General features: G+C 42.1%; 58 protein-coding genes (2 of these 58 cut by a window edge). 44 read left to right on the forward strand and 14 right to left on the reverse strand.

What is annotated here, in order from left to right; genetic code table 11:
* The 3 genes from AC1DM9_RS10300 to AC1DM9_RS10310 all read left to right on the forward strand — a co-directional run.
* Positions 1–934: the final stretch of a GMC family oxidoreductase gene (locus AC1DM9_RS10300; protein WP_477579868.1), read on the forward strand. 1,196 nt of this gene lie to the left of the window's left edge; 934 of the gene's 2,130 nt are visible here — the last part of the coding sequence; its start codon lies off the left edge, out of view; the stop codon is at positions 932–934.
* A gap of 130 nt (positions 935–1,064) precedes the next feature.
* On the forward strand, positions 1,065–1,526 hold the full coding sequence (locus AC1DM9_RS10305; protein ID WP_477579870.1) for a GNAT family N-acetyltransferase: 462 nt from the start codon (positions 1,065–1,067) through the stop codon (positions 1,524–1,526).
* A gap of 168 nt (positions 1,527–1,694) precedes the next feature.
* Positions 1,695–2,840, forward strand: coding sequence for a low temperature requirement protein A (locus tag AC1DM9_RS10310; protein WP_477551652.1), 1,146 nt, complete (start codon positions 1,695–1,697; stop codon positions 2,838–2,840).
* 52 nt (positions 2,841–2,892) lie between these two features.
* Here AC1DM9_RS10310 and AC1DM9_RS10315 read toward each other — a convergent pair whose 3' ends face one another.
* Positions 2,893–4,239 carry a VWA domain-containing protein gene (locus tag AC1DM9_RS10315; RefSeq protein WP_477551651.1) on the reverse strand — a complete coding sequence of 449 codons (1,347 nt, stop codon included), beginning with the start codon at positions 4,237–4,239 and terminating at the stop codon, positions 2,893–2,895.
* A 208-nt stretch (positions 4,240–4,447) separates the two neighbouring features.
* Positions 4,448–5,953: a MocR-like pyridoxine biosynthesis transcription factor PdxR gene (pdxR, locus tag AC1DM9_RS10320; protein WP_441881889.1), complete on the reverse strand. Its 1,506-nt coding sequence runs from the start codon at positions 5,951–5,953 to the stop codon at positions 4,448–4,450.
* Between the two features lie 175 nt (positions 5,954–6,128).
* Between pdxR and AC1DM9_RS10325 the strand changes: the two genes are divergently transcribed.
* The 7 genes from AC1DM9_RS10325 (at position 6,129) to def (ending at position 9,988) form a co-directional block, all read left to right on the forward strand.
* Positions 6,129–6,713, forward strand: coding sequence for a GNAT family N-acetyltransferase (locus AC1DM9_RS10325; protein WP_441881892.1), 585 nt, complete (start codon positions 6,129–6,131; stop codon positions 6,711–6,713).
* 104 nt (positions 6,714–6,817) lie between these two features.
* Positions 6,818–7,162 carry a hypothetical protein gene (locus AC1DM9_RS10330; protein ID WP_477579872.1) on the forward strand — a complete coding sequence of 115 codons (345 nt, stop codon included), beginning with the start codon at positions 6,818–6,820 and terminating at the stop codon, positions 7,160–7,162.
* Positions 7,149–7,634 (forward strand): nitroreductase family protein, encoded by a 486-nt coding sequence (locus AC1DM9_RS10335; RefSeq protein ID WP_441882197.1) that lies wholly within the window; start codon positions 7,149–7,151, stop codon positions 7,632–7,634. The genes AC1DM9_RS10330 and AC1DM9_RS10335 overlap by 14 nt, the downstream gene beginning before the upstream one ends.
* Positions 7,635–7,807: 173 nt before the next feature.
* The gene (locus tag AC1DM9_RS10340; protein WP_441881898.1) at positions 7,808–8,464 is read left to right on the forward strand and encodes a GNAT family N-acetyltransferase; all 657 of its coding nucleotides are present in this window, start codon (positions 7,808–7,810) and stop codon (positions 8,462–8,464) included.
* 140 nt (positions 8,465–8,604) lie between these two features.
* The gene (locus AC1DM9_RS10345; RefSeq protein WP_441881901.1) at positions 8,605–9,006 is read left to right on the forward strand and encodes a hypothetical protein; all 402 of its coding nucleotides are present in this window, start codon (positions 8,605–8,607) and stop codon (positions 9,004–9,006) included.
* A gap of 217 nt (positions 9,007–9,223) precedes the next feature.
* On the forward strand, positions 9,224–9,466 hold the full coding sequence (locus AC1DM9_RS10350; protein WP_076270562.1) for a helix-turn-helix domain-containing protein: 243 nt from the start codon (positions 9,224–9,226) through the stop codon (positions 9,464–9,466).
* A 3-nt stretch (positions 9,467–9,469) separates the two neighbouring features.
* Positions 9,470–9,988 (forward strand): peptide deformylase, encoded by a 519-nt coding sequence (gene def / locus AC1DM9_RS10355; RefSeq protein WP_477579874.1) that lies wholly within the window; start codon positions 9,470–9,472, stop codon positions 9,986–9,988.
* Between the two features lie 127 nt (positions 9,989–10,115).
* On the opposite strand, the gene AC1DM9_RS10360 is transcribed toward def, so the two are convergent.
* Positions 10,116–10,595 (reverse strand): GAF domain-containing protein, encoded by a 480-nt coding sequence (locus AC1DM9_RS10360; RefSeq protein WP_339208422.1) that lies wholly within the window; start codon positions 10,593–10,595, stop codon positions 10,116–10,118.
* Between the two features lie 177 nt (positions 10,596–10,772).
* Between AC1DM9_RS10360 and AC1DM9_RS10365 the strand changes: the two genes are divergently transcribed.
* Positions 10,773–10,925 carry a hypothetical protein gene (locus AC1DM9_RS10365; protein ID WP_339208423.1) on the forward strand — a complete coding sequence of 51 codons (153 nt, stop codon included), beginning with the start codon at positions 10,773–10,775 and terminating at the stop codon, positions 10,923–10,925.
* A gap of 108 nt (positions 10,926–11,033) precedes the next feature.
* On the opposite strand, the gene AC1DM9_RS10370 is transcribed toward AC1DM9_RS10365, so the two are convergent.
* Positions 11,034–11,603 carry an SGNH/GDSL hydrolase family protein gene (locus AC1DM9_RS10370; RefSeq protein ID WP_441881909.1) on the reverse strand — a complete coding sequence of 190 codons (570 nt, stop codon included), beginning with the start codon at positions 11,601–11,603 and terminating at the stop codon, positions 11,034–11,036.
* A gap of 272 nt (positions 11,604–11,875) precedes the next feature.
* Between AC1DM9_RS10370 and AC1DM9_RS10375 the strand changes: the two genes are divergently transcribed.
* From AC1DM9_RS10375 to AC1DM9_RS10400, 6 genes are all read left to right on the forward strand, one after another.
* A complete protein-coding gene (locus AC1DM9_RS10375; RefSeq protein WP_477579877.1) occupies positions 11,876–13,672 on the forward strand; it encodes a sensor histidine kinase in 1,797 nt (598 codons plus the stop codon).
* Positions 13,665–15,287, forward strand: a complete 1,623-nt coding sequence (locus AC1DM9_RS10380; protein WP_441881915.1) for a response regulator transcription factor — start codon at positions 13,665–13,667, stop codon at positions 15,285–15,287. The genes AC1DM9_RS10375 and AC1DM9_RS10380 overlap by 8 nt, the downstream gene beginning before the upstream one ends.
* Positions 15,288–15,433: 146 nt before the next feature.
* The gene (locus AC1DM9_RS10385) at positions 15,434–17,158 is read left to right on the forward strand and encodes an extracellular solute-binding protein (RefSeq protein ID WP_441881918.1); all 1,725 of its coding nucleotides are present in this window, start codon (positions 15,434–15,436) and stop codon (positions 17,156–17,158) included.
* Positions 17,159–17,225: 67 nt separating this feature from the next.
* Positions 17,226–18,152, forward strand: a complete 927-nt coding sequence (locus AC1DM9_RS10390) for an ABC transporter permease (RefSeq protein WP_477579879.1) — start codon at positions 17,226–17,228, stop codon at positions 18,150–18,152.
* Between the two features lie 17 nt (positions 18,153–18,169).
* A complete protein-coding gene (locus AC1DM9_RS10395; RefSeq protein ID WP_441881924.1) occupies positions 18,170–19,066 on the forward strand; it encodes a carbohydrate ABC transporter permease in 897 nt (298 codons plus the stop codon).
* A gap of 44 nt (positions 19,067–19,110) precedes the next feature.
* Positions 19,111–21,084, forward strand: coding sequence for a glycosyl hydrolase family 28 protein (locus AC1DM9_RS10400; protein ID WP_477580146.1), 1,974 nt, complete (start codon positions 19,111–19,113; stop codon positions 21,082–21,084).
* 62 nt (positions 21,085–21,146) lie between these two features.
* Here AC1DM9_RS10400 and AC1DM9_RS10405 read toward each other — a convergent pair whose 3' ends face one another.
* Positions 21,147–22,037, reverse strand: coding sequence for an AraC family transcriptional regulator (locus tag AC1DM9_RS10405; RefSeq protein ID WP_339208432.1), 891 nt, complete (start codon positions 22,035–22,037; stop codon positions 21,147–21,149).
* Between the two features lie 222 nt (positions 22,038–22,259).
* Between AC1DM9_RS10405 and AC1DM9_RS10410 the strand changes: the two genes are divergently transcribed.
* The 6 genes from AC1DM9_RS10410 (at position 22,260) to AC1DM9_RS10435 (ending at position 29,309) form a co-directional block, all read left to right on the forward strand.
* Complete coding sequence (locus AC1DM9_RS10410; protein WP_477579882.1) at positions 22,260–23,867, forward strand: ADP-ribosylglycohydrolase family protein; 1,608 nt, start codon at positions 22,260–22,262, stop codon at positions 23,865–23,867.
* Between the two features lie 71 nt (positions 23,868–23,938).
* On the forward strand, positions 23,939–25,072 hold the full coding sequence (locus tag AC1DM9_RS10415) for an SGNH/GDSL hydrolase family protein (protein ID WP_477579884.1): 1,134 nt from the start codon (positions 23,939–23,941) through the stop codon (positions 25,070–25,072).
* Between the two features lie 42 nt (positions 25,073–25,114).
* A complete protein-coding gene (locus AC1DM9_RS10420) occupies positions 25,115–25,930 on the forward strand; it encodes an alpha/beta hydrolase (RefSeq protein ID WP_477579886.1) in 816 nt (271 codons plus the stop codon).
* 233 nt (positions 25,931–26,163) lie between these two features.
* A complete protein-coding gene (locus tag AC1DM9_RS10425) occupies positions 26,164–26,883 on the forward strand; it encodes an SDR family NAD(P)-dependent oxidoreductase (RefSeq protein ID WP_477579888.1) in 720 nt (239 codons plus the stop codon).
* Positions 26,884–26,931: 48 nt separating this feature from the next.
* On the forward strand, positions 26,932–27,741 hold the full coding sequence (gene coaW, locus AC1DM9_RS10430) for a type II pantothenate kinase (RefSeq protein ID WP_477579890.1): 810 nt from the start codon (positions 26,932–26,934) through the stop codon (positions 27,739–27,741).
* Between the two features lie 125 nt (positions 27,742–27,866).
* Positions 27,867–29,309 (forward strand): serine hydrolase domain-containing protein, encoded by a 1,443-nt coding sequence (locus AC1DM9_RS10435; RefSeq protein WP_477579892.1) that lies wholly within the window; start codon positions 27,867–27,869, stop codon positions 29,307–29,309.
* 86 nt (positions 29,310–29,395) lie between these two features.
* Here AC1DM9_RS10435 and AC1DM9_RS10440 read toward each other — a convergent pair whose 3' ends face one another.
* Complete coding sequence (locus tag AC1DM9_RS10440) at positions 29,396–30,178, reverse strand: phytanoyl-CoA dioxygenase family protein (protein WP_477579894.1); 783 nt, start codon at positions 30,176–30,178, stop codon at positions 29,396–29,398.
* A 116-nt stretch (positions 30,179–30,294) separates the two neighbouring features.
* Here AC1DM9_RS10440 and AC1DM9_RS10445 point away from each other — a divergent pair, with 116 nt between their 5' ends.
* The gene (locus AC1DM9_RS10445) at positions 30,295–31,173 is read left to right on the forward strand and encodes a helix-turn-helix domain-containing protein (RefSeq protein WP_477579896.1); all 879 of its coding nucleotides are present in this window, start codon (positions 30,295–30,297) and stop codon (positions 31,171–31,173) included.
* Between the two features lie 105 nt (positions 31,174–31,278).
* A complete protein-coding gene (locus AC1DM9_RS10450) occupies positions 31,279–31,587 on the forward strand; it encodes a hypothetical protein (RefSeq protein WP_076270544.1) in 309 nt (102 codons plus the stop codon).
* A 102-nt stretch (positions 31,588–31,689) separates the two neighbouring features.
* On the opposite strand, the gene AC1DM9_RS10455 is transcribed toward AC1DM9_RS10450, so the two are convergent.
* Positions 31,690–34,728: a family 43 glycosylhydrolase gene (locus AC1DM9_RS10455; RefSeq protein ID WP_477551640.1), complete on the reverse strand. Its 3,039-nt coding sequence runs from the start codon at positions 34,726–34,728 to the stop codon at positions 31,690–31,692.
* Between the two features lie 231 nt (positions 34,729–34,959).
* Between AC1DM9_RS10455 and AC1DM9_RS10460 the strand changes: the two genes are divergently transcribed.
* Complete coding sequence (locus AC1DM9_RS10460) at positions 34,960–35,328, forward strand: DUF4180 domain-containing protein (protein WP_475448452.1); 369 nt, start codon at positions 34,960–34,962, stop codon at positions 35,326–35,328.
* Between the two features lie 45 nt (positions 35,329–35,373).
* Here the strand turns inward: AC1DM9_RS10460 and AC1DM9_RS10465 are convergent, their stop codons facing one another.
* Positions 35,374–36,252 carry a DMT family transporter gene (locus tag AC1DM9_RS10465; protein ID WP_441911789.1) on the reverse strand — a complete coding sequence of 293 codons (879 nt, stop codon included), beginning with the start codon at positions 36,250–36,252 and terminating at the stop codon, positions 35,374–35,376.
* 148 nt (positions 36,253–36,400) lie between these two features.
* Between AC1DM9_RS10465 and AC1DM9_RS10470 the strand changes: the two genes are divergently transcribed.
* From AC1DM9_RS10470 to AC1DM9_RS10490, 5 genes are all read left to right on the forward strand, one after another.
* Positions 36,401–37,279, forward strand: coding sequence for a LysR family transcriptional regulator (locus AC1DM9_RS10470; protein WP_339208447.1), 879 nt, complete (start codon positions 36,401–36,403; stop codon positions 37,277–37,279).
* A gap of 101 nt (positions 37,280–37,380) precedes the next feature.
* Positions 37,381–37,908: a GNAT family N-acetyltransferase gene (locus AC1DM9_RS10475; protein ID WP_477551639.1), complete on the forward strand. Its 528-nt coding sequence runs from the start codon at positions 37,381–37,383 to the stop codon at positions 37,906–37,908.
* Positions 37,901–38,662, forward strand: a complete 762-nt coding sequence (locus tag AC1DM9_RS10480) for a hypothetical protein (protein ID WP_477551638.1) — start codon at positions 37,901–37,903, stop codon at positions 38,660–38,662. The genes AC1DM9_RS10475 and AC1DM9_RS10480 overlap by 8 nt, the downstream gene beginning before the upstream one ends.
* Before the next feature lie 39 nt (positions 38,663–38,701).
* Entirely contained in the window at positions 38,702–39,085 is a 384-nt protein-coding gene (locus AC1DM9_RS10485) for a nuclear transport factor 2 family protein (RefSeq protein ID WP_477579898.1), read from the forward strand.
* A gap of 43 nt (positions 39,086–39,128) precedes the next feature.
* Positions 39,129–39,836 carry an aspartate/glutamate racemase family protein gene (locus AC1DM9_RS10490; RefSeq protein ID WP_477579900.1) on the forward strand — a complete coding sequence of 236 codons (708 nt, stop codon included), beginning with the start codon at positions 39,129–39,131 and terminating at the stop codon, positions 39,834–39,836.
* Positions 39,837–39,992: 156 nt separating this feature from the next.
* Here the strand turns inward: AC1DM9_RS10490 and AC1DM9_RS10495 are convergent, their stop codons facing one another.
* Complete coding sequence (locus AC1DM9_RS10495) at positions 39,993–41,918, reverse strand: glutaminase domain-containing protein (protein WP_477579902.1); 1,926 nt, start codon at positions 41,916–41,918, stop codon at positions 39,993–39,995.
* A gap of 141 nt (positions 41,919–42,059) precedes the next feature.
* Between AC1DM9_RS10495 and AC1DM9_RS10500 the strand changes: the two genes are divergently transcribed.
* From AC1DM9_RS10500 to AC1DM9_RS10510, 3 genes are read left to right on the forward strand one after another with little or no spacing between them, the layout of a single operon-like run.
* Positions 42,060–42,896: an AraC family transcriptional regulator gene (locus AC1DM9_RS10500; protein WP_477551634.1), complete on the forward strand. Its 837-nt coding sequence runs from the start codon at positions 42,060–42,062 to the stop codon at positions 42,894–42,896.
* Positions 42,893–43,432 (forward strand): histidine phosphatase family protein, encoded by a 540-nt coding sequence (locus tag AC1DM9_RS10505; protein ID WP_477551633.1) that lies wholly within the window; start codon positions 42,893–42,895, stop codon positions 43,430–43,432. Before AC1DM9_RS10500 ends, AC1DM9_RS10505 begins: the two co-directional genes overlap by 4 nt.
* 34 nt (positions 43,433–43,466) lie before the next feature.
* Positions 43,467–43,667: a DUF4177 domain-containing protein gene (locus AC1DM9_RS10510; protein WP_477551632.1), complete on the forward strand. Its 201-nt coding sequence runs from the start codon at positions 43,467–43,469 to the stop codon at positions 43,665–43,667.
* A 50-nt stretch (positions 43,668–43,717) separates the two neighbouring features.
* Here AC1DM9_RS10510 and msrA read toward each other — a convergent pair whose 3' ends face one another.
* Entirely contained in the window at positions 43,718–44,233 is a 516-nt protein-coding gene (gene msrA, locus AC1DM9_RS10515; protein WP_339209569.1) for a peptide-methionine (S)-S-oxide reductase MsrA, read from the reverse strand.
* 213 nt (positions 44,234–44,446) lie between these two features.
* On the opposite strand from msrA, the gene AC1DM9_RS10520 reads away from it, so the two are divergent.
* Positions 44,447–45,220 carry an HAD-IIB family hydrolase gene (locus AC1DM9_RS10520; protein WP_477579904.1) on the forward strand — a complete coding sequence of 258 codons (774 nt, stop codon included), beginning with the start codon at positions 44,447–44,449 and terminating at the stop codon, positions 45,218–45,220.
* Positions 45,221–45,273: 53 nt separating this feature from the next.
* Positions 45,274–45,819 (forward strand): GrpB family protein, encoded by a 546-nt coding sequence (locus tag AC1DM9_RS10525; RefSeq protein ID WP_477551630.1) that lies wholly within the window; start codon positions 45,274–45,276, stop codon positions 45,817–45,819.
* An 81-nt stretch (positions 45,820–45,900) separates the two neighbouring features.
* Here AC1DM9_RS10525 and AC1DM9_RS10530 read toward each other — a convergent pair whose 3' ends face one another.
* Positions 45,901–47,103: a serine hydrolase domain-containing protein gene (locus AC1DM9_RS10530; protein ID WP_477579906.1), complete on the reverse strand. Its 1,203-nt coding sequence runs from the start codon at positions 47,101–47,103 to the stop codon at positions 45,901–45,903.
* Between the two features lie 386 nt (positions 47,104–47,489).
* Between AC1DM9_RS10530 and AC1DM9_RS10535 the strand changes: the two genes are divergently transcribed.
* The 5 genes from AC1DM9_RS10535 to AC1DM9_RS10555 all read left to right on the forward strand — a co-directional run bounded on the left by AC1DM9_RS10535 (position 47,490) and on the right by AC1DM9_RS10555 (position 52,377).
* The gene (locus AC1DM9_RS10535) at positions 47,490–48,062 is read left to right on the forward strand and encodes a histidine phosphatase family protein (protein ID WP_477551628.1); all 573 of its coding nucleotides are present in this window, start codon (positions 47,490–47,492) and stop codon (positions 48,060–48,062) included.
* A 226-nt stretch (positions 48,063–48,288) separates the two neighbouring features.
* Entirely contained in the window at positions 48,289–49,386 is a 1,098-nt protein-coding gene (locus AC1DM9_RS10540; RefSeq protein WP_477551627.1) for a GerAB/ArcD/ProY family transporter, read from the forward strand.
* A complete protein-coding gene (locus AC1DM9_RS10545; RefSeq protein WP_477551626.1) occupies positions 49,383–50,855 on the forward strand; it encodes a spore germination protein in 1,473 nt (490 codons plus the stop codon). The genes AC1DM9_RS10540 and AC1DM9_RS10545 overlap by 4 nt, the downstream gene beginning before the upstream one ends.
* Positions 50,856–50,857: 2 nt before the next feature.
* Positions 50,858–52,003, forward strand: coding sequence for a Ger(x)C family spore germination protein (locus AC1DM9_RS10550; RefSeq protein WP_477512952.1), 1,146 nt, complete (start codon positions 50,858–50,860; stop codon positions 52,001–52,003).
* Between the two features lie 119 nt (positions 52,004–52,122).
* Positions 52,123–52,377, forward strand: a complete 255-nt coding sequence (locus tag AC1DM9_RS10555) for a hypothetical protein (RefSeq protein WP_441881998.1) — start codon at positions 52,123–52,125, stop codon at positions 52,375–52,377.
* A gap of 82 nt (positions 52,378–52,459) precedes the next feature.
* Here the strand turns inward: AC1DM9_RS10555 and AC1DM9_RS10560 are convergent, their stop codons facing one another.
* A complete protein-coding gene (locus AC1DM9_RS10560) occupies positions 52,460–53,377 on the reverse strand; it encodes an aldo/keto reductase (protein ID WP_430061836.1) in 918 nt (305 codons plus the stop codon).
* Positions 53,378–53,697: 320 nt separating this feature from the next.
* On the opposite strand from AC1DM9_RS10560, the gene csaA reads away from it, so the two are divergent.
* Positions 53,698–54,027 carry a chaperone CsaA gene (csaA, locus tag AC1DM9_RS10565; protein ID WP_477579908.1) on the forward strand — a complete coding sequence of 110 codons (330 nt, stop codon included), beginning with the start codon at positions 53,698–53,700 and terminating at the stop codon, positions 54,025–54,027.
* A gap of 49 nt (positions 54,028–54,076) precedes the next feature.
* Here the strand turns inward: csaA and AC1DM9_RS10570 are convergent, their stop codons facing one another.
* The gene (locus AC1DM9_RS10570; protein ID WP_477551625.1) at positions 54,077–54,874 is read right to left on the reverse strand and encodes a polysaccharide deacetylase family protein; all 798 of its coding nucleotides are present in this window, start codon (positions 54,872–54,874) and stop codon (positions 54,077–54,079) included.
* 369 nt (positions 54,875–55,243) lie between these two features.
* Positions 55,244–55,480, reverse strand: a complete 237-nt coding sequence (locus AC1DM9_RS10575; RefSeq protein ID WP_477579910.1) for a hypothetical protein — start codon at positions 55,478–55,480, stop codon at positions 55,244–55,246.
* A 378-nt stretch (positions 55,481–55,858) separates the two neighbouring features.
* Between AC1DM9_RS10575 and AC1DM9_RS10580 the strand changes: the two genes are divergently transcribed.
* A complete protein-coding gene (locus AC1DM9_RS10580; RefSeq protein ID WP_477551667.1) occupies positions 55,859–56,764 on the forward strand; it encodes a cation diffusion facilitator family transporter in 906 nt (301 codons plus the stop codon).
* A 548-nt stretch (positions 56,765–57,312) separates the two neighbouring features.
* Positions 57,313–57,671 carry the 5' portion of a GNAT family N-acetyltransferase gene (locus AC1DM9_RS10585; protein WP_339208471.1) on the forward strand. It continues 97 nt past the right edge of the window, so 359 of the gene's 456 nt are visible here — the first part of the coding sequence; its start codon is at positions 57,313–57,315; its stop codon lies off the right edge, out of view.

The raw sequence follows: 57,671 nt of genomic DNA on the forward strand, positions 1-57,671 counted from the left end.
GAGGGCAATCGCAACTGGTAACTGCGACCTGATCTGTGATACCACTGTGGAGCGCATTGAAACCGAGGGTGGAAAACATGCTACCGGGGTTCGTCTCGTGCAGCAATTGGAGGGCTCAATCCAGCGACGGATAATACGTGCGGGGCATGTTGTAGTTGCCGCCGGAGCTATCGAAAGCGCACGCCTCCTTCTCAACTCGGCAACGGAATCAGAACCGGATGGAATAGGCAATCGGAGCGGACAAGTAGGAAGAAACCTTCAAGGCCATGTCTACTCTGGTGCTTACGGCCTCTTTGATGAACCGATTCAAGACGGTCTTGGTCCGGGAGTGAGCATTGCTACTTTCCGCTTTGACCATAGTAACGAGGGCATTATCGGGGGAGGGTTGCTTGCTAACGAGTTCACTCGGTTGCCGCTTATTCACTGGTATCGAGCGCTTGCCCCGAATGCGGCGCGATGGGGGAGCGCAGGCAAGGAAACCATGCGGCAGAGCTTCTTGCGCACCAGCCAAATTCAGGGGCCGATCCAAGAGATCCCGAGCGCGGAATCCCGAGTGCGGCTATCGAATGCGGTAAAGGATCGCTTTGGCATACCTGTTGCTCAGCTCTCGGGTAGCGTCCATCCTGAGTCGCTGCGAGCTTCAGCCATGCTGGGAGAGCAAGCAGAGAAGTGGCTCTGGGCTGCTGGGGCAAGTGAAGTTTGGCAAACTCGGGCAGGTGGCGGGCTTAGCGCCGGACAGCATCAGGCAGGTACACTTCGCATGGGCAATGACCCTTCTACTTCCGTCACTGATCCCTCTGGTCGTGTACATGGATACGACAATCTCTGGGTGAGCGACGGATCTGTTCACGTAACCAATGGCGGTGTTAACCCGGTGTTGACGATCATGGCTTTAGCTTTCCGTACTGCAGAGAACCTCGTGAAACAAGGGTAGCGAAAAATTAGAGAAGCATAGTAAAAAAACGAATCATAAAAGACTCGCTAAACCCTCGGATGGTCATCTTGCTATCAGAGAAGCGTAGTGGAAGAACTGCATCTGTGAAGTTCAAAAAAGGGAGGTAATCATGTCCATTATACGCCTTGCTACCCTGGAAGATATCGATGAACTTGTTCGAATGCGCTGGGAGTTCTCGGAAGAGGAGAACTGCGATATTACACTAAACTACGAGGAGTTCCATCAGACTTGTTATGAATTCTTAGTTAAAGCAATGAAAAGCGGAGACTGGTATATTTGGGTAGCAGAAGATTCAGGAAGCATAGTGTCACATATGTATCTTCAACTCATTCATAAGGTACCGAGACCCGGTAAATCCCCGGACCCTTATTATGGATACGTGACCAACGTATATACGCGACCTGCATTTAGAAATAAAGGAATTGGCAGCGACATTCAATTGGCCATGGAGCATTGGTCAAAAGAAAATAAAGTCGAGTTCCTTTTGGTTTGGCCGAGCAGCAATAGTGTGCAATTTTACTCCAAAAATGGTTTCTTTCGCTGCGATGAAGCGATGGAAAAGCATTTTTAATTTTATAATAAGAGCAGGAGCTGCGATAGCCTGCTCTTCTTTTTTTTGCTCGATCAGAAAATAATCAGATTTCTCTATTCGTATTCGTCCACATCCGCTAAGATGGGTTAGTACTTAAAAAGATTGATAGCGGGGGTTCAGCACCCCAATCGAAAAGGAGCACTAACCATGATTAAGCAAGTATTAGGATTACAACAGAAAGAAGGATCTGCTGAAAAGAAGGTTACCTGGCTGGAATTGTTTTATGATTTGCTTTTTGTAGCGGCAGTTTCAAAAGCAGCTCATGTGCTGCTGCATGTCGAGAATGGCACCATTCCAGTAGAATACTTAGGGAAATTTGTTCTAATCTTTGTTCCAATCTGGTGGGCTTGGGTGGGGCAGTCGCTTTTTGTAAATCGCTTCGGACAAGATGTCTTGTCTCACAGAATATTTCTGATTTTACAATTATTTTTTGTATTAATAATGACGGCTAGCTTATCGGTTGATTTTGATCAATATTATGTTTCATTTTTAATAGGCTATATTGGTTTAAGAGCTATGACGGCCATTCAATATTTAGCGGTACATAAGACAGAAGAAGCACATAAAAAAATCACTGCTCAGTATTTAGGGAGTCGCTTTTGGATTGGTTTGGTCATATCTGCATCATCATTATTTTTTGACTCGTGGATACGTTATGCCGTTTTGTATGCTGGAATAGCTGTAGACATATTGCTGCCTTTAATCGGTCGAAAATATTTAGTGAAAAGCCCGGTAAATACTCATCATTTATTAGAACGCTTCTCACTGTTTACCCTTATTCTGCTTGGCGAATCCGTAATCAGCATACTAGCTGTATTGCAGTCCAGCAACTGGACGTGGCAATCTATCTTATTTGCGTTAATTACTTTTGTGTTAATCATCGCTATGTGGTGGCAATATTTTGATAACGTCGAGAAGAAAGTAAACAAATCAATAGAGACTGCAGGACAAACGATTATTTATGGACATTTATTCATTTATTTATCGATGTGTATGATCGCAGCTTCGATTCAGTTGTTATTTTTGAAACAATTAGATTATTTATTTATGTTAGGTTATATGTTTGGATCTGTATTGCTCTACTTTTTTTCAACCTCATTAGTTTTCCATAAGTATAGACATGAACATCAAAGATTGGGCATATCACATTTAATGCTTTTCTTAGGGTTGCTAGTCGCTTTTTTTACAGTGGATTTGTTTCTTGTACTTCCCAATTACATAATCATTGGAGAAGTGATGGTGTTTTTTGTTGTATATGCAAAATTAACAACGCAAAACGTGAAAAAGCCATGAGCACGGATCATTGCTGAACGGTGCTCATGACTATCGACTTGTCTGCTGCTTGCTATGGGCTGATGATACCTTTGGCCCGAGCGTCTTTCAGCCACTGCGGGTATTCATTGAATAGTCGATCATACAGATCCTCGTCACTAACTTGGTCCAAATCATCCAGCGCAAAAAAATCGGCGTTATCGAGTACTCGTCCCCTCAAATCATCGAGCTTGCGCAGCACGCCGAAGTCGGCATTACCGAGGCCGACAAATTGCCAAAATATATTTTGACCGGAGCTATCAATAAGCAGCTTCGAAATTTTCTTCGTTTCATAGATGCCGCCATCACTGAAGAAGACTATATAGGTTGGCATTTTTGAAGGCTCTTCTTGTGTATACTTCTTGATTATATCGGCCATAACGAGAGGTTCATTATTACCAGCGCCGAGTCCACCAAATAGGCGAGGGGCCGGATATGTATTTTTAACGTAATTTTCGTATTCATTTTCGTTTACGCTCTTCATTCGTTGACTCTTCGAGGCAAAGAACCAGACATCCATCATGCCATCGTCATCCATGCTTGCAGCAACTGCAAGTACCCGCTCAAAGGCTCGCTGCACGACGCCTTTTTCGTAGAGAGCATACATGGATCCAGAGGCGTCGAATATAACAGCTACGCGTGCTTTTTGCTGATCGATATTTTTTTTGCGAAGCGATATAGCCACCTTTTGCTTCAACAAATCAATTTTGTTCAAATTAATTTTAGATGGCGCAGCACTTGCCGAGGAACTCGCTGCGCCTGAGCGTGCAGCTTTGATTTCGGATACAGCTTTTGAGCGTGCTTGATCGGCTTGAATCGTCGGAACTGCAGGGGATGGGGGACTGCTTGTATCTTCTTCCTCAGCAACGTTTACGCCATGAGCTTCTGCGAGCGGTTTCAAACCACCGTGGAAACCTTTGCCAACCGCACGAAGCTTAAAGCCGCTTGAATGCAGGTACAGCTCGGCGAGCACTAGTGAGGTTTCAGCATTTCCTTCTGTTATTTCATATACAACTTTATTCACCGAGGTTTCGGCAGTGATTTGGCATCCCTTTACATCTGCGAACGTTCCTGGTCCATCAAGGGTGATCGCAAATACGCATTTTTGAACCTTCGATGACTGGAGGGCTGTAAGATTAATGATAAATTCACTATTCCATTTGTCTTGTGGAGTGAATTGCACGATGCGCCCGGGATCCGCAGGCTGGTTATAAAATACGAAATAATCATCGGATGAAACTTTACCGTCAGAGCCTACCATAAAGCAGCTGACATCGAGCTCTGCTGGCGAATTCTTGCAGGAAATGGAAACCTTCACTGTGGCCGCCTCGCCAAGTGGAGCATTAGCGCCTGTTATTAATTTAATCGTAGAAGTACTCATACGTTCACTCTCCTTGTCTCGTACTGAGAATGTGAGGGATAACCTGCATATTATGGAAACCTTACGCTGTAATGGTTGAATTATATCATAGGTTTGAATAGAGAACTATTTTAATAGATAGGTGTAATTTAATAGATTATCCATGCTTAACAATCAATCTGATTAGCTTGGTTTGGTGTCCGGTGAGAATGGGTTTGGTTGTTGGAATTTAAAATGTTGATTCTATGTGCTTCCAAGCTTTGCTCATTCTTTCTATCCCGACTGTCAAATCATCGTCAGTGAGGTGGGAAAAGCCGAGGCTTATGCCAATCCGATTACGGTTCGTTCGATCTTTCACCCACTCGACGCCTGCTTCCCTGCAAGCCTTCTCAAAAGCATCATAATCCTCTTGTGCTCCTGTCCACCAACCGAATATATGCAAACCTGCATCTCCCTCAACCCAGCGAATCGGAATGGTCAATCGTTTCAACGCGTCGCGCAAAAGAGTGAATTTGTGGCTGTATATTCGCTTCATTCGTCTCAAATGCCGTTCATACAGCCCGCTATTCATGAACGAGGCGAGTGCCCGCTGCTCAAGAATTGCGCTTGGATGCGGCTCATATAACGCCTTTGCTCTAGCAAAGGGCACGACTAAAACTCTCGGCAGAACAACAAAACCAAGCCTTATATCCGTCATCATCGTTTTGGAAAATGTTCCTGTGTATATGACGAGATCAGCTGAAGTTTCCAAACTTTTGAGCGTCTCAATCGGTTTGCCTCGGTGGCGGAATTCACTGTCATATTCATCCTCGACGATAAATGCACTCTGATCAGCGGCCCATTGGAGCAGCTGCTGCCTTCGCTCCATGTTCAACACAGCCCCCGTTGGGTATTGGCGATTCGGTGTAACAAAAAGCAGCTTGGCATTCCACGGTTGCGGAACTAGTCCTTGATCGTCAACTTCACCTTCAATCAACATTGCTCCTGAAGCAAGCACAGCTTTCCGAATCCCATAATAACCGGGGCTTTCGGCTACGACGGCATCCCCAGAGCCTGCTAAAAGCTGTGTCAACAAGGCAATTGCTTGCATCGATCCGTTTACGATCGCAATTTGCTCCGAATTAGCAACAATACCCCGATAGCGCTGAAGATGCTTAGCGATGGCTTCGCGCAAAGTTTCCACACCAAGCGGCTTGTGTGCATCGATATTAGCTTTTTCTGTCATTTTCCTTGTTTCATCATACAGGCACCGATTCCAGTCTTCCTTCGAAAACGAGCTCATGTCGGTTATTCCCAGTTGAAAGGATATTTTCTCGGAACATTTTGAATGCTCTGAACCATCATTTACTAATGTCTGATGGCTATCCGTCCCATCAATGTGGGTATCTGTTTCCCTGACATGAACTGCCATGCCTGCAATCCGCTCCCCCCATTCAGACAATTGTATTTCTCTCTTGGCAAAAGGGAGCAAAGAAAGGTTCGTAGTCTGATAACTAACGTATGTTCCGCTGCCGGTCATGGGAGCCACATAGCCTTCAGCTGCGAGTGCTTCAAGTACATTCGAAACTGTACCGCGTGAAAATCCATACATCCTCGCTAGTTCCCGGCTAGAAGGAAGCTTATCCCCATGGACAAGCTTGCCTTCCATCAAAGCATCCCGCAGCGCATGGTACAACATCTCATATTTGGTGGTGTAACGTTCCTTATACGGCTCTAAAGCTAAATAAATAGTCATGTTTGCTTACCTGCCGTTTCTAAAGTGGTCTAATGAAATGGATCGAAAATGGATCTATTACTAATCCGATATGCATCATATAATGACAACAATCTCACATTTCAAGTAAACAAGCAATACGGAATCCACACCATAACAGAGATACTATTCTTATATAAAATCGGAGGTCACGGTAATGAATACAGAAAAAAACACATTGCAAGGAACGCGCGCAAAGCTGACCTTGTTGGAGGAGCATCATGCTGACATGCTGCTGGAAGCGGCAAAGGACACACCGATTTGGGGTGTGTCTTTGAAAGGGATTTCTTCGTTAGCTGATGCCGAGCAGTATATTGGGCAAGCCAAAAAAGAAGAGGCAGCGGGAACCTGCATTCCTTTTGTTATATGGGATCAGGTACAGAATAAAATTGTTGGGAGTACCCGATTTTTCGATATTTCAGCAGAGCATCGCGGTTTGGAAATCGGCTACACCTGGATGAACCCCAGCGTTTGGCGGACAAGGGTGAATACCGAATGCAAATATTTGCTGCTGCGCGAAGCATTCGACAATCACAACATGATCAGAGTACAGCTTAAAGCGGATCTTCGTAATACGAGGTCACAGGCAGCTATTGAGCGCATCGGTGGCATTCGAGAAGGGGTGCTGCGCAACCATCGCGTGTTAAGTGACGGCTATATTCGCGATACAGTAATGTACAGCATTACGAATCAGGAATGGCCGTCGGTTAAGGCAAGGCTGGAGTCTTATCTCTCTAAATAAAAATGGTAAACAAATAATTTCTTGACAGCTCACTTCGAGTCGGTATACATTTGTATACATAAACCGTTTGTATACAAATGTATACAACTTGAGGAGGAGTAACGATGCGCGAGGGAAGACACGGACACATAGGGCATCACGAACACAGAGGACACAGAGATCGGGGACTTGAACACGACGGTAGAAGACATGAGCGTACTATAAGCGCTCAAACCTTTCGCCGAGGCAGAGCGATTGCATTCCTGGAGAGACTTCAAACGAAGCGCTCAACTTTACTGCATCAACTGAATCAGCCAGAATACGACGCCATCAAACTAGTTATAAGCGGTGAATTAAAAGCTACGGATGCGATTATTCAGGAGTTTATCCAGTCGTTTGAGCTTCGCGAAGCAGCTCCTGAAAGCGACAATAACAGGATTGGAGAAGATGAAAAAAATGACAGTAACTGAAGCAATCAGAGCCCGTAGAAGTATCAAATCATTCAGTTCTCAGCCCATTTCCGAAAGTGATTTGATTTCTTGGCTAGAGACTGCCAGCTATGCGCCAAACCATCGCTTTAACGAGCCTTGGGAGCTCCTGTTTATTGGACCAGAAACAAGAACTAAATTAAATCATAAAACGGACTTTGGCAAAGCGCCTGTCGTTATTGGAGTATTGTCTAAACCAGGTTCGACTTCATTTGAACGCGACGAGAATGTTATGGCTGTCTCATGTTTTGTACAGAACTTCTTATTAGCCGCTCATGAAGCTGGTGTTGGTATGTATTGGGCTTCTCTGGGGGCTTTGGCTCATAACCGCACCATTTTAGATGTGCCGGAAGATTACGATGTTATTGGTGTATTTGGAATTGGTTATCCAGCAGAAGTTCCAAATACTAAGCCAAGAACATCAATTGCTTCCAAGATTACGTATCTCTCTTAAAAATAAACCTCTCTACAGTATTGCTTGTCTGTGGGGAGTTTTTTTGTCATTAGTGAATGATCTAAAGCAAGAAATATTCACTTTGACTAACCAATTCGTAACGTTATATTTAAAGCAATTCCACAAATTGAATTTCAAACAACAAATAATTAATATATAAAGGTTGTGATTCCATGCTAACGCCAGTCACCCTTCGAGGGAATCTAGTCCATCTCGAACCAATGACAATGGACCACGTCGATGATCTCTGCTCCGCAGCCTCGGAAGATCGGTCACTTTATACGTATACGAATGTGCCAAATGGGCGGGTGGATACCGAACGATACATAGAGTGTGCATTAATGTCCTACGAGAAAGGCCGTGCAGTGCCATTTGTGGTCCGTCATATTGAAACAGGGCGTATTGTAGGAACTACAAGATTTCTGGATTTAGAAGTTTTCTCATGGCCGCCTCCATGGCCTCCAGGCGTTGCGAGTGGACCATCGCCTTCGGATGAGAAACCGCCAACCGTGGCCGAAATCGGCAGCACTTGGTATGCAGCATCAGTTATTCGTTCAGGAGTTAATACACAATCTAAGCTTCTTCTGCTTACCCATGCGTTTGAAACGTGGAAGGCGACTAGAATTTCGCTCAAAACAGATGCTCGCAATTTGCGTTCTCGTTCAGCGATATTACGGCTTGGTGCTGCTTTTGAAGGTATTCGAAGGGCACATGTCCCTGCAAGTGATGGGGGTATTAGAGATACAGCTTATTATTCGATACTTGCCGAGGAATGGCCAGGGGTGCGAGCCAATCTTCAAGAACGGCTTCAAAGAGGATTAAATCGTTGATATTTTAGCAAATGTCGCATGTGAAAATAAACTGAACAAATAATATGCTGAAAAACGAGTTCCCAAACGATCAATTCAGCATATCTGAACTTGAAAAACAGTACATTCAGATGAAGGCAAGCAAGATAGGAGGGAAACGAATGTGGAAACCGTATCAAGAAATACTGAATCATGAGGCGGATTTTAGGGTTAAATATAGGTTCTATTCTCATGAAGAAGGGGGCAGGAAGAAGCCTGTATTTCAAGGTTTACGCACTGATTTCTTTTATGATCTTAAGGATAGCAAGGAAGGTGTTTTTTCTGCTATATTTCCAGAGTTTGAAGACGAACATGGAAATATTATATTAAATGATGCTAGACCTGTACCAATAGAAGGTACTGCCAAAATGTGGATTATTTTCTCTCAAATGAGAAGAGAAGTTCATGTGAATAATATTAAAATCGGATTGATAGGTTATTTCATGGATGGTCCGAAGAAAGTAGCGATTGCGGAAATTATTGAGATTTTAGGGCTGCATTCTAATGCGGAATTCATAAAATAACAAATGATCTTCAATTGAAAAGTGATTTTTTAAAATATAACCTCTCTAGCGTGAAGGTACACGGTGTAGAGGTTTTTTGTGTTTTTTGTAGTCAAGAGTGTTGAACAAAAAGAGTGAGCTAATTTGTTGAGAAAATTTGACTTTAATGATACTCTAAATTTAGGCAGTGCCTAATTATTTTAGTTGCTGCCTAATGTGGTGTCGAGGGGTGTTTAACTTGCTTGAATGGATGCTCAGAAAAATGATGGCTGATCGAGGAATATGGACGGGTGCAGCACTGGCTCGCCTGCTAGAGGATAAGGCTAACTATAACCTTTCTGCTCCTTCAATCAGTGCTCTAATATCAGGGAAACCGAAGCAAATGAAGGCTGAAACGTTAGATGCACTTTGTACTGCTTTAGAATGTAAACCTAATGATCTATGGGTACATACCCCAACTTTGCAAGTAAAGGAGGCTTAGTTTGTGACTATAAAAGCAATTCTGCCTTTTGGTGATCCTGTTCTTCGAAAGAAAGCTAAGCCAATTGAAAGTATTACTCCGAAAATTTTAAAGCTTTTGGATGATTTGGCTGAAACACTCTACGATTCGAATGATGGGGCTGGTCTAGCTGCTCCTCAAATAGGCATTCTAAGAAGAGTGATTGTTATGGATTGTGGCGATGGGCTAATTGAACTGATTAACCCGGAGATCGTCTGTCAAAGCGGTGAACAAGTTGGCTCTGAAGGGTGTTTATCTCTTCCTGGATATTATGGCATAGTTAAAAGGTCACAACATGTGAAAGTGAAAACGTTAACTAGATCAGGTGAAGAGCTCGTTATTGAAGCAGAGGGTTTTCTGGCGAGATGCATACAACATGAGGTGGACCACTTAAATGGTACGCTTTATATAGATCTTATCCAAGAGAATTCTTTTTTTGTAGAGGGGACGAATGAACGGGCAGATCTTATCGAGGCATGCAAGTTATCCTATACGAATTTGTAATAGAGGATTGTTAAAATTCAAAGTTATTTCAACCTAAAACGAGCCACTAGAAGCGATTCTAGGGCTCGTTATTTTTTTGGATATGACCTTCAAGTTGCGGGTTATCGTTAAGACAGGCTATTTGGTATTACAAGTGCTGAATCAGTTGCTTAACGAGCTTCTCCAAGTAAAGCTGGTCAACCTCGTCAAAACGATTAAGCTCAGGGCTATCTATGTCGAGAACGCCGAACAACTCGTCGTTTATAATAATTGGAATAACGATTTCGGATTGGGATGCGGCATCACATGCGATATGTCCCGGAAACTCATGCACATTTCCAACTCTGACAGTCACTCTTTGGCTGGCAGCTTTCCCGCAAACGCCCCGATGTAGAGGAATGCGGACGCAAGCGGGTAATCCTTGAAAAGGTCCTAGGACTAGTTCTTCGCCCCGATACACGTAAAATCCAACCCAATTAATACGATCTAAAAATTGATTAAGCAATGCCGATGCATTGGAAAGGTTGGCAATTACATCAGATTCACCCTCCAGCAAAGCTTGAAGCTGCCGGATGGCCAAATCGTATTTTTGCTCCTTTGATCCTTCGTATTGTTCTGGATGAAACATCGTTCGACTCCTTTATTGTAAATGGGATTAGTTTATCATTTTTTGTTGTACATCACATTTTAGCATACTCCCTAATAAGATTTAAACATTTCGAAATAACAGGCAAATGAAGCAGTGGAAATCAAATGGATTAATTTTCAATGGGAGAACGCATACTAACAAAAAGGAGTGATTTTTATGGAAAATAATAAAGACAATCCAAAAAAAGACTACAAGCCAGACATTACGAATTACGATTATGTTTGGGGCAGTGACCAAGATGAATATGTGAAAAACGACCAACCAGCTGACGAAGCAACAAAGCAAGAAATTGAACTTTCGGAAAAATGATTTAATGGCACGTATATTTAAATCAGGAAGAAAAAAAGTCCCTATCTTTAGGGACTTTTTTTGCTATTCACACCGATGGTCATCGGTCATAAAAATCATTCAAATTGATCAACGATTAAAGATGATTTCGCCAATTTTTCGGTATCCTATGGAGTTGGGGTGAATCAAATCCTTAGACCAAAAGGTATTGTCTTCAGCCATTGGATGATTCCAGAAATCGATAGGCATTAATTTGTACTCGCTGCTAAGTGAACGAACGACTTCATTTGCTTGTAGCAGCTGTTCTTTTATTACTCGTTTTTTTTCATCAGGCAAAGGCAATCTAGCTGTAAAGTCGGGAAGATTTCCGATTATAACAGCAGCACCTGACTTGCTTAACCCATCTATCATGAGCTCCATTTCCGACTTATACTCATTGAAGTTCCAGCGGCCTTTTAAAATATCATTTGCGCCTGCGATTAGGCTGACTAAATCAGGCTCTAGTGCTAGAGCCTCTTCCAGCTGCTTTAAGCGAATCTCTTTGGTTATCAATCCACGTTTAGCCAAATTGGTGTATTTTAATGCGGGCTCATGCAGCTCGGCGAAGTGATGGACCCAGCTCTTTAATGGGGTCTCCTCAACTTCATCACCAATACCTTCCGTAAAGCTATCACCCATAGCTACAAAGTGTTTCCACATATCGGGCACCTCTTTCTATTTTATGTATACCTATAGTATAAGACATCGATGTAATGGAGTCGAAGACTAGATGAATCAAGCTATTGATTTATCTAGTCTTTTTTCTGTCCAAATGTTAAAAACGTCAATGTTGAAAGCACATGAAATCGCTTAACATTAAACTAGTGTTTGTATTGCATTTTAGCACAATCTTCTAAATAATGAAAAAGTGTATACGGTGAAGCTGCATCATCTGCAAGTGGAAACAAAAAACGAGTCTAAGCTGCTGCTTCATGGCAATCTTAGCAAAAATGGAGGCGGTACTTATCCGTACAGGGTTTAGCAGAATAAAGAGCTCACTGTTGCTTCGTTTCGCGTTATTGCTGGCATTGTTGCTGATTCCGATTATCTTGATTGGGAACAACTTTTATTCTGGAGGCAGGGAGCTGCTGCGAAGGGAAATATCCAACTCGATGGAGTCGAGGGTTGATGCGAATATACGTGCGATGGAGAAGGAAGTCGAACGGATTCAACTGCTGCAGTTTGAATTAATTAACGACGAATCGCTGAACAAGCTGGCGGTTATTCCAGACTACATGAATCAATATGACAAAAGCCAAGCTATATTAATGGTACAGGACAGGCTGTTTGCACTAAAAAACAGCAGCGTATATATATCGGATGTGTCCGTACATATTCCCTCCCTTAACCGTACGATTTCCGCTATGCAGGGAACGGGCGCGATGATGCATGAGCAATTTAATGCTACTAGTGAGCTGGCTAGAAAAAGTCCGGGAAAAGCGATCTATTTCCTCAATCATATTCCGTATATTGTACTTGTTCACGAGGTGCGTGGTTTGTACGAAGCGGAAAATGCGATGTATTCCATTATTGTGGAGCTCTCACCGAATGAGCTAAGCAAATCACTTTCCTCTTTAGAGAGCAGCGAGAATAGCGGCTCCGTTCTAAGCGATCCGAACGGAGATTTTATTATTCGCACTCATCATTATGAGAATCCCTATTTGGATCAGTACATCGATCAATATAAATCGGGTGCACCTAATGAATACGAGAATATTAGGAGTGTCGGCGAGGGAGATGATAGAGTGCTCGTATCCTCTCGGTTCTCTGAGCTTCTCGGGTTCTCGCTCATTCATTTTGTTCCTGAGAAACATATGTTCAATAATTTACATCGTTACCAGCAGCTGTTCTGGGTGTTAATTGCCGTATTCCTCTTCTTTATTATTGTTTTGTGTCTTTCCTTGTACCGTATGATCCATCGGCCGTTGCTTGCGCTTCTGCGCGCATTTAGGAAGATGGAGAAAGGCGAATTGGACGTAACGATTACCGAGAACAGCCGCAGCGAGTTCGGATATTTGCTCCAGGGCTTTAATAAAATGTCCCGTTATATGAGGGATTTGATTGAACAAGTATATACGCACAAAATATTAGTTCAACGAGCTGAGCTGAAGCATCTACAATCACAAATTAACCCGCATTTTCTATATAACAGCTATTTCACGCTGTATAACATGATTGCGGTAGAAGATCATGACAGTGCTAAGCAGTTCGCTTCACAGATGGGCAGCTATTTACAGTACATTACCCGCAATTCCTCAGATGAAGTACCGCTTTTCGAGGAGGCCAAGCATGCCACAATTTATGCTGAAATTCAGGGTAGGCGCTTTCGTCTGCGGATGAAGGCCAAGTGCGGCGAAGTTCCAACCGCTTATCGGGAGGTTAAGGTACCGCGCCTTATTCTTCAGCCCTTAATCGAAAACGCTTTCGAGCATGTATTTGATCATATAGAGGAAGGCGGACTTCTGTCTATCACTTTCGAAGAAGCAGAGGATTGTTTGTTCATTCGTGTGGAAGACAATGGCCTATTATTGGATCAGGAACGGCTGGAGACGCTAGAGAAGCTGCTGAGAACGGATGAAAGTACGATTGAAACGACCGGCCTTCTAAACATACACCGAAGATTGCGGATGAAATACGGGGAGCGAGGCGGACTTGTTGTGGAGCGCAGCCGCCTTGGAGGATTGGAAGTTCGTTTGACCATATGGAAGGAGGACAAGGAGTATGCTTAGATTGTTAATTGTTGATGACGAGCCCGATATTGCAGACGGCCTCTATACGCTGCTGCAGGAACGTTTTCCGATCGAGTTCGAATTATATAAGGCTTATTCTGGAAAGAGCGCTCTCGAATGGTTAAGGAGGGGAAGATTTGACATCGTAATGACCGATATTCGGATGCCTGTTCTAAGCGGTCTGGAGCTTCACAAGCATATTCGCAGGTTATGGCCTAGATGCAAAGTTGTTTTTTTGACAGGGCATAGCGAATTTGATTATGTATACGAGGCTATCCATTATGACAATACCAGCTATCTTCTTAAGACGGAGGGCCATGAGAAAATTTTGGATACGATTGGCAAGCTGGCAGAGGATATCGCTGGAGAACAGCAGATTGAAGGTCTTATGGGCAAAGCGATGCAGCAGATGGAGCAAACGCTGCCGCTGCTTCAAAACGAGCTGTTAAGCGAACTGCTCTATGATGAATCATTTGATAGGCGCAGCAGATCCAATCAATTCGAGGAGCTCGGTATTCCGCTCGATCCGAAGCGTCCAGTTCTCCTTATGATGGCTAAACTGATCGGATTGGATTCTGGATCGCGGCAGTCTGGAAAAGCGCGGCTGCACGCAGGGATGAAGGTAATCGAGGAGCAGTATGGTTATTCCCACCTGCATATGAAGTATATATTTGTGGACAAGGAAACAATGGTCTGGTTCATACAACCGGCAGCCAGTCATCTAAGCGAACCGATTGAACTTGAACAATCTGCTTTGTGGAGCGACACTCGACTAGCGGTTAGGGAATATGCGGAGAATGCAGAGGCTGCCTTTCAGCTCTCTTTCCATATTTCACTATTTTTTCTGCTGGACAGGTCTCCTTGCGAGTGGGATGACATTGCCGACCGATGGGCGATGCTGGAGCATGAGTATCATCGTCAATCCGGTGATCGAAACGGTGTTGTTCAAGTTGAATTCGACGAGTCCGAGCTTTACCTTGCGAAGATGCTGCGCAAAACGGATTTGTTTGGCGAATATTTAGCAAACGGCCAAGCCGAAGCATTCGATTCGGCCTGGGCTCGCTTCAAAGCTGAGCCTATGCGAATGGAATCGGTTTACTCTGCGCTATCGCTTGTTTTCCTGCGCCATATTCATCGTTTTAATTTGCAGGAGCGCCTATCGGTACGCATTGATTTGTCGGTATTAATGCAGCCGGCAGCTGATCAAGTGAATCTGGCATCATATATGGATTATTATTATCGACTTGCAATGACGATTTTTGAGATGCAGCAGCAGGACCAGGCTGAACGCCGCGACCGAACCATTGATCTTGTGAAGAGCTATATTCACGATCACCTAGGAGAGGATCTCTCTTTGGTGCGTTTATCTGAGATTGTACAATGGAATCCGTCTTATTTATCCAGAGCTTTCAAAAAGGTGACAGGTACGAACGTGCTCACTTATATCCATGAGGCTAAGCTGAAAGAAGCGATGCGGATGCTGCTTCAACCAGATCTGAAAATTCATGAAATAAGTGCCGCGCTTGGCTTTATTTCACCGCCCCATTTTACACGATTCTTCAAGAAAGCAAGTGGTTATACCCCACAGGATTACCGATCGCTGGAAGAACGATGATGGATGGGCTTGCTCGGCAAATTTTTGCACAAAGGTAAAAAATAGATAAGCAGAAGTAAAGAAATGGCCTGTTACGTAAGTCGATGTAGCGGGCTTATACTTTATTCATGCAAGTGATAGCGTTTACAACAAAAGGGGGATTGAACATGCAACACAAAAGCTTGAAGCGATATTTAATTCTCGCTACAGCAGTCATGCTTCTCTTAACATCAGCATGCAGCACTACGAATAACGGTGCGAGTGGAAACAAGGGCAAGCAAGAAAACACTGCAAACACAGGCGACAGCAAGGGCGCAGCGAATTCGACAGACAAACCAGCCGATGGTGTTCCGCTGGGCAAATATGAGCCTGCAATTGAGGTGACAACCGTAAGATCGCTGCCGCCGTCGATCAAGTTCGAGAAGGGCGACAGCATAGACAACAATATTTGGTATCGCTCTTATGAAGAGGAGCTGGGTATTAAGCTGATCAATAAGTGGAGCGTTCCACAGACACAGTGGCAGCAAAAAATGAATGTGACCATCGCATCTGGCGATATTCCTGATATTTTGACGGTGTCAGCTAATGAGCTGAAGCGCCTTGTCGATGCCGATATGGTCGAGGACATGACGGAAGTATTTGAGAAATACGCTTCGGAGAAAACGAAGCAAGTCATAAGTAATGATGGAGGCAACGGAATGAAGGCCTCCACCTTCGAAGGCAAATTGCTTGCGCTGCCTGGTGTTACCTTCACAGGTACCGGTGCGCAGATGTTATGGATTAGACAAGATTGGCTGAAGAAGCTTAATTTGCCTGAGCCCAAATCGATGGAGGACGTATATCGCATTGCCGAGGCGTTTGCGAGTCAAGATCCTGATGGCAACAACCAGAAGGACACGCTAGGGCTGGGTGGAATCAATAAGGATCTGAATTCCTTAATGGGCTTCTTCGAGAGCTTCCATGCCTATCCAGGCCGCTGGGTCAAAGATGATTCTGGACAGCTCGTCTACGGAGATATACAACCAGGACTCAAGCCGGCGCTGCAGAAGCTGCAGGATCTGTTCAAAGCAGGTCTGATCGATCCAGAGTTTGCGGTCAAGGATCAGGCTAAAGCATACGAATTAATTGCCGGTAACAAAACGGGCATGTTCTACTCAGGCGAGGGTGCCGTGTGGTGGCCTTTGACGGATCATTATAAGAAGGAAAAGTCGGATTGGAAGCCGTATCCGCTCATTTCCTTTGACGACCAGCCAGCAAGTACCTCAGGCGGCATTCCGGTTGGGAATTATTATGTCGTTCGCAAAGGGTTCGAGCATCCGGAAGCGCTCGTGAAGCTGCTTAATTTTGCAGTAGAGAAGCAATACGGTCCGGAAGGACGTCTGGATGCTTATTGGTACGGGGGAGAAAACAAGGAAATTAATGTTGCGGCATTTGCAGCTGTTATCATAAGTGATCCACTGGAGCTGATAAATATTCACCGCGGTGTTCAGGAATCGGTTGATGCAGGGAAGTATGTAGATAATCCGATTGCCGATGTAAAGCATCATTATGACCTCTACCAGTTGTGGTTATCGGGAAAATTTATAGACAGCAACGAGGAAGGGCAGGCCTGGTCTTCCTATAAATGGGCTGGACCAGGAGGCGGTATGAATGTAGTCAGCGACTACGTGAAGGATAACAAGTATCTGGTTGATGAATATTCGGGACCAAGCACGCCAACGATGACAGCCAAGAAAAGCACACTGGATAAGATGAAGCTGGAAGTGTTCACGAAAATTATTATGGGGCAATCGGATGTAAGCGAGTTCGATAAGTTTGTAGCGGATTGGAAGAAATTTGGCGGAGATGCAATTACGGCTGAAGTAAACGAATGGTATAAGGCTAAACAATAACCTGAGAAGGGAGAGGAAGCAGCTCGAATGGCTTGCTTCCTTTCTTACTCTATCAGCTTAGAAAGGAATGATCATGTTGCAAGCGGCGACCGTCAAAAGAAGACGATTTTGGAAGAAGCATCTACCTCTGCATCTTATGCTGGTGCCCGGAATTCTATTGTTAATCATGTTTCATTATATCCCTATGGCAGGAATCGTCATTGCCTTCCAGAATTTCATTCCTGCTAAAGGCTTCTTCGATTCCAAATGGGTGGGTTGGAACAATTTCGAGTTTATGCTCCAAATGCCTGGGATTGGCCAAGTATTATGGAACACCATTTTTATTGCTTTTCTGAAAATCATCTTCGGTCAAATTGCCCCTATTGTGACGGCATTGCTGCTTAATGAAGTGCGGAAATCATCGATCAAGAGATCGGTGCAGACTCTTATTTATTTGCCGCATTTCCTATCGTGGGTCATTCTTGGCGGCATTCTGATCGATATTCTCTCACCATCACAGGGACTACTGAATGAAGTGATTAGCTGGTTTGGAATGGAACCGCTATTTTTTCTTGGCAATGATAAGCTGTTTCCTTATGTGCTCGTTGTCACGGATGTGTGGAAGGAATTCGGGTTTGGCACGATTGTTTATCTCGCTGCGCTTACAAGCATTAATCCTACATTATACGAAGCCGCCATTATGGATGGGGCAGGCAGATGGAAACAAACGATTCATGTGACATTGCCAGGCATGCTTCCCATCATCGTGCTGCTCGCGACACTCGGGCTTGGGGGCGTGCTGAATGCTGGCTTCGACCAAGTATTCAATTTGTATAACCCGCTTGTTTATCGTACGGGAGATATTCTGGACACTTTTGTGTATCGACTAGGTCTTATAGATGCTCAATATGCGGTTGCAACAGCCGTTGGCTTGTTCAAATCGGTGGTCTCTTTGATTTTTGTAGGAGCATCGTACTGGCTGGCTTATCGTATAGCTGGATACCGTATTTTTTAAGGAAAGGAGAGACCGTTATGGACATCAATGATTCACTGGGACGGAAAGTTTTTCTTATCTGCAATAATGTTTTTCTTATTACGTTAGCTGTTGTTTGTTTGCTTCCTCTCATTAATATATTGGCTCTGTCGTTTAGCTCAAGCTCGGCGGCGACGGCTGGGGCGGTCAAGCTATGGCCAGTTGATTTTACGCTGAGCTCCTACAGGTACGCACTGTCCAAACCGGAGTTTTTACAGTCGCTTTTTGTTTCTATTGTGCGGGTTGTTCTCGGAACGATCATTAGTTTGTTGGTGGTTGTTATATCCGCTTATCCGTTGTCGAAGGAGCGGACGGACTTTCCGATGCGAACCTTCTATGTGTGGTTTTTCTTTGTAACCATTTTATTTAGCGGGGGATTAATCCCAACCTACATGGTCATTCGAAATTACCATATGCTTGATACGATCTGGGCACTTGTACTTCCAGGCGCTGTGGCGGTGTTCAACATCGTGCTGCTGCTGAATTTCTTTCGCGGAACACCAAAAGAAATTCAGGAAGCTGCACTTGTTGATGGATGTACAGAGTGGCAGCTGCTCTGGAAAATGATGGTTCCCATCTCGATTCCTGCACTGGCGACAATTTTGTTGTTTACATGCGTAGGCCAGTGGAATGCCTGGTTTGATGGACTGATCTATATGAACTCGCCTACGAATTATCCATTGCAGACGTATCTGCAGACACTAGTTGTAAGCACGGAGTTATTTACCGCAGGCGGAAACCTGACAGCGGAAGATATGAAGGCGCTTGCTGAGGTATCAGACCGTACGACCAAAGCCTCGCAAATTTTTCTTGCAGCACTGCCTGTGCTTGTTCTCTATCCTTTTTTGCAAAAGTATTTCATGAAAGGCATCGTACTTGGCAGCGTGAAAGGATAGATTCAAGAATTATTATGACTTCATATCGGGAGGAATGGTTTGTGATGAAGATGAAGCTGTTGCTTGTGCTCTTTTTGATAGCAACTTTTTTGAATGTTGGGGAGGCGCATGCTGTGAATCAGGAAAATAAGCAGAGCACTTCAAAAATCGTTACTTGGGATACGCCAGCTTGGCAGCAAAAAAACAATAGTTTTTCGGTTTGGATAAGAGAGAGCGGCCAGAAAACGTGGAAGGAGCTTTATGTTTATAACGTAAAGAACGGTGAGCAGAAGGAGCAAGATGTACCTACGGATGCAGCTATGGTTAACGTAGACTTTACAGGTACAGTTGAGTTTAAGGTAACTTATAACACGGATAAAATAAAAGATTATGAAATACGCCCTTCGGCTTATGGAATAAATGCTAAAAAAACAGAAGGAAATACATTAATCTTTTCGCTCACGCAAAATAATAAAGCTCCATTAAAGCCCACCATTATGGTGAATGGCAGCTGGAGTGAGGGCAATTTGCACATCCTTTCAAACACGCCTGAGAATGATGCGCCTTCACAGAATGCCGCAAACGTTTATGTCATAAATCCTGGCGACCCGATCCCGCTATATTTGCCGACCGGAAAAGATACGTATTATTTTAAGCCGGGCAAGCATGAGCTGCCAAAAGGGATGTGGGTTGAGCTTGACCTTGAGGAAACCGTTCAACTGGAAAAGTTTGATTTGGTGCAGCAGCTAACCGACTCCCAGTGGTTTGCAAAAGGACCTCAACGTTTTATTATTGAGGCCAAGGAGAAAGTCGACGACCCGTATGTACAAATATACGATGGGTATGAGAACAATAGGGAAGGAACAGTCACCGATGTATTGCGTAACGTGAAGGCGAGATTTGTAAAGCTTGTCCTACTAGGTAATACCGGATCAAGTCATTATGTAATGACATCATTGGCAAGCGAATTTAAGCTTTATAAAAAGGGAGACGATTCTACAAATATTGCAAAGGGCAAAGCGGTAAATGGGGCATTCCCCAGTTACTCCAATATGACTGATGGCAATGATTCTACTCATTATATGTCGTCTACCGGTTATGGCAATTGGCATGCAGGAGAAGCGTTTTATATCAGTCAGAGCGATACGACTGTTTATTTGGCACCAGGCTCGCTTGTCAAAGGGTCAATTTCTGCAGATGATCTGAGCAACATTACAATTAAAGGCCGAGGTATCATGTACGGTGGTGATCTTTTGCGGCCTAGAAATTACGCTGAGGGACGAAGCGGGGCGATATGGATTACGAGAAGCACTAATTCAAAGGTAGAAGGCATTACACTGATCGATTATCCGATGTGGTCAGTCGTTATGAACTTTACGGATCAAACGTCGATCAAAAACATAAATTTTTTCGGTTCGATGGTTAATGCTGATGGCATTCACCTCTCAGGCAGCAAAAATGCGCAGGTTTCAGGCGTATTCATAAGAACGACGGACGATAATTTTGTCATTTATCATTATGGTGAGAGTTCAAATATAACGGTGAAGGATTCTATATTCTGGGCAGATAATGCTCGTCCTATTTTGCTAGGCTTGGGAGATACGCCAAATGCGACGATCGATAAGGTTAACTTTGAGAATATCTATATTTTGAATCAACGAGGCGTATGGGATCTGAATAAATATAATGGTGCGATTCAAATTTGGGCAACAGGAGGAAACAAGATAAGCAATATTGCCTTTAAAAATATTCATATCGATGAGTTCGAAGCTCCGGGGGACTCTATGCTTTTTCAAATCAAGACAGATGAGATGGCTGCTGGAATTGCGCCTGGTTCTGTGAGCAACGTCTCCTTTAACAACATTATCTACCGCGGCAAGCTTCCACGAAAATCTCTTATTAGCGGCGTTGACGACAGCCATAATGTGAGCGGGATCGTATTTAACCGTTTTAAAATAAACAATACGTTATTGTCTTCTACTAACATGAAACAGTTTATCGAATTTAAGGGGAAGTATTCGGATATAAAATTTAAATAGTATCAAAAAAACGGAAAATAAGCTGCTGACCTGCCTGTTATGGGCAGGTTTTTTTGTGTTTGCTAGGAAGGATGCATGCGTTCACGGAAAGCGGTAGGGCTGATTTTCTCATATTGTTTAAATAGTTTACTGAAATAAAAGGTGTCCGAGATTCCGACATCTTGAGAGATTTCTTGTACCGATCGATTTGTACTTTTTAATAAAAACTTGGCTTTTTGAATTTTTAACATGTTCGTATATTTGATGATGTTTGTACCTGAATATTTCTTAAAGATTTGACACAAATATTCATACGTACGATCCATGCTGCGTTCTATTTCTTCTTTTGACAGGTTGTCGGTGTATGCTTCATCTAATAGACGAACCAATTTCCGATAAATAACAAATGATTCGGGAATGTAACGCTGATTTTTGGATTCGACTAAAATAGATAAAGCAATGGATTCCAAGATTTGCGCAAATTGCAGTGTTGAGCGAAAACGAAAGTATACTTCTGGTTTTGAGAAGGTCTCCAGCAGCTTTTCGAATTGGGAAAGAAGTTCATAAGGACGAGGGAATTGAAAATGCCTAGGCAGGATCAATTCATCGACATGCTCATATTCAAAGGTACGTAAATCCTGGTGCTCCAGCAGCGAATAATCGATGCCAGATGCCAAGTCTCCGACTTCCTTCAGAGAAGGCGTGCAGGAAAATTGAACCCAGAAGAAATTGGCTTTGGGGTTCGTTTTTTTCCAGCTGTAATGCCGCTCCCACGGTTTTAAAATGAAGATATCTCCGGAGTTCAGCTCCAGCTGTTCGGATTCCACTTGCAGATAAATGGGTCCTTCGGCAACGACCATCAGTTCAAAAAAAGGATTGGAATGCTCCATCATATAGAGGTTATCATTGCCCTGTTGTATGCCAGCCCATCTCACATCAAGGCTCGCGAGCCTCGACATCGTAAAAAAAGACATGAAATCCCTCCCGTACCTATTAAATATGATCAATTAATTATAGGAGATTATGGTACCTCTGACAACACTGCGAACATACGAATATGAACCGATAGAATCGATGAAATGGAACGGTTTTTTTTAACATTATTTATTTTTAAACCTTAACAATGTCGATGTTTCTCGTACTGTTTCGTTGATAAACTCATTGATGTAACCACTATGAGAATAAGAGGTGCAACGATGAAAATTTCATTAGACCAGTATAAGAACAAAGTGCGCGGATGTTGGATCGGGAAAAACGTCGGAGGGACGCTCGGAGCGCCATTTGAATGCAAACGCGGGGTGCTCGATGTCACTTATTACACCCATGATCTGACGCAAGGAGTCCTTCCTAACGATGATTTGGATTTGCAATTGGTGTGGTTGAATGCAGCAGAGAAACACGGGAAAATGATTAATTCACGAATATTGGGCGAATATTGGCTGTCTTATATCGTTCCTAACTGGGCCGAATACGGTGCAGGGAAAAACAATATGCGGATGGGAATCGTGCCGCCGTTATCCGGTTATGTAAACAATAAATTCCGTGACAGCAATGGGGCTTTTATTCGCTCGGAGATATGGGCATGTCTCGCACCCGGCCATCCGGATATCGCTGTGAAATATGCTTTTGAAGATGCGGTTGTCGATCACAGTCACGAGGGTGTCTATGCGGAAGTGTTCTTCGCAGCCATCCAAAGCGCCGCTTTCGTAGAGAGCGATACGTACAAGTTAATCGACATCGGACTTTCATACCTTCCAGATGATTGCGGATCTGCAAAAGCGGTTCGGACAGTTATAGAATGTTATCGTTCGGGTATGAGCTGGCAGGAAGCTCGAATTCGTGTGCTGACTGAGCTTCCTGGCAGCTTCGGCATTATCGGGATGACTCCGGAACTGTTGACGGATGAAGTTCCTGTCGGGGAAATGGGCTGGGATGCGCCAAGCAACGTTGGAATTACTATCATCGGCTGGCTTTACGGAGAAGGCGACTTTGGCAAAAGCATTTGTATCGCGAATAATTGCGGTGAAGATACCGATTGTACAGCGGCAACACTTGGCGCCATTATGGGGATTATTGGCGAGCCTGAGCGTGTGCCGTCGGAATGGCTGGAGCCTATTGGGGACGAGATCAAAACCTTATGCATCAATCTGGGAGATCAAGGCTTAAAGATCCCGAAGACGGTGACGGAACTTACGGATCGCATCTTAAAGCTGACACCGATTTTTCTTGGAAGCGAATATTGTGACTATGTAAATGCGGAACGCGGATATACGATCGAGACTAAAGAGGATAAGGATTTATATAATCATCCGAAAAGAGTAAACTGCTGGGTTTATCGTGAAACCTCCGATTTGTTCAAGCAAAGCCCATTTATGGTCCACTACGACTTTCAAATCTTTTCGGTCTATTTGGATTATCGGAATGAACCCTTTGTATCGGAGGCTCAGCCAAAAAGGTTCCGCCTTGTCTTGGACAACCAGCTGTTTATACAGCAGTGGTTAAACGTCAAATGGCATTTGCCGGAGGGTTGGACCGTGTCTCCAGGACCGAATATTAGCGTACCACTTGAGCAGTATCACTGCAATGTTGGCTATAATGAGCTTTTCTTCGAGTTGACGCCTAATGCATTAAAGGAGCCGCGGTATGATCTGATCGTCGAGATCACATCGGCTGGTCGGCCTACGAAGGGTCTAATTCCCATCGTTTTATTGAATGTGCCCCAAGCTGCCGAAGAAGAAACTGTATCTCTTGTGGAGGATCGTTCAAATGCTCCTGCCGCCCACATGATCCGATCAGTTATTTAGTTAAGCTAAGCGGGTGAATCCTAATCCTACATTTTACTATTGTTTGTAGCGTATTTTAGGGGGGGAAAGTTTTGAACACAAATTCATTCAATGAAACAAATGCCACAAGGATACCGCCCAAAATATTCACATTCAGCGATGCTTGGACGGAATGGCTGCAAGGTAGCAAGTTCCCGATTGCTTTCTTCGGAGATAGTACTGTGGACGGTGCGAATACGTCGGGTTGGGTTGCCAATACGATTGGTTTGGACAGCACGTCACCGAACACTTTCTCGAAGAAGCTGGAGGAGTTGCTTAGGCAAGCTGCACATAATAATATTTTACGTATTTATAATTCGGGATTTAGCGGTACAAATGCAAGTTGGGCGGTAACCATTCTAGAGATGCAGTTCGGAGCAGCATCCGACTATCATGACGTACAAATGATCGGAATCGGCTTCGGTATTAACGATCGGCTTCTCTACAAAAATGAAAAAGCTTATCGGGACGGATTCAAAGCTTCGATCAAGCAGATTATTAATTGGTGCTACACAAAAAATATTCAGCCGTTTCTACTGACGACCCAAGCGATTGTCGAACCCGGGGTAAAGACCGAATATGCAGAAGATTACAAGATGAGAACGAGTGAACATATCGCTTGTATAGCTAACGAGGTCAAAAGAGAACTTGCAGAAGAGTACGCTCTTCAGCTCATTGACATGAACAAGTATACGGAGTTGTTTTTACAATATTGCTCTATCAGTACGCAACGGATTATTTCAGATCGACTGCACTTTGGAGACATTGGACATCAGTATGAAGCGGAAGTACTCTTCTCCTGCCTATCCCCTCGTACAATCGTCGTAGATGGCTATACCAAAATTGATTATTCGAGTCAAAAAATTAAGGACAGTGTACCAGATGACTGGTTGTCCATGCCGAAGGTGCTGACGGATTGTTTCAAAGTTTACGTTGACTATACGAAGGCAGATATGGGGGACATGATTATCATGTCTGCATCGGTTTTTGTTAACGCCAAGCGGAAGCTGACGTTGAAGGCTTTTAGGGGGAGCTCGCCGGATACCTATGTGAAAATAAATGGAGTTCCTCTAAGGTTAACTGGCTCTGAAACAATCATCGATCAGTTGGATCAAGGGTTGTATAACCTGGAAGTGTTTACAGGGGCGTCATTGAAGGCGGACTTTAAAGGCTTCATTCTAGAATAGAGTAAGTGTTGACATACCTATAACAGCTTGGAGGCTAAACAAATGACAACTCCGACAGTGATTTGGCCAAAAGGTGCACCTCATATTATTAGTGGAGAACCGCAAGGAGACCCAACATTAACTCCTTATTTGGTTCAAAGTGCTGTTCCTACAGCAGCTATTATTGTATGTCCAGGCGGTGCCTATGGCATGCTGGCAGATCATGAAGGTGAGCCGATCGCCCACTGGTTTAACAGTATAGGCATTTCTGCTTTCGTGCTGAAGTATCGGTTGGCGCCTTACAAGCATCCTGTTCCAATGCTTGACGCTCAGCGTGCCATCCGTTATGTACGTCATCATGCAAAAGACTGGAATATTGATGCGGAACGAGTAGGTGTGATAGGTTTTTCCGCAGGCGGTCATCTTGTGTCCACAGTTGGAACACATTACGACAGAGGGCGAATGGGGGATCTTGATCCAATTGAGAGGGAAAGCAGTCGTCCTGACTTGCTTATCTTATGTTATCCCGTTATCAGTTTTGGAGAGTTCCGTCATCATCATTCCATGGTCAATTTGCTTGGGGAATTTTCTTCTGAGGAGCAAAGACGTGACTTATCCAATGAGCTGCAAGTAACGGCGGATACACCACCTGTTTTTCTGTGGCATACGGCAGACGATGAGGCCGTTTCGGTGGAGAACAGCCTTCTCTTCGCACAAGCATTAAATAGGCATCATGTTCCTTGTGAACTGCATATGTTCGAGAGTGGTCCGCACGGTATGGGATTAGCCGAGAACGATGCAAGTGTCGGAACGTGGACATTGCTGTGCAGGGAATGGTTGAAAAAACGAGGCTGGAGAGTAGCGGGAAAAGCTCCATAAATATAGTTTACAACGTTGAAAACAAGCAACAGCTCCTATCGAATGATGATAAGGAGCTGTTGCTTGTTTTTAGTTGATTTCTAATAGATGGTGGCCGAGCTTGAAAAGGATCATGGTATTGTAGTACGCACCGCCTACTCTTATAGACTTGATTTTCTCATTAATTAAACATTATTATATATAAAGTATACGAATATAATAGTGATAATGAAATAAAACCATGGGAGGATTATATGAAAAATTTTATTATTTTTGGAGCGAGTAAAGGACTCGGTGAAGCATTCGTTAAAGGATTGCCGGAAGCGGGAGATAACGTATGGATAGTTTCCAGAAGCTGTCCGAATGGTTTGGGACTTAACGACGGTGTTCATCGCTATTGGATTGAAGCTGATCTAGCGTTGAATGAAGCAAGCGATAGAATTGCGAGTAGATTACATGATGTCGTCATAGACGTATTCATATATAATGTTGGGATATGGGAAAGCAAAGGATTTATGGATGACTATGATTTTGAGAAAGATGATCCTAACGAAATCGTTAATATTATAAATGTAAATGTAACATCCGCAATTACTTGCATCCAGAAGCTGCTGCCGAATTTAAAAAAATCAAACAACGCAAAAATTTTCTTCATCGGATCTACATCAGGTCTCGAAAATAATGACAGTACACAAATTTCATTTGTTGCCTCGAAATTCGGATTGCGTGGAATAAGCAATTCTTTGCGGGAGCATGTGAAGAAGTACGGAATAGGTGTAACCTGTATAAACCCAGGCGAAATTGCAACTCAGATCCCATACGAAGATGGAATAGAGAAGGTTTTATCGAATTATAATGGGACACAGATCCCCCTTCAGGATATTGTATCCTTGGTAAAATGTGTAATGAATCTCTCAAGGGCTTCCTGTGTGAAAGAAATAAATATTCCAGCCATGCTCAGCTCGAGTGTATGATTGTACGGACAAAGCATGTTAATGGGAGAAAAGAGATGACAAATCAAGATGAATATTGGAATTGATGCTGGCGGGACACTTATCAAAGTTGCATATATGAAAAATGATCTGCTCAAATTTAAAAAGTTTCCTATTGCTGATTTGGAGCAAGTGGCTTCTTGGATAAACGGATTAGATAACATTAAGATCTGTACGACAGGTGGTAAAGCCACTTTTTTGAGATCGTTATTAAGTCAAAAAGCTGAACAAATCGTTGAATTTGAAGCAACATCGAGTGGTGTGCGACATCTTCTTGCAACAAGTGGAATAACGGAGGAGTCATACATATTAACGAATGTTGGCACCGGAACTTCAATTCACCATATAGACAAAAGCGAGCAGCAGCGCGTCGGCGGTACCGGGGTCGGCGGCGGCACCATGATGGGGCTATCACAGCTGCTTACAGGATTAAATGACTATGACAGCATTGTACCTTTAGCAGCAAAAGGTATACGAGATCGTATAGATTTAAAGGTAAGTCAAATTTATAAGGGGACAGTGCCCCCTATACCAGGAGATTTAACAGCCAGCAACTTCGGGAATGTTGACCCTATGGTATCGAAAGCAGATTTGGAAAAAGAAGAACTACTAGCTTCTGTCATTGGAATGGTAGGGGAAACGGTGGCGACCGTTAGTGTTCTTGCGGCTGGACAATGCGGCGTATCCTCTGTCGTATTCATCGGTTCGTCGTTTATTCGAAATGAATTTCTTAAAGAAGTGGTACAAAGCTATACGAGGCTTAGAGGGGCAAATCCCATATTTCTCGAAAATGGGGAGTATTCAGGTGCCATTGGCGCTTTGCTGCATGTGAGTAAATAAAAACAGCTAGCAAGTAGAGTATTCAAGGAAATGATAGTTCAACGAGACATCTATGATAGCGCTAACAAAAGTGCTTGCCAGTCCTCTGAAGTTGCAGTAAGTTAGTAGTATAAAGGAGGAATGAAATGATGGAACGGACTACTCTTCATTTACCCAGAAGTCAGCCGGAAGCACAAGGAATACCCTCCGCTGCTGTAATTGCCTTTTTAAATACTGTAAAAGAAAAAAAGCTGGAACTGCATAGTTTTATGCTGCTTAGACATGGACAGGTAGTATCAGAGGGATGGTGGAAGCCTTATGCATCAGATATTCCTCATATGCTGTTCTCGCTTAGCAAGAGCTTTACCTCAACTGCCATGGGTCTCGCTGCTGCTGAAGGGAAATTGTCGTTAAACGATGCGGTTGTATCGTTTTTTCCGGAAGATGTTCCAGCCGAGATAAATTCTAATTTAGCTGCGATGGAAATCCGTCATTTGCTAATGATGGGAACAGGCCATGATCAGGACACAACAAGTAAGCTTCAGCAGTGTGAAGATGGAAATTGGGTCAAGGCGTTTCTGGATGCTCCTGTTGAGCATGCACCTGGTACACATTTTGTCTATAACAGTGGGGCTACATATATGCTGGCAGCCATACTGCAGAAGGTGACTGGTCAAACGCTCCTTGAATATTTGCAGCCGCGGTTGTTTGAACCGCTTGGCATTGAAGGTGCGACATGGGAATCTTGTCCTCGGGGAATCCATGTTGGTGGGTGGGGGCTAAACATTACCACGGAGGATATTGCTAAGTTTGGCCAGTTATATTTGCAGAAAGGCTTGTGGAATGAACAGCGTCTGCTACCGGAAGATTGGGTTGATGAAGCAACGTCAGCACAAATATCCAATGGAGACGGTGGAGTGAGTGACTGGGCGCAAGGTTATGGCTACCAGTTCTGGCGATGTCGGCACGGAGTGTACCGCGGTGACGGTGCATTCGGTCAATTTTGTATCGTCATGCCGGAGCAAAATGCGGTGCTGGCAATGACAAGCGGTACAAATGATTTGCAAGGTATTCTGGATGTGGTCTGGGATCACTTGCTCCCAGCAATGGAATCTTCGTCACTTCCTGCAAATCAGGATGCATATTCGAAGCTTGCGGATGAATTGCAGCAGCTAGCGCTACCGCTGCCGCAGCTGCCGCCGGATTCACCATTGGAAGCCATCATTGACGGCATTGAATATACGCTCGAACAAAACGAACCGCTTTGGAAAAGCATTTCTATATCCTTCGAGGCTAATAAAGCCGTCGTCCTTCTGAGCAAGGAGGATATTGAATATACGATTAAGCTTGGTCGAAGTGCCTGGGTAGAGGGAACGACGCCTCTGTTTCAGGGAGAATATCAGCGCTTCTTTGGCAGCTTTGCCTGGGAGCAGGAAAACACGCTTCAGTTGACCTTGAGGTTAATTGAAACGCCTTTCTCTATTCATGTCCACATCCTATTTGATGGAGACAACATTGTATTAAGTCAAAACTCAAATGTATTAGCTGAAAAGTCTGAAATTCGTGGACGGAAAACGGAAGTGAAATAGTTAAAAGCCGCATTAAATGCGGCTTTTTTTTTTGAGATAACTGTGATTAACGTAACATTATTGATAAGTTGTTTGATATTTATCTTTTATGCTAGTTTCGGGAACAATCCGCCTTGTATGCTGTCCCCAGCTGCTAGACCCAATCCTTCCGTACAGCTGTGCGGCTTTCCGCTAAATATTGTGCCATCCGGCATGAAAATAATAGCAAGCGCGCGTCGCGGTTTATCGGTATGATTGGCATTCGCATAATGGAACGTCAACCCGTCATGAAAGGTACAGCTTCCGGCTTTCATACGCACGACCACCGCAGTGTTTCTATCCACGTCTTGAGCTCCTGCATCGGCAAATATATCATTTGGAGCAACTAAGTCGATGCTTTTTAAATTTTTTATTTTTTGCGATTTTGGAACAAACATCATACAGCCGTTGTTCTCATCCACATCATCCAATGCGATCCAAATAGAGAATGCTCCGCTTTCCTGCATCGGCCAATATGGCCAATCTTGATGCCAAGGCGTTGGCTTGGAATCATTCGGCATCTTCAAGAGGGCATGATCATGAAATAAACGGATTCCTTCAAAACCAGTAAGCTGCTTGCCCATATCTGCAAAACGATTGCCTAACACGAACCGGGCCATCCCGCCATGATCTCTCCATGTGTTTACACGCTGATTCAGCACTTTGAAGTAAGAGCCGCCAGCTTGGTCCGTCTGAATGGAGCGCCCTGTAGTATCACTCATTGCTTCTTCCAAATACGTCCTCAGTTCTTGCAGCTCGTCCTCGGAAAGTACATTATCCACTTGAACAAAACCGTTTTCCCGATAAAAAATGATTTGCTTTTCAGTCAAAACCCTCTTATCATTCAACATAACCATTCTCCCTTTTATATAAAGTTCTTAGGTTTACTTTACGATAGGGAGCCGTTCGAATTCTTGGATGATCTACAAATAAAGTAGGACGATCTGCTAAGGAGGATGGACTTGAAATGTCTATTCTAAATGGAAATGCATTTTTCGAGGACAGAGAGTTTCCTTTTTTTATACAGCGCTATCAAATTAAAAAAGGTGAGGTCATTCCAGCGCATACACATGATTTTGTTGAGCTTGTGTATGTGGCTAAGGGCGGAGCGCTGCATGAAATGGCCGATCAAAGATATCCGCTTGCAACCGGTGATGTATTTGTCATCGAGCCGCAAACCTATCATGGCTACTTTAATACCGATGGGGAAGAAACGATCGTATACAATCTCCTATTTGAAAAGCAACTGCTTCAGAAGGAATTGGGCGTCCTGCTGCAAATACCAGCCTTCATTAATTTCTTTTATCTCGCTCCTTTTCTAAGGAAAAATGCCTCTTTTGTACCGTATATATCATTGAACGAACATCAGCGGGGGCAATTGGAATTTCTTCTCCAAAAAATTCACAAGGAGTTTTATGAAAAGCCGGTAGGTTATCAGCTCGTCATAAAAACAAATTGGATCGAGTGTTTGGTATTGTTAAGTCGTTATCAGGATAACAACGAGAACAATAATAATAGTCCGCTGCCGAAAGAGGAATGGATGAGTTCTATTTTGCATTTCGTAGAACAAAATTATCGCCAGCCGTTATCGTTGAATCAGCTATCCCAAACCTGCGGCATGAGCGTATCATCCTTCACGGCAAAATTTAAGAAAGCGACAGGCATGAGCCTCATGGACTACAAGCATTCCCTTCAAGTCAGGCATGCTTGTGAATTGTTGAAGGATCATCGCAACAAGGTTGTACATGTCGCATATAGTTCCGGATTTCAAGATGTCAGCTTCTTCAATCGGATTTTTCGCAAACACATGAGGATGACGCCAAGACAATTCCGCAATGGATTGTAGCGTTATTATGGCCGAATTGGTTGAATATCTGGAAGCAAGAGTGTAAGGTTAATGATGCTGGACTAACTGGCTGATCAGCATAAGAACAATAGTGGAGGTAACTTTATGAGTCAACGCTATAGAATTACAAGGACAATGCAAGAGCAGAACCATTCAGAGCAAAACATATCTTTGGAAGAGTGCAAAAGTTATTTTGCTGCCAAACCTGATTTTTCGTATACATCGGTTTTCACTGTAAAAGGGGAAACCACGATGTCTATTGATGGTGATTTTTTTATGTGGAGCTATGGCGATATCACAATCCCGTTCAGGCATTATCAGGGAGATATATATGTGTCTGGAACTAATGAAGCCGTGATCCCTAAGATGATTGAGGTTGCGAGCGAATTGGGTGCGGACGTGGTGGAAGGGTAAGAAGCAATATTTTATGTAATATCGTGAAAAATAAAGCCTCCTATCCGTAAAGTGATTTTACTGGCAGGAGGCTTTTTTTAATTGATGATTGAATGGATAACTTTATTGTACAATCGTTTTTGCAATAAAGGCCAGATCAACAATATCGATGACGCCATCATGGTTGATATCTGCTTTTTTGATCGCATTCCAATCAGGGCTAGTTGAATTTTTGCCATAGCTGGCTGCTGCAATACCAAGATCACCAACGGTCACTTTTCCATCTGAATTCGTGTCTCCTGATGTTGGGACATGGACTGCGTTTTTAAATGCTTGCAGTGCTTGATTCAAGGCGGTAACCGCTTGATCAATTTCCGCTTGGTTTACAGCTTTATCGGCTGCTGCTTTGGCTGTATTAATCGCTACTTGCAAAGCGGCTTTGGAACCAACAGGGTATTGTCCTGGCGAACTGCCTTCTACAGCTGCTTGAACGGCTGCCTCTGATTGTGCAATTAAGGCGTTCAAAGCTTCTTTGTTCAGCTCAATCGTGCTCGTGACTTTAACATTATGCGTGACAGGAGCAAGTGTCGTCTCCACGCCTGCTGAATTGGCAAGCTTCGCTTGCGAGAGTGTAATACTCGTATTAGATGACTCTTTAATCGCTTTCCAGTTTAATTTAAGCAATTCTCCATCGGCGATGACAGCATGATCTGCACCTTGACTTGCAAGCAAAATCCGAATTTGTCCGGGAACGTCCGTTTTAGAATCAATAACGATAAGACCATTCTTTATGGACTCCGCCGAAACAAATGCGAGCTTGTCGGCATCATAATCAAATGTGAGATCCTGAGCATAAATGGCATCCTCTGATTTAGTCGACACATGCGTTAACCCGTAATTTACTTCGAGGCTTTCACCTAATGAAAGGTGTGAAGCACCTGTAAGTGTCCCCGTTAATTCGTCTTCAGCAGGGGGATTGAGGTTAGGAACATCGGCTTTATACATCGTCAAAAAGTCCAAATTCACATTGCCAATCGAACCATTATCAATACGATAACTGATCACATTTTTGCCAGCCTTTAAGCGTAAACGCTCAGAAGCGGTAAACCATTCATCCCAGCTGATCGCCGTTTTATCTGGGCCAATCGTTTTTACTTGTATGCCATTTACATATACATTGATGTTTGCTCTTGCGGGCAACTGTGTCGTAGGATTATTTGTAGATTCACCATCGACCTGCACACCATAAGCGTATCTAACACCCACGATGTAATCACCATCTTCAGCTGCATTCACTACAAAACTGGCTTCTGCACCAGCTTTTTTGGGCAGGTTAATATAACCCGTTCCTTGATAATTTGCATGACTGTTGTCTTTCGTAATCTCACCATAAAGAATAGCATCTTCAGCTTGATACATATCTCCGAGTCCTAAATCACCAGAAGGCAAGTCCTGCCATTCATATGGCGATACAGGGATACCGAAATGAGGTGTTCCATCTGCATTCCAACCAAATTTTTGAATATTGACCTGCCGCCACCAGTTGCGCCCAGTATCTTGATATACGCGCGAATGATAAATCATCCAATCTTCCTTGCCATCTGCCGATTTGACAAAACCTGCTCTGGCAGGGCCGGAAACATCATCTGTAGCAACGAAAACATCATTTGTGCGCGTCCAAGAATCCGGGTTCAAAAAATCGCCATCGGTATTCATAAAATAAGATAAACGATAGCCATTTGATGCATAATCACCTTCGGACATGGTAATAAATGCTTTCCCATCCTTTTGCAATACACGAGGGCCTTCACCGCCGCCGCCTGGCAGGAAGGAGCGGTCTGCTGTAATTGTATAGGGGTTATCCATTGGAGCAATTGCAGGGCCAATGGGTTCGCCGGAGCCTAAAGTGCCCCAAACTGCATACAGTTGTCCTTTGTAGTCGAAGACCGTGAAATCATTGGCTTGTTTATAAACACCGTTTTCACCTGCATATATGGCGCCTTTATCTACGTACGCTCCTTGCGGGTCGTCCGTCACAGATTCCAAAACCGTTGCCATATGCTTGTAATCAAACTCTTTTAAGTCAGCGCAATAATAGATATACCATTTGCCATCAAAGAAGAAGAGCTCAGGTGCAAAAATCCGAGTTTGTGTTCCTTGGGAATCGAATACCATAATTTTTTCGCCTTGGTCTAACAGGGTACGAGACTTGGATACATAAACTTTATTGTTGGAGTCTAAATTGCTTGAAGAAACAAAGTAATAAAAACCATCTTTGTACGTTACAAAGGGGTCCTGTCCTTGATACAGCGGGTTGTTAAATTTATCAGATACGGAGGAGCTAGTAACTCCCATTTCTTTCATAAAGTCAGAACGGGCAATCGATACGGTCTTTATTGCATCATCGAGCAAAGCAACCTTATCTAAATCACTAATTTCTTTGTCATCAATAGTGGCAAGAAGCTCTGTCGCAGTTATTTTAGCAGCGTTTAAGTTGTTTACTACGCTTTCTGCTACTTTGTCTGCAAAGTTTTCTGTTAAGTAATCTACCTTTTGAATTTCTGCGGTCAAATCAGCTTTCTTAGTCGTGAGTACACGATCTGTAGGCAAATAAAGTGCTGATTCTGGCACGACCTCTCTGCTTTGGCTAGCGCTTTCCCATTCCATCTTAAGCCAAGTGCCTCCCCAGCCTTGCAAGTATTCAACTTTAATATCGTAATGTTTGCCTGCTTCTAATGAAATAGAGGTGCTAACTTGTGGTTTTTCCCATGCTTGCTGCCAGAAGTCAATGATCAATGCTCCATTAACCCATAGTCTGAAACCATCATCACCAACCATATGGAAGGTGTAGTCTTCTGAATATTTTGGAACGATTGTACCTGTAAAACGTGCTGTATTAAAATCGGGGGTTCCTGAGAGCTGATTGAAAATGCTTGCAAAAGAATCGCCGTTTAGATTGGAGACCGCTCTTTCTCCTCGAAAATCATTAAAATTAAAAATAGTAATATCTTCACGATTGTTAGGGTTCTTTTCACATTTAAAAAACTCGCCCAGCAATCCGTGACCGTCCACTACTGCATCAGCAGCACGAGCATTTGCGGGTATAACAATCGTGCCTGCAAACACAAACATGGCCAAAAGTATTCCTAGTACTCTTTTCATCGTTAAGCCTCCTGATTTCTCATTCTTATCATGCAAAGTAGGGAAGTATTGCTCCATAGCTGCTTCTCAAATTACCTCCTTTTCTCGTCCTATTGATTGCTTCAAACTTACCATTTTTTATCGATTATAGATTTGTAAAATACGGGCTTTTTTTGCGTTTTTCTGCCCTTTTATTTATCAGATGGAGGGTATGTGTTAAAGTATGGAATATTAGCGAAAGGTGGAGTAATGATGGAAATCGAAATTGATCAGAAGGGGAATTCCAAAGTTGCAATTATAGAGAGCACAGAAATTGTTATAAGCGACGTGCAAGGGGCACTGGACTTGATGGCAACTGTGAATTATACAGATGGCTGCCATAAACTATTGATCCACAAAGCGAATATAACAGAGGAATTTTTTGATTTAAAAACAAAGCTTGCCGGGGAGATTTTGCAGAAGTACACGAATTATCAAGTTAAAATCGCAATCGTTGGAGATTTTGATGGTTATGAAAGCAAAAGCTTGAAGGATTTTATTTATGAATGCAATAAGGGGAAGCAGGTTTTCTTTCTAAAAGATAAACAAGCTGCACTCGACGCACTGCACAATGTCAATTAATGCTATAAAGAAAAAGGCAGCCAAGGGTAATTGGCTGCCTTTTTCTCATGAAACAGCTAATTGCTTCTGTTTCTTATTGCTACCGTGCCATCCGGATACGAGAACACCGAGTAATACAAGCGCTGCGCCGATATAACCTTTGAATGGCAATATTTCATTGATGAATACAAACCCGAACAAGGCTGCAAACAGCGGTTCGAGCGAAAAAATAAGCCCGGTTCGGATAGGAGTCGTATATTTCTGAGCTAAGGGCTGAACCACATAGCCAAATGCACTGCACACGATACTTAATACGAGTACGGCTACCCATCCTTCTGATGTATTAGGAAGTTTGGGCGTTTCGAATAGAAAAGAGAAGAACAAGCCATAAGCACCTGCGAATCCCAATTGTAAGATGCCTAAGTTCAATGTATTCGTTGTTTTCGCCGCAGAATCGGTAATTAGAATATGTATGGCATACAATAGAGCCCCCATCATACATAAGAAATCTCCCGGATATATTCGCAGCTCGCTGTTTAATGTAAGAAATCCAATACCTATAATAGCAAGGCAAACCCCAATGACGAGGCTAAGCTTAAGTTTTTTCTTGAACACGGTGACATAAATTAAAGGGACAAATATAACGGTTAAGCTAATTAAAAATCCGGCGTTAGAAGTTGTGGTCGTTTTTAGACCAAACATAATGCCTGTAAATACACCAAATAATAATAATCCAAGCAATGCTGCATATTTTAACGTCTTCAGATCGGTTTGACGCAAGCTTTTGTGGAAGAGGGCGGCCGATAAAAGGAACGCAAACCCGCAGCGAAGAGCAATCAAATTAAATTCTTCAATTGAATTCAGCCCCAGCTTCATAAAAATGTAGGATGAACCCCAACATAACGTAATCATTAAAATAAGAAAATCGGCTTTCAGCGGCTTCAATCTGTACCATCCTTTGTTTAGCAAGTGTTAGTAATCGAACTGGGTGGATACCAAGTACTAACACAGTATACTAAGGAAGGATTAACAAGTATATTGAATGTTTGTTATGATATACATTAGTAAACCTCATGTTAAAGGCGGGCTATCGATGAGTATTAATAAATACGAAGTTTTCATGAAAGTAGTTGAACAAGGGAGTCTGACAAAAGCTGCTGATCTGCTAGGATTCACGCAATCGGGCGTAAGTCATATGATCAAAAGCTTGGAAATAGAATTGGGTTTTGCCCTCCTGCTCCGAGGACGGTCGGGGATAAAATTAACGGCAAATGGAGAGCAGATGCTAAAGCCAATTCGTGAAATATTAAACTGGAACGAACAGTTGAAACAGGTCGTGTCATCAATCCATGGTTTGGAGGCAGGTACGATCCGTATAGGCACCTTCACCAGCGTATCGGTTCATTGGCTTCCTGGCATGATTAAGCAGTTTCAGAAAGAGTATCCGACCATTGAAATTAAGCTGATGGAAGGCGACTATCAGGAAATAGAAAGCTGGATTGAAGAAGGTCAAATTGACTGTGGCTTCATATCTATTCCAACTCGCGGCACATTTGAGGTTATTCCTCTAAAGAAGGACCGAATGCTGGCTATTTTACCGCTGGATCATCCTCTAAGTGAGCTGTCCTATTTGCCATTAGCCAAACTCGAAAATGAACCGTTCATCATTTCGAGCGAAGGTTCTGATTATGATGTCAGGCGGGTTCTAGATCACGCATCGATTAAACCCAATATTAAGTTTTCGTTAGGGGATGATTTTGCGATTATTGCCATGGTGGAGAATGGGCTTGGCGTCAGTATCCTCCCTGAGCTTGTTCTTCAAGGGCGCGACCATAAGGTGTGCGTGATGGAACTAGAGGAGCGCAGCTACCGTTCACTCGGAATTGCCGTCCAATCCATGAAAAATGCATCACCCTCCGCAAGGCGATTCGTAAATTATGTCCAGCAATGGTTGGAGAATTGGGAGCAATAAGAACTGGGCTGACCGCACGAAAGAACAGGAAGATAGTAGAGTTTAAAGGGATTTCATAGTAAAATATACTAAAAATTAAATAACCAAGGGGGTTGCTGAATGTGATCATTGAGACGGAACGGTTAATTTTAAGAGATTTTGTAACCAATGATTTCGAAGATATACATGTGTATGCATCGAATCCGGTCGTAGTGAAGTACATGTTATGGGGACCAAACTCGAAAGAGGATACACAAAGCTATATGAATATGATAGCCGATATGCAAAAGCAACAGCCTCGACTTGGTTATGAACTCGCAGTGGTCATGAAAGAGAACAATCAGTTGATCGGTGGTTGTGGAATTCACATCATCAAACCTTCACAAGGAGAGCTTGGTTATTGCTTTAATCATAACTATTGGGGAAGTGGCTTCGCATCAGAGGCTGCGGCTGCCTTGCTTGAATTTGGATTCCGTGAGCTCAATCTTCATCGAATATATGCAACCTGTCGCCCAGATAATATTGGATCGGCTAAAGTGCTGCAAAAAATAGGGATGAAATATGAAGGACATATTAGGGAGCATATGCGCCATAACGAAAAATGGCATGATTCCTATCAATATTCCATTTTAGAAAATGAATATGTCTAGAAGGCTGCTGACTATAGTATTAGCTGTATTGTTAATGATGCTTGTTTTCTATTTTGTAAATGGTCGTGATCAGGCTAGTCAGAGAGAGATTAACGATGCAATGGATATCGTTCGTCAGGATTGTAAGTTATGGTGTCTCGACTCTTTAACTACTTTTCAATATGTGGGCAAATATAATGGTCCTTCACGTAAACGAAATTTAGTTATTGAATTGGAAAGAAAAAAAGATAAGCTGCCAGAAGCTAGTTATTATGTCACTCCAGGTACGAAGAATTTTATGAAAATTATACACAACTGGCGAACAGCAGCCATTGATGATGGCAGCGCTGCTAAAGCTAAGGAATATAGTGATTTAGACTATACACTTATCAAAGAGAAAAATAGGCTTAATCTAACTTCACAAATCATGCACATAAGCACAAATAGTGAAGAATTAGCTATGTATCGTGGTAAATTGATAACGTTATTCGGTACTCCTTTAATTGAGACGGATGATGATGAAAATGCTTATTCGTATTTATTTGAGGCTAAGGATCATGCAAACAACAAGTGGTTGTTTACAGCGTATCAGGGCCCTTCGGGTTTTGCCATCGGAGGCGACCCTAATCAGAAAGATAGTAAAGCCGCAGCCGTTGCATTTGTAGACGACCTAAGTAAGCTCGATCCTGCTGACTATGAACGTATTTTAACTAACCACGATTTTGATTCTAAAGTCATATATGGCTGTAAACAAAAAAAGTGTTATTCGAAATGAGCGATGGGTGTAAGGCTAAAATGTGAGGTGACAATGATCATGGTTAGTGAAGAGGATAAAGCAATCATTAATAATTATGTTGCTGCTTATAATTCATTAGATGTAGCGGGAATGGTTAAGTTTTTGCATAACGATATTATATTCAGGAATGTTTCCAATGGCGAAATTAACACTGAAACCAGAGGTATACAAGAGTTTATACAATTGGCGGAAAAATCCTCAAAGATGTTCTCTAGCCGCTGTCAGACAATCATGAGCTATCATGCTGTAGAGGACAAAGTAGAAGTGCAAATTGATTATGAAGGAATACTAGCTGTTGATTTGCCTAACGGATTAGGCGCAGGAGACAAAATACAGTTAAAAGGGAAATCAATATTTGGGCTGGTAGATGGAAAAATTTCTATGATAGAAGATTATAGTTGAAGATAATTGCTAACAGAATAACATTCATTGGAGGTGCTTCACCGTGAAGACAATAGGTCTGATAGGCGGCATGAGCTGGGAGTCATCTGTGCTCTATTACCAAACGATTAATCAAAAGGTAAAAGAAAAGTTAGGGAAACTTCATTCTGCAAAAAGTATCATGTATTCAGTAGATTTCGAAGAAATCAAGACTCTCCAGGAACAGGGGAAGTGGGACGAAGCAACTGAGATCATGATTGATTGTGCACAAAAACTAGAATTAGCCGGAGCAGAGTTCATTATTATATGTACGAATACGATGCACAAAATGGCCAAAGAAGTAGAGGATGCGGTATCCATCCCACTGCTTCACATCGCAGATGCGACAGCAAATGAAATAATTAAAGATGGAATAAAGAAGGTTGCTTTGCTTGGTACGGCTTTTACAATGGAACAGCAATTTTACAAGGGAAGACTAAGCGAAAAGTTTGGGCTTGATGTCATTATTCCTAATGAGTCAGAACGAAAGATTATACATGATATCGTCTATGAAGAGCTTTGCCTTGGAATTATAAACGAACAATCCAGAGAATCATATTTAAAGATCATTAATCGTCTTAGTGAGCAGGGAGCAGAAGCTATTATTCTTGGGTGTACAGAAATAACACTGCTTGTATCGCAAGAAAATTGCAGTGTGCCTTTATATGATACAGCAAGAATTCATGCGGAGTGTGCAGTTGATTTTTCTTTAAGTGAGGAAATTTCTCGCTAACGTTCAGAGTTGATATCATCAACTTATGACATTGGTATGGCTTATTCGCGACTATCTAGTGCATATGGAACATCATATAAACAATCAGATATTAAATTAATGCAAATGGATGAAATGAAATAGGCGACCGCTAATGGTCGCCTTTTATTATACGATCTACTTGATCTTACAAATCTCTTTATCCATAAGCATTTTAATAAATAATCCGCCTTGAACGGTACGGTTTTGGAAGCCTACCATCTTTGCAGTGCTTGTTGAATACCAGTCGCTCATTGGAACGCGGCTCTCGGTTTTATCATACGCATGCCAGAGGCGGTCTACAATGGAATTGAAATCTTCCTTGTTGTCGCAGAGTGTCGCACTCCAAACGATCCAATCCGATTTGGTGTAAGTGTCACGATTATCAAGCATGAGGCCAAACTCACCAGAATGTTTCTCCAAATAGGCTTTAGTCTCAGCTTTAAATGTATCTTTAGGGAACAATTCGAGACCGAATAATTGATCCCATACCGCATTGTATTTCATGCTGAAGGAATCAGGACGGTCAAATGCTAAACGATAGGTTCCGTCTTCATTAGCAGCCATGACGAGCCAGTTATCTATCATTCCTTTTGCAACATTCATTAATTCCTCTGACTTTTTCTCGTCTCCAGCCATACGGTTTAGAATCGCAAAGCTTGCAATACCCATAATAGCCTTAATCGATAAGTTACAGTTATGCGCGAGATGCCCTGCAAAATCATCCGTACACAGCTGGTTGTCAGGATCTACACCATTGTTGATTAAATAATTGCACCATTTCTCAAGATGGTCCCAGTTCTCTTTGGCAAAAGATACATCATTCTCCGTGACCGCAACAGCAGCTGTGCAAATCAGCATATTTCCACATTCTTCAACGGGCATTTGCCAAGTTGGGCATGTGCCGTGACTATAGACTTGGCCGTTAACGAGTGGATAGGTTCCCGCATCGTGTGGTGCAAAATCATAATACCAAATATCAGTAGCAGCGTATTTAAAAATAGGGCGCAGCATCCCTTTAACGAGCTCTGGGTTGTAAATCAAAAATTGCGGTATGGATGGATACGTAACGTCTACCGTAGCTGCACAGCCATTGCTGAAATTTTCTTTGGATATAAAGAGAACGTTTCCATCGGTATCCGCACAAACCTTATGACCTGCAATTGCTTGTCTGTAGGCTAAGGATACTAGTTCCGCGTACTTCTCATTGCCTGATTCTGCAGCTTCTGCAAATAGAGTGGATGAGAACTGTTCACACTTTTCAAATAGGTTGTCGTACTCAGATAGAGCCTGCTTCAAGGCATCTTCGATGGTTTCACCGTCTTTTTTCCAATAAGCATTAAGCGGCTCATTAAAATACTCAATCGCTTTGATATCATCATATGCAACAGCAAAAAGCGCATTTGCGTTTTCGCCTGTATTTACAGGGATCGACAGCTCAATGTTATGGCTTACCGTACCGTATTCATGTGTATTGGCTACATCGATGACAGAAGCCTTTTCATGATTAGAAGCGAGGTATAAATAACCCCAGTTAATTCTAAGATCATCACCAGCTTTATTTAAAACATTTTGAAATTTGCTTCCAATCTTGCCGCATGTAAAACCTGGCTCGCTAATATCTTTGTAATCGACTGGGAATTCATATTTAAAGTTTTGACATAACTCATCATCGACATTTATTTTTATAGTCACATCATGTGCTTCGCCATTGTTAGATTCGGCTTGTACATGAATATAAGACACGGGTCTAGACATAAGCTTTAAATCATCCAATAAAAGAGGGGTAGTAAACGTAACGAGTAAATGGATTTCATCAGATGTAAAACGATATTTGCTGGATAATGCATTAATATCTACACTTGTTTGTTTCATTTTTATACCAATGTCATTACCGCCCATAAAACAATATTCTTTTCCGTTAACCACAGCGGTACCGATTAATTTATGAGGTTGGCCCGTCCAATGTTTGGTATCAGCTTCATTCAGTTCGTTAGCCATAGACCAAACAGAAAAATAAGGATCTACAGTTATAAGTGGGACAGCTGGAGCTCGCATAATCATAGTAATTCCTCCTAAGTTAGATGAAAATGAATGAAATGCAAAACGATTGAATAATGTTATCTGTTGCTGTAATATACAATTTATCATACAAATTACGGTCTGATAATAGAAGTTATCACAATAGATGTGAGGAATATCACAATGAAAGAAACTGTTTATAGCTTTTGGCATCTGCTAGATCCTAAACTTCCATTGAACATCGTAATGGCAGGAATTTCTTATTGCGACAAGAATTATATCATCGAGAGAAAAGGTGAAAATTTATTTTCATTCGAGTATATAATGGATGGAAGCGGTGTGTTGGAGATAGAATCCCAAACGCTGTATCCTCAGAAAAATGATGTATATCTCTTAACTAAAAATAGTTATCATAAGTATTATTCCAGCGAGGAAAATCCGTGGGTTAAAATATGGGTCGTTTTTAATGGGGATTTTGCTGAAAGTTTATTTAAGCATTACTTGCCAGAAGACACCTATATTGTGAAAGATTGCAACATTCTTTCTTATATGAATGAAATTATTAATATTGCGTCTGCCAATCAAAAAAACTACTCTGATATTACAGATGAGATTTCAGTTATTGTGTTAAAAATCATATTGCATTTAAAAAACCATTTGGAAAATAAAGTGCTCTCTATTCCTGAGCGTATTAAACAATGTTTGGATTTAAACATCGAGAATGCTATCGATATTAACGATGTTTCATTGCAGCTTGGTTATTCGAAAAATTACATTATTAAATTATTCCGAGAATGTTATGGTATAACGCCGTATACTTATTTTCGCAATCGCAAAATAGAGCTCGCCAAGCAATATTTGCTTAACACGAATCTAAACATCAACGAGATATCTACAAAGCTGAATTTTGCCGACCAGCATTATTTCTCTTCATCATTTAAAGCCATTGCAGGCATTACTCCTTCGGAATATAGAAAAAACAGAACTAATCAATTTATAGAGGCGGAGGGGTACTCTTGAACATCTACATAGTCAGACACTGCAAGGCAGAAGGGCAATTGCCAAGTGCTAAGCTTACTGAAGAAGGTTATCTGCAAGCTGAGCGAGTAGCTGAATTTCTGCATGGCAAACATATCGAGCATATCATTTCGAGTCCGTTCCTAAGGGCCATTCAATCTATTTCTCCATTAGCTGAAAAAATTCAGGTAAACTGTCATGTGGATGACCGTTTGTCAGAACGGGTTTTATGTGGCGAAAGCAATGTTAACTGGCTTGAAATGCTTCGTCATACTTTTACAGATCTGGAGATATGTTATGAAGGCGGCGAATCCAGTACTTCTGCGATGAATCGTGCCTTAGCGGTAATAACCGATGTGAGAAATAGCCAGTTTAGCAATGTGGCTATCGTTACCCATGGAAACTTGATGTCCTTGCTGCTTAAGCATTATGATACTAAATTCGGTTTTGAGGAATGGGCAGCCTTGTCTAATCCTGATGTCTATCATTTGCAGTTTGAAGGTGAATTGCCAATTATACAGCGAATTTGGAATGGCTGAGCTAGATTAATAATAGTACAAGGAGGCGATAGGTTTGTACGAATATATGTATGTTGAAACGTCATTGGGCGGGTTTTTCTCCGAGGCAAAACATCGGGAAACGATCGATGAATATGCAAAAGAAGGATGGAGATTAGTGCAGGTTTTACCGACACATTATAATGGTCACGGAAAACCAACGGCGTATGAAATTATTTTCGAACGTTTCATATCAAATAGGGACGCAAACACGTAAAAGTGTCGCGTCCCTATTTTTTTCTGTCATTCATAAAACAAAGTTATATTCTACTTCCAGTATTTCTCGATAATTGCATCACGGCCAGAATATACTCTTGATTCCTTATAGAACTTTGGATTTTTACGGTGATAGTTCTGGTGATACTCTTCCGCTGGATAGAATACTTCCGCTTCTTGAATCTCTATTACAATCGGCTTGTCAAAACGGCCGCTCTTTCCAAGCTCTTCCTTGGATAATTGAGCAAGCTGGCGCTGTTCTTCTGTGTGATAAAAGATGGCAGCACGGTATTGGCTCTTGCGGTCATTGCCTTGTCCTACAGCATCTGTAGGGTCAATTTGCGGCCAATAAAGCTCAAGCAATTTTTCATATGGGAAGATGTCCGAATCATAAGTGATTTGTACGACTTCCAAATGACCGGTTTCACCAGTCAATACTTGCTCATAAGTAGGGTTCTCTAGCGTTCCGCCCATATAGCCGGACAGAATGCCATGTATGCCGGGCTGTTCTTCAAAAGGACTTACCATACACCAGAAACAGCCCCCGGCAAACGTTGCTTTTTGTATCATTTGCTCTCCCCATTTCCTTAACTAATTAATAAAGCGTTCGTATGAACACTTATTATAAGCTTGATCATTTAATCAGTCTATTGCTTTGGTGGCTTCATTAGAGACATTGTCTAGAAATTCCAAAGCTTTTGCAGTAAACTAATTGAATCTAATTATATCTATTTATAATCAAATAGTACATGACATTCATTTGGAAGTAGGGGATTACTTATGATTTTTGTTTTTGATTTAGATGGAACCATCTGCTTTAAAGGACAGCCTGTTTCAGAAAAGATTTTAAGTGGTTTGGAGGAATTAACTCAAGCAGGGCATGAAGTTATTTTTGCTTCCGCTCGTCCCATTCGAGATATGCTTCCTGTTCTTCATCAACGTTTTCACAACTTTTCTCTTATAGGAGGAAATGGTTCTCTTATTTCTAAGGATGGCAGCATGATCGCTATAGAAACTTTTAATGAAGATTTACGCCTTAACATGCTGAAGCATATTGAAGCGCATCAAGCGACATATTTGATTGATAGCCATTGGGATTATGCCTACACCGGTTCTTTAGATCATCCGATATTAAAAAATGTTGATGCCTCCAAGCTTGCTAAGCTTGTTGCAGTAGAGTCGCTGGAGACCATCGTAAAAATACTAATCCTTACCGCGAATGATATGGAAGTTTTGGAACAAAAGCTTGCAAGCCTAGAAGTTGTTATTCACAGGCATCGTAATGAAGGTGTCATTGATATTAGTCCAACTAATATTCATAAATGGAGTGCCCTGCAAAAATTAGGGGTGGAAGCCAAACAATTTATTGCATTTGGGAACGATGCCAACGACATTTCGATGTTTCAAAACGCGAAACATGCGGTTATGATTGGCCATCATGATGAGCTGGCTCCTTATGCATCGGAAGTGATTCCGCTCGCGGGCAATTGCGAAGAACAGATCGTAGAGAAACTGAAGGAGCTTGCTGGCAAGCATGTTCCAATGAATTCATAAATGCTTTTGAGTGATAAGATTTTATTAGAGAACAGCAACATAAGGAGCTCATTATGGAGGAACAATGGATAATTGCAAAACATGATCCAGAATGGAAAAATCGATTTAATGATATCGCTCTAAAAATAAGAAATGCTTTGGGAGATTTGGTCGTTCGTATTGACCATGTTGGCTCAACTTCGATTGTTGGTTTAGATGCGAAGCCCATTATTGATATTCAATTATCCGTTATTGATTTTGAAACGATCATAAATCATAAGAGTGAGATGGAGAAAATAGGCTTCGTATATCGAGAAGAAAACGCAGATAAAACGAAAAAGTATTTTCGAGAAATACCGGGCAGTCGAAGAACGCATATTCATGTACGGCAGTCAGGTAGTTTTTCAGAACAATTAACTTTATTGTTTAGAGATTATTTGCGTGCGCACCCTGAGGACTGTTTTAGATACGCTCGGGAGAAACATCGATTGTTTGAGCTTTATAAGGATGAACGCTCCAAGTATGTAGAAGGCAAAGGGCCAATCGTTTGGGATATCATTCAGAAAGCACATATTTGGTCGCAAGAAGCGGGTTGGAAACCATCGGCTTCAGATATGTGAAGGAGTAACTTCTTATTAAGAAGGGAGGAGCAGCATGCAAGCGCAGCTCCTCCTTTCCTACATGTATAGAATTTTATGTTCTTACATACCCGATTCTTTAACTAGGCGCTTGACCATTGCATGAAGATTCAGCGATTTTAAACTTAAGCTCAGCTCATGATTAAAAAAGAGGATCAAACCCGACTTGTTGTCTGGATTAAACATCGTTATCGTGAGCACTCCGGGATCAGAGCCGTTGTGTCCGATAACCTTGCCCTTGCTGACACCTTTCAAGTAAAGACTATCCAGCGCTGAATAGTTCCATCCGAGTGCCTGATTGCCATTATCCGACTGAGGTTTGAACATCTCATCAAATGTGGCATGCGATAGGATGGTTCCGTTCTCGGCCTTCCCGCCGTTCATGATGGCAAGATAGAACTTAGCAAATTCGGTAGTCGTTGTCTTCAGCGTACCGTCTGGATAAGTCGGGAACGAATAGGGCATCAGCGGTTTATGTTTTGCATCATATTGCACGGCAAGTACGTCATTGCTTAATAAATCTTTATGCAGCCATTTGGTATGCTTCATGCCCACCGGGTCAAAGATATGCTGCTGCGTATATTCCGGAAAAGGTGTTTTGGTAATCTCTTCGACTAAATAGCCGAGTAAACCATATCCGACATTGCTGTAGTTGAACGCCGAACCAGGTTTATCTTTCGTAAAGTTTTTTTCTTCGTCGTACCATTTTTCTCCCGGAACGAGAAATTCCTTCATGAACTGCGCGAGTGTAACCGTTGAGTCGCCACCACCGCTGTTCGAAGTGTAGAGGCTGTCGTACAGCTTCCAATTGTTATCAATTCCTGAAGTATGGTTTAACAGCATGCGGAATGTAATGGGAGTGTCTGGAAATTTAGGATGAACAATACTTATCGGCAAAAACGTATTTATGTCATCATCCAGCTGAATGGTTCCTTTCTCAACAAGCTGCATGACGGCCGTGGCAGTCACTGTTTTGGAAACGGAAGCAATCTGAAATACCGTGTCATTTGTGATCGGTATATCTTTTTCTTTATCGGCGTCTCCGTAATTAATAATGCGATCAATTTGATTGTCTTTGATTATTGCGATGGATACACCTGTCATGCCTGATTTCTTCATTTTGACCTGGACGAATTTCTCAAGATCCTTAGGGTTAGAGAAATCAACCTGAATGAAAGTAATCGTTGCGAAAGCAATTATAAGTGCTCCCAAAATAAGTCCAATGATTTTCCAAACCCGACCCTTCTTCCTTTTCTTCTCCATCATGACGCCACCTTCCGCCGTTTCTCAGGCCGACTATTTATAACATTTCTTAACTTTACCAGATATAGTAAAAAATAAATTCGCACCGCAGTCGAGTTTGTTGCCTCGACTTTAGACTAGTTCGTACTGGAGGTTTGAATGAATGAAATGATTATCTTGAAAGTAATCAACTAGAATCCCATGTAAGAAGAAAATAAAGTGTTAGACTGGAAAATAAAGTAGTAGACTAGAAAAATAGAGTATTAGACTGAGGATGGCCACTTAATTAACGGGCCGGATAGCTAAATGACTTCGCGAATGCTTTTTGAGACGGAATATTCACGAACTTTGAATATCACGTTATGTGAAATCACTGTAATATAATAAATCAACAATTCAAGGAGGATTATATGAACACCATCGTCTATATGGTTAGGCATGCTGAATCACCATACGATGAAGGAACTGAAAGAACAAGAGGACTCACCACAAAGGGCAAGAGCGATGTTGAAAAAGTTACAGAAATTCTTAAAGAAGAAGGAATAGATATTATTATATCTAGCCCATATAACCGAGCAATCTTGAGTGTTGAGGGATTGGCACAAAACTTGGGATTGGATATCGAAACATTTGAAGATCTCAGAGAAAGGCAGTTTGCTGAAGAAATTATTGAAAATTTAATGTCCGTTATTAGAGAGAAATTTTATGATTTTGATTATGCTTTACCGGGTGGGGAGTCTAATTCTGATTGCCAGAATAGATCGATATCAGTGATAAAAAACATATTAAAAGAACACTCTGGGAAAAAAATAGCGATTGGAACACATGGTCTTGTAATGACTTTGATGATCAATTATTTTGATTCAAGTTATGGTTTGGATTTTTTAAATCAATTAAAGAAACCGGATATTTATAAATTAAGTTTTGAAAATTTAGAACTAAAAGAGGTAATAAGACTATGGAATGAGGATTTTTTTATTTAGCTAACGGATACGTTAGCAAGAAAATATTTTTGATTACCTATCTTTACATATGAATGGCAGCCTATGACGTGTTTTTTCGTCCAAGGCTGCCATTTTTTATTAGGCTGATCCCAGACATGATTTGAATTGAATCTGTGCAACTTGCTTCTTTTGGAATATTAAATTGAAATTAGTACCAAAATAGAGTGAGGATTTACGGATTGTATAGATATGGATGTGATTTCATTTGAGCGGTTCGGGTAATAAAATCAGCTTTGTGCAAATATTTATGATGTTTTCATTAATGAATGGCCTTGCCAGCCACGTTATTGTAAATCCGATGATTTTGTCTGCGTCCAAACGTGATTCGTGGATTACTGTACTGATGACAGGTGTGTTTTTTCTTATTTGGATTTTGCTATTGGTCTGGATAATGAACCGATCAGGTCAGCAAGAGTGGAAAAAGTGGCTATCCCGCAGGAGTTCCCCTTTTGTTTCTTGGCTCCTTATCCTTCCCGTTTGCATTCAGATGTATCTCATTGGCGGTATGACCGTCATCCATACGGCTACATGGCATGTTACAAATTATTTGCCCTCTACTCCTAAGATGCTGCTCGTTGTCTCACTGGTATTATTTTGTACAGCCATGTCTATGTGGGGATTAAAGGTCATTGCGATCGTTGCAGGAGTGTTGCTTCCGCTTGTTGCGTTGTTAGGCATTTTTGTCGGTTCATTCAATTCTCCAATGAAAGATTTTTCGTTATTAAAGCCTGTACTTGAGCATGGATGGGGCCCGGTTTGGAATGGAATGGTTTATTCCGGCGCAGGTTTTGTGGAGTTGATGGCGCTTATCGTGCTGCAGCATCATTTGAAGACGAAAGTTCGAGCTTGGCAGCTGCTTTTATATGGCGTATTTTCCATCGTCATTTCACTGGGACCTATCGTTGGTGCGATTACAGAGTTTGGTCCCATAGAAGCATCCCATCAAATGACTTCGCCTTACGAGCAGTGGAGGCTCGTGAAAATTGGGCAATTTGTTGAGCATCTAGACTTTTTATCCATCTTTCAATGGCTGTCTGGCGCGATTGTTCGCATAAGCTTATCTGTGTATTTATTCGTTGAATTGCTTTCTCTTCGTCAAGCACGCAGTCGACACTGGGCAATAGCTATCATTATGGTGAGTTATATCCTTCTGTCACTGTTTCGAGTAAACGAATATACCTTTTATTTATGGATGGATCGTTATTACATGCCCATCTCGCTGGCGGTATTGTTGTCCTTTTCATTTTTATGGATGATTGCCGCCCTGTTCTTAGGATCTGCCTCAAAGGAGGGAAAAACATGAATGGACAAGCGCAGTCAAAGTCAGAGATCTGGAATGAGGAAAGCTTAAGGGCTCTCTTTGAGGGTTCATCAGATGTCAAAATCCAAGCTTGCCACTTTGGAGAACAAGAAAGCGTTGAAGTCGTGATTGCTTTTGCAGAAGGACTGAGCCATTCAGCCGACATTGGTAAGTTTATTTTACCAGAGCTTAATCGACTCTTTAAAGAACAGGGCTCATTCAAGGATCCAATTGTGCGGTTGTCGAATGTGTTGTCGATTACGGAATTTACAGAAGCGACCGAGGACGCGCTATCGGAGGCTATATTTCAAGGGGATCTGCTGCTCATATTCACAGAAGACAATAAAGTGGCTTTTGTAAGCATAGCAGATAAGCCAACAAGACAACCATACGAATCCAGTACAGAAATTTCGGTTAAGGGACCAAGGGATGGGTTCGTTGAAGATATTACTGTAAATATTGCCTTAATCCGTAAACGGCTTCGAAGCCCTTCTCTCCATGTAGATAATTTGACAATAGGACGAAGAACAAAGACGCGGATAGGGATTCTTTACTTTTATGACATCATTAATCCCAAGATATTGGAGGACTTACATGCGCGATTGGAAAAGATTGATATTGACGGTTTAATCAGCATTAGCCAGCTAGAGGAATTGTTGTCTGATTTCAAATTCAAGCTATTGCCGATTATGGATTTTACCGGAAGACCCGATTATGCCGTCCAAAGCTTGCTTTCGGGCCGTGTAGTACTCATTATCGATGGGCTGCCGATGGTGTTAATTGCGCCAGCGGGTCTATCACTTATTTTAAAATCTCCAGAGGATGCCCATTTCAACTATGCGTATGTTTCATTCTCAAGAATAATAAGAGGAATCAGCTTATTCCTGTCTATCTTTTTGCCAGCCATTTGGGTTGCGTTAGTGTCGTTTCATCAAGACCAAATTCCATTTCAAATGATGGCTACCATTTCCGTGACTAGGCTGGGGCTGCCGCTTTCTTCGCATATGGAAATGTTTTTGCTGCTCATGCTGCTAGAAATATTTAGGGAAGCGGGAGTAAGGCTTCCTAACGCAATCGGTCAGACACTGACGTCAATTGGGGGGTTGATCATTGGAGATGCAGCCATTCGAGCGGGTTTGGTTTCGCCGTCAGTTGTTGTAGTTGGTGCGATTACCGCCGTTTCGGGGGTAACTCTAGTGAATCAGACGTTAAGCACGCAGGTTAGTATTTTGAGGCTGTTCTTTTTTACACTATCCGCAATTCTCGGCATGTATGGCGTGATCTTAGGTATGGTACTGCTCATTGGTTACATGGGTACTATAAAATCATTTGGCGTAAGCTATTTGGCGCCTTTATCTCCGCTATCCGTCAGGGAGCTGCTTATTTCTTTCTTGAGATTGCCGTGGGATAAAATCAACAAACGACCTACCGCGCTGCAAACGAAAGATCCCGATAAGAAGAAGGAGGATTAGACATGTATATTTTCCGGGCAATAAGCGTGCTTCTGTGCAGTATTATGATTCTAAGCGGTTGCACGAGTATGCCGGAAATTCAAAATATGGCATATGCGACGGCTATTGGCGTCGACTTTAAGGACGGGAAATGGATTGCCTACACACAAATACTCAATTTCTCAAATATCTCGCATAGTGAACAAGTTAGTCTTGGTAAAGCTGTCCCCGTATGGGTAGGCAAAGGGGAAGGGAAAACCATGGCATTAGCATTAACTGACATTAGCAGAACATCCCAGCTGCAGGTGTTTTGGGGTCATGTTAAAGCTGTTGTTATGACAGAAGCGGTGCTCAAGAAGGGTGTCACTGATGTGTTTAGCGCGATTAATCGTTACAGGGAAGTAAGGTACAATATTCTGATCTATGGAACAAAGAGGAGCTTGCCAGAAATATTTATTCAGAAATCGATTTTGAATTTATCCCCACTGGAAACGATCATGTTTACGGCTAGTCAAATGCATTCAATCGTTTCCGTAATCCTTCCTGTTACTGTAAATCGCGTTATTGCGGATTTAAATGAACCTGGAGAGCCGGCAATGATTCCATCACTTGACCTTGATTCTAAAGATTGGTCGGAAGACGAACAACCAAAGCCGATGTTCAGCCTATCAGGTGGTTATTTTTTCAAGAAAAACAAGATGATAGGATGGATGTCAGGACGGGATCTGCTAGGGATTAGATGGGCGGAAGAGGGACTGAAACGTATACCGCTTCAAGTTAATGCCCACGGCTCACCGGCTGCCGTTATTGAATTTTCATCTCCTAGAATGAAAATTAGACCCGAAACGGAAAAGGGAGAAACTCGCTATAATCTTGAAGTTGAGGCAAAGGGCATTGTCATTGAGCTAATGCAAGACGTAACCATTAACCATTTGAAGGAATGTGCTGCTGATGCCATCCGCAAGGAAATCATGAACACCTATAGTAAAGCGTTAAAGTCCCAAATCGATCCGTTTCATCTCAGACAATCGCTTTATCAGTCATCACCCGCGGAGTTTCGGCGCTTGTCCAGCACCGATGATTTTTTCTTGAAAAATGATTCTATCAAGAACATTCAAGTAAATGTCAATCTAATGAATACGGGGAAATATAAGGGGACAAAAAATTAATTGAAGCAGTCATTTGGACTCTAAGCAAGTTTCCTCGCAACTCTTGTAACAAGAGCACAATCATGAAGCCTCTACTAATCATAGATTAAAAGGAGCATGATAGTGGGAGGTGAGCTTTAATGGAGGAAATGTATCGTTTCGGCAGAAATAATATGAACTGTAGAGTGCGTGTTCGGACTCGTGATGGCCGTTGCCACGAAGGCGTTATCGTAAATGTTGATAGAAACAATATATATTTACGGACATCGGACAAGGTAAGAACATCAGCATATTATGGTAATGGGTACGGTAATGGATATGGTTATGGTTATGGTTTTGGGGCAGGTCTACTGACTTTGTCATTGTTTACGCTTCTTGCTATAGCTTTGATTTAAATAAAGAAACCTCAAGTCCATAGCGGCTTGAGGTTTCCTTGTTTTATAGTAGCAAGACGGAATATCTCACCCTATGCTTCTGTTAAGGAAGAATGTTTCCGGCAGCACGATAAATGGCATACCATTCTTCGCGTGTCAAATGAACTTCGCTCGCATTGCAGCAATCGTTCAGGCGGTCAAGATTCATTGTACCGATAACCGGTTGCATATGCGCAGGGTGGCGCAAAAGCCATGCAATAGCAATTGTTGTATTGCTAACATTGTATTTTTCAGCAATTTCATCGATTTGTTTATTCAATTCCGGGAACTTATCGTTCCCAAGGAATACGCCTTCAAAAAATCCATATTGGAAGGGAGACCAAGGCTGAATCGTAATATCGTTCAGTCTGCAATAATCGAGGATACTGCCATCACGGTGCACAGCAGCATCATTTTCCATATTTACGTTAAATCCGCTCGAAATCATAGTCGCGTTCGTAATGCTTAGTTGCAACTGGTTAGCGACTAGAGGCTGCTTCACCGATTTCTTCAGAAGTTGAATTTGCATTGGTGTTTGATTGGATACGCCAAAATGGCGTACTTTACCAGAGCTTTCAAGGCGATCAAAAGCTTCAGCTACTTCTTCCGGCTCGACTAATGTATCTGGACGGTGCAAAAGCAGAATGTCCAAGTAATCCGTTCTCAGTCGCTTCAAAATTGCATCTACCGATTCTAAAATATGTTCTTTGGAGAAATCGAACATGCCAGGACGAATGCCGCATTTTGATTGTAAAATAATCTTCTCGCGAACTTCATCGTTCATATGAATAGCATCTGCGAATATTTCCTCACAAGTTCCACCGCCATAAATATCAGCATGGTCAAAGAAATTCGCACCTTTATCTAGCGCCGTCTGAACAAAACGTTCGGCACCGGTCTTGTCCAGCGAATTAATACGCATGCAACCGACTGCAATCACCGGCACCTCTAGTGTACTGCTTCCAAGCTTCATCGTCCTCATGATTTAAGTCCTCCTTCGAGATTGGTTAGCTTTGTTTAATGGATTCATCGCAAATAGAAGAGTGTTCTATTTGTTGCTGCACAAACTATGTAAACGCCTTCCTAAAACAATTGTGCCTTATGATTGTCTCACAAAAGGCCGCCGTATTTCAATGTTTACAAAAAGGATAAAATGATATATGTGTCCGCTGGTCGTGAGCACGGCATCTCTATCCATGCAGTCTGGTATTTACATACAAACGTGAATTCGGTATTCTGGAAAAATAGTTTCAACTTGGAAGGTATTTAATCACGACTTTTTATTAATTGGGGGCAGCAAATATGGTGACAATTGAGGATTTCATGAAATTAGATATTCGTATTGGTACGGTTATTCTTGCAGAACCTTTTCCAGAAGCTCGAAAACCTGCAATAAAATTAGAAATCGACTTTGGGGATTTTGGTGTCAAGCATTCATCGGCACAGATCACAGAACGGTATGAACCAGAACAGCTTATTGGCCGTCAAGTTGCCGCAGTAATGAATTTTCCTGTTAGACGTATTGCGGGCTTTAAATCCGAGGTGCTTGTCATTGGTGGAGTCCCATCGGAGGGTGATGTAGTTCTTTTAAAGCCTGATCAACCCGTTCCGAATGGGACGCCAATTGCGTGAGGAAGTTCATCAAAAAAAGAACAGGTTGCCGATATAATCGGCAACCTATTTAGCTTTCCACGTTCACACGTCGACAGCGATCGTAGCAATTAAAGTTATAGGGCTCCATGTCAGCTTCGATTTTTTTTGGTACATAACCATCGTTTGTTAAGCTGGTAAGAAGTTTAGTTAAATGCTTTGCTGTTTCTGGTAGGTCATGCATGAGCACGATAGGGGTCACATCATATTTCTCTAATTTTTGTATCTGAGAAATTGTCGTTTTAATATAATCTTTGCTTGAAATAGACCAGTCGCTGCTGTCCACGTTCCAATCCCACAATTTATACCCGTTGTCACTTAAAACCTTCCTGAATGAATCCGTTAAATAAGGTACACTGCCGTAAGGCGTACGAATTAGAACCGATGAGATGCCTGTAATTTTCTCAAGTGTTTTTTGAGCTTGATTCATTTCATCCAGCGCAGATTGTTCCGAACGGTAAAATCGATTTTTATTGTGTGTGACACCATGCAAAGCTACGGCATGTCCTTCTTCTACAATTCGTTTAACGATTTCTGGAGATTGTCGCATTTTTGGTTCCAACATAAAAAATGTCGCTTTCACGTGAAATAGCTTTAACGTGTCCAATATTTCATTGGTAGCTGAAGAGGGGCCATCATCAAAGGTTAAATATATCGTTTTATTATTTTTGTCATCATCGATTTCGGAAGGCTGCTTTACAGTAATTAAATTTGTTTCTAGTTGTTCATCTGTGTCATTTACAGTTGCTTGGATAGGATTTGGACTGCTGCTGCATGCTGATATTTGAGTAACAATGATTAAAATAATACAAAGGGCAAGTTTTCGCATGATCTAATTCCTCGTTTTGTGTAAGATGTTTTGATTACGATGGTTCTTTTGTCCTTTCTTTTTGTACTATGGCATATAACTTTGGGATGTCTGTTTAGTCAGTATAAAAAATAAAAGTGTCAGCACTATGGCTAACTTGTTTCTATGTTGTAAAATCTCGCAAAAATCGACATCAGCTACTGATTATTGATTTGTTAATTGGTAACACTATGTAAGAAGAATGATGGACAGACTTTGGCCATCAGTGATGAAGCAGATGAATTTTTTAAGGGGACAGCGGCACTCTGAGACTATTTAATATAAGTCTCATCATCCGTTGTCCCCTTTATTGATTGACCTGCTTTGATAACCAAATGGCTGTTATTAAATCTATTTACGTTTCTTTTTTAGAAATTTTCTAGTTAAATTAACTGATATTGATCTTAAATCAGAGGAATCGGTTGAATTCTGACCAGAATCGCTATTATCGCTGCCGCTGTCACTATCGCTGCTGCTAGAATCACTGCTGCTTCCTTTTCCGGCTATATTGGTTATATTGATGTTTATTCTGCCAACATTCCCAAAAATAATCGTGCCTTCGTTTCTTTCAATGATGACACGTCCCAATTCGCATCCCATAATAGCTCAGCATCCCTTTCTTTCATCACTATTTAAAGCAGCTTGACTGTAGAGGGTTCTTACTGACTATTCTATGAATGAACGAGTAGATAGGTATTGGCTATTTGTAGAGTTACAGGAGCCTTTTTTTAGTCTAAAATCTGTTTTTATTATGCGATGTGGTATAAAAGCTCTCATTCTATTGGATTTTTCTGGTTTTGCGCATGAGCAACAAAATTAGTTTATTCAAACTCTATTGGTGTCTGGGAAGATTTCTTACACGGGGCAAGACTGTTTCTCTAGACCCACATGAATTTCGTTTTGTATAATGACACGGTACCTTTAAGGCTATAGAAGATAGGAAGTGCTCAAGGATTGACTACTCAAATGGATGCAACAAACAAGCAATCAACTTTCGCGATTTGGAACAGCTTAATTAGCAACATTGTATTGACCGTCATGAAACTTACTGTTGGTTTGCTGTTTGGCAGCCAAGTGCTTATTGCAGATGGCGTTCATAACGCAGGAGATGTATTTGCAACTGCAGCAGCATTAGTCTCAATGATGATATCAAAGCGACCGCCGGATGAGGATCATCCGTATGGACACGGAAAAGCTGAGGTTATCGGAGCAGGGATTGTAGCGGTTGTACTTGTCCTTGCTGCGCTCTATATGGGCTATCACTCCGTAATGGCAATGATGGAACCGCCACATAAAGCAACACTGCTTGTCCTCATTGCAGCAGCCATTTCACTCGTATGGAAACAGTGGCTTTATGTTTACACTATGCGAATTGGCAAAAACACGAATAGCAGCGGCTTAATCGCCACTGCATATGACCATTTAGCGGATGTATACGCATCACTGGCAGCAGTTATTGGTATTGCTCTAGCCATGTTAGGTGAACATTACAATATTCATTTTCTAAAATATGGAGATCCCTTCGCAGGAATCATTGTTGCTTATTTTGTCCTAAAGCTGGCTATTCAAATGGGAAAAACCTCTGTTGACGTATTAATGGAGAAAAATATTGATGAAGTGAGCATGGAACAAATTTCAGAGCTCGTTAAGTCGATACCTGAAGTAAAGCGAATTGACCGAATACGGGGTAGAGAGCACGGACATTACATTATTGTAGATGTAAGAGTAGGCATTCCGGCTGAATTAAGCGTACAAGAAGGCCATGACATTAGCAGAGAAATCAAACGAGTGATTCAAGCGCAAAATCCGATGGTGGAAGAGGTTCTTGTTCATTTAAATCCATGGTATATGGAAAACACTCAGAAAGAGTAAAGGTAGTTAAGCCGATACGAATGCAGAAAAACGGGTGCTGTGGCATCCGTTTTTTTGTATGTTTTTCAACAGGTTAAGGATGATAGAAGAATGAATGGTTCCACTCAGCTGTATACCTAAACGCAACAAAGGCTCGCGATTAGTCGTCTATCTTGTAATTGGAATATTTAGCATTCGGAGGGTATTGATGATGAAACAATTAAAAAGCAAAGCTATAGTGATCGTTATATTAATTGCTTGTTGCATTCCCTTACTTTTATGTTGGGGGTTGTATATCATCCTAAGTTCTCCTACGATGCAATGAATGACTCGAGATCTGTCATGATAAATAAATGATATTTTTGAGTTCAGTAAACTTCAGTTATAGGCATTCTTTATCACCCAAGCTGCGAATAAGTCGTTTATGATGTGTATTGTAGCTATCTTTATAAAAGGAGTGATGCGTTATGAGAAATGACCAGTTTCAAATGATCGATTTGTTCGAGAGGTCTATCACTTAGGGAAATCCGATAGATGGTTTTTCCTGAAATACAGGGAGGAATCCAGGAATGATTACATTAAAGGCATTAGACATTAGTAATTGGGAACAATGTGCACAGCTTAAACCAAAACCAGAGCAAGAAAAATATATCGCACCTAATATTTATTCGATTGCTGAAGTGCAATTTTTAAAAGGATTTGTAACGAGGGCGATTTACAATGATGAGGTAATGATTGGTTTTACAATGTTTGGGCTTGACCCAGACGATGGGAACTACTGGATTTATCGGTTTATGATTGATGGAGCATTTCAAGGACAAGGTCATGCTTCTAAAGCAATGCTGCTGGTTATTGATGAAATAAAAAATGCAAGTGACCGAACGGATGTTATTGTCCTTGGATATAAACCGGAAAATGAGCGAGCAAG

The sequence above is a fragment of the Paenibacillus sp. 01T431 genome (assembly GCF_056398625.1).

Bases quoted from the DNA above. Each gene is read 5' to 3' on its own strand.
- AC1DM9_RS10500 (WP_477551634.1), top strand. From the start codon at position 42,060: ATGAAAGAAACTGTTTATAGCTTTTGGCATCTGCTAGATCCTAAACTT.
- AC1DM9_RS10325 (WP_441881892.1), top strand. From the start codon at position 6,129: ATGAATACAGAAAAAAACACATTGCAAGGAACGCGCGCAAAGCTGACC.
- AC1DM9_RS10560 (WP_430061836.1), bottom strand. From the start codon at position 53,377: ATGAGGACGATGAAGCTTGGAAGCAGTACACTAGAGGTGCCGGTGATT.
- csaA (WP_477579908.1), top strand. From the start codon at position 53,698: ATGGTGACAATTGAGGATTTCATGAAATTAGATATTCGTATTGGTACG.
- AC1DM9_RS10405 (WP_339208432.1), bottom strand. From the start codon at position 22,037: ATGTCTTTTTTTACGATGTCGAGGCTCGCGAGCCTTGATGTGAGATGG.
- AC1DM9_RS10380 (WP_441881915.1), top strand. From the start codon at position 13,665: ATGCTTAGATTGTTAATTGTTGATGACGAGCCCGATATTGCAGACGGC.
- AC1DM9_RS10480 (WP_477551638.1), top strand. From the start codon at position 37,901: ATGTCTAGAAGGCTGCTGACTATAGTATTAGCTGTATTGTTAATGATG.
- AC1DM9_RS10340 (WP_441881898.1), top strand. From the start codon at position 7,808: ATGCTAACGCCAGTCACCCTTCGAGGGAATCTAGTCCATCTCGAACCA.
- AC1DM9_RS10460 (WP_475448452.1), top strand. From the start codon at position 34,960: ATGGAAATCGAAATTGATCAGAAGGGGAATTCCAAAGTTGCAATTATA.
- AC1DM9_RS10365 (WP_339208423.1), top strand. From the start codon at position 10,773: ATGGAAAATAATAAAGACAATCCAAAAAAAGACTACAAGCCAGACATT.
- AC1DM9_RS10570 (WP_477551625.1), bottom strand. From the start codon at position 54,874: ATGCGAAAACTTGCCCTTTGTATTATTTTAATCATTGTTACTCAAATA.
- AC1DM9_RS10485 (WP_477579898.1), top strand. From the start codon at position 38,702: ATGGTTAGTGAAGAGGATAAAGCAATCATTAATAATTATGTTGCTGCT.
- AC1DM9_RS10525 (WP_477551630.1), top strand. From the start codon at position 45,274: ATGGAGGAACAATGGATAATTGCAAAACATGATCCAGAATGGAAAAAT.
- coaW (WP_477579890.1), top strand. From the start codon at position 26,932: ATGAATATTGGAATTGATGCTGGCGGGACACTTATCAAAGTTGCATAT.
- AC1DM9_RS10530 (WP_477579906.1), bottom strand. From the start codon at position 47,103: ATGATGGAGAAGAAAAGGAAGAAGGGTCGGGTTTGGAAAATCATTGGA.
- AC1DM9_RS10445 (WP_477579896.1), top strand. From the start codon at position 30,295: ATGTCTATTCTAAATGGAAATGCATTTTTCGAGGACAGAGAGTTTCCT.
- AC1DM9_RS10520 (WP_477579904.1), top strand. From the start codon at position 44,447: ATGATTTTTGTTTTTGATTTAGATGGAACCATCTGCTTTAAAGGACAG.
- AC1DM9_RS10315 (WP_477551651.1), bottom strand. From the start codon at position 4,239: ATGAGTACTTCTACGATTAAATTAATAACAGGCGCTAATGCTCCACTT.
- AC1DM9_RS10370 (WP_441881909.1), bottom strand. From the start codon at position 11,603: ATGTGGAAACACTTTGTAGCTATGGGTGATAGCTTTACGGAAGGTATT.
- AC1DM9_RS10360 (WP_339208422.1), bottom strand. From the start codon at position 10,595: ATGTTTCATCCAGAACAATACGAAGGATCAAAGGAGCAAAAATACGAT.
- AC1DM9_RS10400 (WP_477580146.1), top strand. From the start codon at position 19,111: ATGAAGATGAAGCTGTTGCTTGTGCTCTTTTTGATAGCAACTTTTTTG.
- AC1DM9_RS10535 (WP_477551628.1), top strand. From the start codon at position 47,490: ATGAACACCATCGTCTATATGGTTAGGCATGCTGAATCACCATACGAT.
- AC1DM9_RS10410 (WP_477579882.1), top strand. From the start codon at position 22,260: ATGAAAATTTCATTAGACCAGTATAAGAACAAAGTGCGCGGATGTTGG.
- AC1DM9_RS10310 (WP_477551652.1), top strand. From the start codon at position 1,695: ATGATTAAGCAAGTATTAGGATTACAACAGAAAGAAGGATCTGCTGAA.
- AC1DM9_RS10495 (WP_477579902.1), bottom strand. From the start codon at position 41,918: ATGATTATGCGAGCTCCAGCTGTCCCACTTATAACTGTAGATCCTTAT.
- AC1DM9_RS10420 (WP_477579886.1), top strand. From the start codon at position 25,115: ATGACAACTCCGACAGTGATTTGGCCAAAAGGTGCACCTCATATTATT.
- AC1DM9_RS10390 (WP_477579879.1), top strand. From the start codon at position 17,226: ATGATCATGTTGCAAGCGGCGACCGTCAAAAGAAGACGATTTTGGAAG.
- AC1DM9_RS10580 (WP_477551667.1), top strand. From the start codon at position 55,859: ATGGATGCAACAAACAAGCAATCAACTTTCGCGATTTGGAACAGCTTA.
- AC1DM9_RS10305 (WP_477579870.1), top strand. From the start codon at position 1,065: ATGTCCATTATACGCCTTGCTACCCTGGAAGATATCGATGAACTTGTT.
- AC1DM9_RS10335 (WP_441882197.1), top strand. From the start codon at position 7,149: ATGACAGTAACTGAAGCAATCAGAGCCCGTAGAAGTATCAAATCATTC.
- AC1DM9_RS10550 (WP_477512952.1), top strand. From the start codon at position 50,858: ATGTATATTTTCCGGGCAATAAGCGTGCTTCTGTGCAGTATTATGATT.
- AC1DM9_RS10330 (WP_477579872.1), top strand. From the start codon at position 6,818: ATGCGCGAGGGAAGACACGGACACATAGGGCATCACGAACACAGAGGA.
- AC1DM9_RS10435 (WP_477579892.1), top strand. From the start codon at position 27,867: ATGATGGAACGGACTACTCTTCATTTACCCAGAAGTCAGCCGGAAGCA.
- AC1DM9_RS10555 (WP_441881998.1), top strand. From the start codon at position 52,123: ATGGAGGAAATGTATCGTTTCGGCAGAAATAATATGAACTGTAGAGTG.
- AC1DM9_RS10450 (WP_076270544.1), top strand. From the start codon at position 31,279: ATGAGTCAACGCTATAGAATTACAAGGACAATGCAAGAGCAGAACCAT.
- AC1DM9_RS10375 (WP_477579877.1), top strand. From the start codon at position 11,876: ATGGCAATCTTAGCAAAAATGGAGGCGGTACTTATCCGTACAGGGTTT.
- AC1DM9_RS10385 (WP_441881918.1), top strand. From the start codon at position 15,434: ATGCAACACAAAAGCTTGAAGCGATATTTAATTCTCGCTACAGCAGTC.
- AC1DM9_RS10455 (WP_477551640.1), bottom strand. From the start codon at position 34,728: ATGAAAAGAGTACTAGGAATACTTTTGGCCATGTTTGTGTTTGCAGGC.
- AC1DM9_RS10440 (WP_477579894.1), bottom strand. From the start codon at position 30,178: ATGTTGAATGATAAGAGGGTTTTGACTGAAAAGCAAATCATTTTTTAT.
- AC1DM9_RS10395 (WP_441881924.1), top strand. From the start codon at position 18,170: ATGGACATCAATGATTCACTGGGACGGAAAGTTTTTCTTATCTGCAAT.
- AC1DM9_RS10345 (WP_441881901.1), top strand. From the start codon at position 8,605: ATGTGGAAACCGTATCAAGAAATACTGAATCATGAGGCGGATTTTAGG.
- AC1DM9_RS10425 (WP_477579888.1), top strand. From the start codon at position 26,164: ATGAAAAATTTTATTATTTTTGGAGCGAGTAAAGGACTCGGTGAAGCA.
- AC1DM9_RS10470 (WP_339208447.1), top strand. From the start codon at position 36,401: ATGAGTATTAATAAATACGAAGTTTTCATGAAAGTAGTTGAACAAGGG.
- pdxR (WP_441881889.1), bottom strand. From the start codon at position 5,953: ATGACTATTTATTTAGCTTTAGAGCCGTATAAGGAACGTTACACCACC.
- AC1DM9_RS10545 (WP_477551626.1), top strand. From the start codon at position 49,383: ATGAATGGACAAGCGCAGTCAAAGTCAGAGATCTGGAATGAGGAAAGC.